Genomic DNA, 49,372 nt, shown 5'->3' with positions numbered 1-49,372 from the left:
ACCAAAAGGGGGGAGGCTTCCGGGACTGCCCCCCTCTCCGGGGTGACGCGAGCTTGGCACACCCCCTCCTGCCGACCATGGGAGGTCGGGCCTGCCTCTCCCGGGTCCGACGGTGTGACGAGGCGGTGCAATCGCCGTACGATGCGTGACCCAGGCCGCCGATGACCAGTTCTGTCCATGTCTGCATGCTTTTGGCCGGTTACGGGATGTGACTCGGGCCACGCAGATTGGGCGTAACACTCGGGGAAACAGCGCGATGACCTAAGAGGTGACAGCCGAGGAGGGAATACGGACGCCGCTCACGGCGCTGTGCATCTTCCCGGCCCCCGCCCGCACCGTCGGCCCAATCCCCACGGCCGGTGGTCGGCTCCTGTCCGCTGTGGACGGGGCCGGAAGCCGTTTTCCAACGTTCCGAGAGGTTGTTCGTGTCGGCCAGCACATCCCGTACGCTCCCGCCGGAGATCGCCGAGTCCGTCTCTGTCATGGCTCTTATCGAGCGGGGAAAGGCTGAGGGGCAGATCGCCGGCGACGATGTGCGTCGGGCCTTCGAAGCCGACCAGATTCCGGCCACTCAGTGGAAGAACGTACTGCGCAGCCTCAACCAGATCCTCGAGGAAGAGGGTGTGACGCTGATGGTCAGTGCCGCGGAGCCCAAGCGCACCCGAAAGAGCGTCGCAGCGAAGAGTCCGGCCAAGCGCACCGCCACCAAGACGGTCGCGGCGAAGACGGTGACCGCCAAGAAGGCCACTGCCACCGCCACGCCCGAGGCGCCCGCGGCCGAATCCGCCGTCGAGGACGATGCCCCCTCGAAGAAGACCGCTGCCAAGAAGACGACCGCCAAGAAGACGGTCGCAAAGAAGACGACGGCTGCCGCGAAGAAGACGGCTGCCAAGAAGACCACCGCCAAGAAGGACGACGCCGAGGTTCCCGAGGACGAGGCTCTCGAGGAGACCCCCGGCAAGACCGGCGACGAGCCCGAGGGCACCGAAAGCGCCGGCTTCGTGCTCTCCGACGAGGACGAGGACGACGCGCCCGCGCAGCAGGTCGCGGCCGCCGGTGCCACCGCCGACCCGGTCAAGGACTACCTCAAGCAGATCGGCAAGGTCCCGCTGCTCAACGCCGAGCAGGAGGTCGAGCTCGCCAAGCGCATCGAGGCGGGCCTCTTCGCCGAGGACAAGCTGGCCAACGCCGACAAGCTCGCCCCCAAGCTCAAGCGCGAGCTGGAGATCATCGCCGAGGACGGCCGCCGCGCCAAGAACCACCTGCTGGAGGCCAACCTCCGCCTCGTGGTCTCCCTGGCCAAGCGCTACACCGGCCGCGGCATGCTCTTCCTGGACCTCATCCAGGAGGGCAACCTCGGTCTGATCCGCGCGGTCGAGAAGTTCGACTACACCAAGGGCTACAAGTTCTCCACGTACGCCACCTGGTGGATCCGTCAGGCGATCACCCGCGCCATGGCCGATCAGGCCCGCACCATCCGTATCCCGGTGCACATGGTCGAGGTCATCAACAAGCTCGCGCGCGTGCAGCGCCAGATGCTCCAGGACCTGGGCCGCGAGCCCACCCCGGAGGAGCTGGCCAAGGAACTCGACATGACCCCGGAGAAGGTCATCGAGGTCCAGAAGTACGGCCGTGAGCCCATCTCCCTGCACACCCCGCTGGGCGAGGACGGCGACAGCGAGTTCGGTGACCTCATCGAGGACTCCGAGGCCGTGGTCCCGGCCGACGCGGTCAGCTTCACGCTCCTCCAGGAGCAGCTGCACTCCGTCCTCGACACGCTCTCCGAGCGCGAGGCGGGCGTCGTCTCCATGCGCTTCGGTCTCACCGACGGTCAGCCGAAGACCCTCGACGAGATCGGCAAGGTCTACGGCGTCACGCGCGAGCGCATCCGTCAGATCGAGTCCAAGACCATGTCGAAGCTGCGCCACCCGTCGCGGTCTCAGGTGCTGCGCGACTACCTGGACTAGGTCGCAGTAGCTCCAAGCTCGACCACGTCGCATTCGTACGACGCACAAGGCCCGGTCCCCGAGTGGGGACCGGGCCTTCGTGCGGGTGCGGGGCGCGGCGAGCTGACTCACTCTGGGTTTCCCATGACCACCCGAGAGTGAGGAGCGTCATGCGTCGACCCTTTGTCCGGGCGCTGGCCCGGCCCTTGGTAATGGCGGCCGTGGCGACGGCCGTACCGTTGGTGTCCGCCGCCCCTGTGGCCGCCGACAGCGTCGTCGTCGGCGGGTTCCCGGTGGATGTGTCCGACAGCCCCTGGACCGTGGCGCTGGCCAGCCGTGACCGGTTCGGAGGTACGCGGGCGGGTCAGTTCTGCGTCGGGGTGGCGGTGGGCCGGTCCACGGTGCTCACCGCGGCCCACTGCCTGAGCCAGGAAGTCCTGGGGTCGTCGCCGGAACAGGTGCGCGACTTCACGGTCATCTCGGGCCGTACGGATCTGCTGTCCGGCCGAGGACAGGAGGTCCCCGTCCGTGCCACCCGGGTGAACCCGGGCTACGACAATGACAGCAACGCCGGCGACTTCGCCGTGGTCACGCTCGCCCAGCGCCTTCCCGCGAGCGCCGTCATCGCGATGGCGGGCCCGGGCGATCCGGCCTATGTGCCGGGGACCCAGGCGCTGGTCTACGGGTGGGGGGACGTCACGGGCGCGGGCGACTATCCGCGCGGTCTGCGGGCCGCACGCGTGCACGTACTGCCGGACGCCCTGTGCCGGCAGGCGTATCCGGGTGACGGCGACGGCAGGTATCTGGCGGACAGCATGCTCTGCGCGGGGGAGCCGACGGGCGGCCGGGATGCCTGTCAGGGGGACAGCGGAGGGCCGCTGGTCGCTCAGGGGAAGCTGATCGGGCTCGTGTCCTGGGGCAACGGGTGTGGTCGCGCGGGCAGCCCTGGCGTGTACACACGGGTGTCCGAGGTCGTACGGACCATGGGGTGGCGGGCCGCCGCGCAGGAGGGCCACACGGGCGGCTGACCGGGGCCGGGGGCTCTCGGGGTATGAGCGAGGGCGGTCGCCCCTGCTGTCAGGGGCGACCGCCCATCAGCCGGCCTGTGCCGGAGCTGGCTCGTCGGGGATGCGAGGTGTCAGCGCTCTTCTTCGGAAGCGGTGCTGGGAACGGTCGTCAGCCGCTCCGTCTCGTCCTGTATCTCAGCGGCGATCTTCTTGAGTTCCGGCTCGAACTTGCGACCGTGGTGGGCGCAGAAGAGCAGCTCTCCGCCGCTGAGCAGGACGACGCGTACGTACGCCTGTGCGCCGCAGCGGTCGCAGCGGTCAGCGGCCGTCAGCGGGCTCGCGGGGGTCAGAACAGTAGTCACGTCGCCTCTTCTCTAGCTCGACGAGCTGTCGTACCAGGGTCAACATCCAACCAGCCCCAAAACGTTCCCGCTCGCGGCTTCTCCCAGAGAGAAATTTTTCCGGGGCGGCTGGCTGCTGCCGGCTTGGCGGCGAATGTGCCGTAGTGCGTGTCAGGCGTGCTTACGGTTTCGCGCTGTCGGTCAAGGTTTGTCCTCCCGGCTGGCTTGCCGGTTTGTTCATGAGGACGTGCCCGGAGCCTAAATGGTTCATGCCTGGAAGGGAACGTGATATGTACTTCACCCCATCGAGGGATCGAACAAGCATGCGACCCTGGACTAGTCTGTGTTTCGTACGAGGGTGGCGTTACATCGGCTCTACCAGGCCTCGGTACCCTCTTGACGGCAACCGAAGCCGCGCCCTTACCCATCAGGGCGTCACCTGAAATTCAGCGAGGAGCGAACCGCGTGACCGCCGAGACGTCCGTGCCGTCCACAGCGCTGCTGGCAGGAGCAGACCGGGACGGTTCCAACTACACCGCGCGGCACCTGCTCGTCCTCGAGGGGCTCGAGGCCGTGCGCAAGCGCCCGGGCATGTACATCGGCTCGACCGACAGCCGTGGTCTGATGCACTGCCTGTGGGAGATCATCGACAACTCCGTCGACGAGGCCCTCGGTGGCTACTGCGACCACATCGAGGTGATCCTCCACGACGACGGCTCCGTGGAGGTCCGGGACAACGGCCGCGGCATCCCGGTCGACGTCGAGCCCAAGACCGGCATGTCCGGCGTCGAGGTCGTCATGACCAAGCTGCACGCCGGCGGCAAGTTCGGCGGCGGCTCGTACGCCGCCTCCGGCGGTCTGCACGGCGTGGGTGCCTCCGTGGTGAACGCCCTGTCCGCGCGGCTCGATGTCGAGGTGGACCGCAGCGGCCACACCCACGCCATCAGCTTCCGGCGCGGTGTCCCGGGCGCCTTCGCCGCCGACGGCCCGACGGCCAAGTTCGAGGCCAAGAGCGGCCTGCGCAAGACCAAGAAGATCCCCAAGACCCGCAACGGCACACGCGTGCGTTACTGGGCCGACCGGCAGATCTTCCTGAAGGACGCCAAGCTCTCCCTGGAGAACCTGCACCAGCGCGCCCGCCAGACCGCGTTCCTGGTGCCCGGCCTGACCATCGTCGTCCGCGACGAGTTCGGCCTCGGCGAGGGCGGCAGCAAGGGCGAGGAGTCCTTCCGCTTCGACGGCGGCATCAGCGAGTTCTGCGAGTACCTGGCCACCGACAAGCCGGTCTGCGACGTCCTCCGCTTCGGCGGCCAGGGCACCTTCAAGGAGACCGTCCCGGTTCTGGACGAGCACGGTCAGATGACCCCCACCCAGGTCACCCGAGAGCTCGACGTCGACGTCGCCATGCGGTGGGGCACGGGATACGACACGATCCTGAAGTCGTTCGTGAACATCATCGCCACCCCCAAGGGCGGCACCCATGTCGCGGGCTTCGAGACGGCCGTGACCGGCACCATGAACGAGGTGCTGCGCACCAAGAAGATGCTGCGCGTGGCCGAGGACGACATCGTCAAGGACGACGCCCTGGAAGGGCTCACCGCGGTCGTCACCGTCCGGCTCGCCGAGCCGCAGTTCGAGGGCCAGACCAAGGAGGTCCTCGGTACCTCGGCGGCCCGGCGCATCGTGAACACGGTGATCGCCAGGGAGCTCAAGGCGTTCCTGACCTCCACCAAGCGGGACTCCGCCGCACAGGCGCGTGTCGTCCTGGAGAAGGCCGTCGCCGCCGCCCGTACGCGTATCGCGGCCCGCCAGCACAAGGACGCGCAGCGCCGGAAGACGGCCCTTGAGTCCTCGTCGCTGCCCGCCAAGCTCGCCGACTGCCGCAGCGACGACGTCGACCGCAGCGAGCTGTTCATCGTCGAGGGAGACTCCGCGCTCGGCACCGCCAAGCTCGCCCGGAACTCCGAGTTCCAGGCGCTGCTGCCGATCCGCGGCAAGATCCTCAACGTCCAGAAGTCGTCCGTGACCGACATGCTCAAGAACGCCGAGTGCGGCGCGATCATCCAGGTCATAGGGGCGGGGTCGGGCCGGACCTTCGACATCGACGCCGCCCGCTACGGCAAGATCATCATGATGACCGACGCCGACGTCGACGGCTCCCACATCCGCACACTGCTGCTGACGCTGTTCCAGCGCTACATGCGGCCGATGATCGAGGCCGGCCGGGTGTTCGCCGCCGTGCCCCCGCTGCACCGGATCGAGCTCATCCAGCCCAAGAAGGGGCAGGACAAGTACGTCTACACGTACTCGGACCGGGAGCTTCGCGACAAGCTCATGGAGTTCCAGAGCAAGGGCGTGCGGTACAAGGACACCATCCAGCGGTACAAGGGTCTCGGCGAGATGGACGCCGATCAGCTGGCCGAGACGACCATGGACCCGCGCCATCGCACGCTGCGGCGGATCAGCCTCACCGACCTCGAGGCGGCCGAGAGGGTCTTCGATCTGCTGATGGGCAACGATGTGGCGCCGCGCAAGGAGTTCATCTCGAGCTCGGCGGCGACGCTGGATCGGTCGCGTATCGACGCGTAGTCGCTGCGCTGGGCTGGGGCCGGGTTCTCGGCCTCGGCCTCGCCTTCGGCCCTCTTTGGGTTCCCACCCGCACCGGCCGTGCGACTTTCGTCGTCGGGTGCGGGTGGCCCCTGTGGGGCTCATCGCCGACGGCGGCTGCGGGAACATTTACCGACTTGCCTGGTCCTTCCGGTTTGCATCACCTGATGGGGTGAAACGCGCTGAGAAGCCGAGTCGGCGATCTTTCCGTTCTGTCCATGCTTGGGCATGCACTCAAGCGATGGTCGTCCCCGCGAAACCACTGGTGCGCGGTACGACGATCCCTGGTACGACGCCCTCGCCTCCGGGTGGGGGGAATCGGACGGTACGGACGCCCCCGAGACCGCCCCGCCTCCCGCCGGTGATGTGTACCTGGAGGTGCAGCGCAGCGCCGCTTTCCGCGAAGTGCGCGGCCGCTACCGGCGGTTCGTGGTGCCGGCGGTCGTCGTGTTCTTCTCCTGGTATGTGGCGTACGTCGTCGCCGCGACGACCGCGCCGGGGCTGATGGCCAGGCCCGTCGTGGGCGCCGTGAACGTCGCCCTGCTCGCGGGACTCGGGCAGTTCCTCACCACCTTTCTGCTCACCTGGGCCTACGCCCGTCACGCGCGGCTGCGCCGGGACCGGGCGGCGCTCGAACTGCGCTGGGACACCCAGGAGTTGACGCGTGTCGCGAAGGGTGGTGCCGCGTGACGGTCGACCATCAGACTCTGTCGCTGCTGCTGTTCAGCGTGTTCGTCGCGATCACGTTGGCGATCACGGCCTGGGTGGGCCGTAACCGGCGTGGTTCCGCGGAGGAGTTCTACGCGGGCGGCCGGCTCTTCACCCCCATGGAGAATGGTTTTGCCATCGCCGGTGACTACATGTCGGCCGCGTCCTTCCTCGGTATCTCCGGGCTCATCGCCCTCTTCGGCTATGACGGGCTGCTCTACTCGGTGGGCTTCCTCGTGGCCTGGCTGGTGGTCTTGTTCCTGGTCGCCGAACTGGTGCGCAACTGCGGGCGGTTCACGCTCGCCGACGTGGTAGCCGCACGGATGCGCGAGCGCCCCGTGCGGATCGCGGCGGGAACTTCCTCGGTCACCGTGTCCGTTCTCTATCTGGTGGCGCAGATGGTGGGCGCGGGCACCCTGGTCGCGCTGCTGCTCGGGGGCAAGGGCGAGGGGGCGCAGGCCTGGACCGTCATCGGCGTCGGTGCGCTCATGGTGATCTATGTCTCGTTGGGAGGGATGCGGGCCACCACCTGGATCCAGATCGTCAAGTCGGTCCTGCTGCTCGGCGGCACCATCGCGTTGACCGTGCTCGTCCTGCTGCGCTTTCACGGCGACTTCGACCAGCTGCTGCTCACGGCGGCCGAGCGCAGTGGTCACGGAGACGCGTTCCTGGCGCCCGGCCTGAAGTACGGCGGTGACTGGACGGCCCGCCTCGACTTCATCAGCCTGGGCCTCGCCCTGGTGCTGGGCACCGCGGGGCTGCCGCACATCCTGTCCCGCTTCTACACCGTGCCCACCGCCCGAGCGGCACGGCGCTCCGTGGTCTGGGCGATCGGGCTCATCGGCGGCTTCTATCTGATGACCATCGTCCTGGGCTTCGGCGCGGCGGCAATCGTCGGACCCGAGGCCGTACGGGGGTCGAACGCGGCCGGGAACACGGCGGTTCCGCTGCTCGCGCTCGATCTGGGCGGCGGCGAGAACTCCACCGGAGGAACGGTTCTCTTCGCCGTGGTGGCCGCCATCGCCTTCGCCACGATCCTCGCCGTGGTCGCCGGAATCACGCTCGCCTCCTCGGCCTCCGTGGCCCACGACCTGTACGCCTCACTACGGCGCCGGCACGCCAAGCCCCGCAGCGAGGTGGCCGTGGCACGCGTCGCCGCGGTCGGCATCGGCGTCGTCGCGATCGGGCTCGGACTGCTGGCCCGCGACCTGAACGTCGCGTTCCTCGTGGGTCTGGCCTTCGCCGTCGCCGCGTCCGCCAATCTGCCGGTGCTGCTCTACTCGCTGTTCTGGCGGGACTTCACCACGCGCGGGGCCGTATGGGCCGTGTACGGCGGTCTGATTCCGGCCCTGGTGCTCGTGCTGCTGTCGCCGGTGGTGTCGGGCAGCCCCGAATCACTGTTCCCCGACGTCGACTTCCAGTACTTCCCCCTGCAGAACCCCGGCCTCGTCTCGATCCCGCTGGGCTTCATCGCGGGCTGGCTCGGCACAGTGACCTCGGCCGAGGCCCCCGACGAGGCCAAGCACGCGGAGACCGAGGTGCGGTCGCTCACGGGGGCGGGGGCGGTCTAGGGCGGCGCCATGGCCGCCGTACGACTCATCCCGTCCTGGTCGGCTGACGCTTCGGCGCTCGGCGTCCGTATGAAAGGGAGGGCACGGTTCCTTCCCCCGCCCCCACGGGCCGTGCCTCAGGCGCGGGTCGCCCACACATAACGGTGTTCCGGGCGGCCCGCGTCCCCGTACTTGAGGGTGAGACGGGCGCGTCCCGTGCGTTCCAGGAGCTTGAGATAGCGCTGGGCGGTCTGGCGGCTCACGCCGGTCCGCTCGGCGATCTCCTGGGCCGACAGGGGGCCTTCGGCGTTCATCAGGGAGCGGCGGACGAGTTCCGCGGTGGTGGGGGAGTGGCCCTTCGGCAGATCGGATTCCGAAGGGGCCGACAGGGCGCCGAAGATGCGGTCCACCTCGGCCTGTTCCGCCTCGCCGCCGACGTCGAGGGTGCGGCGCAGCTCCGCATAGGCCTCCAGCTTGGCGCGCAGCCCGGCGAAGGCGAACGGCTTGACCAGGTACTGGAGCGCCCCGTGCCGCATCGCCGCCTGCACGGTCGTGATGTCCCGCGCCGCCGTCACCATGATCACGTCGGCCTGGAGGCCGCGCCGGCGCATCTCCTGGACGACCGCCAGGCCGGTCTCATCGGGCAGATAGTGATCCATGAGGACCAGGTCCACCCGAGGCAGCTCCTCCACCTGGCGCAGCGCCTCGGCCGCGCTGTGCGCCTCGCCCGCGACACGGAAGCCCGGCACCTTCTCGACGTAGGCGGCGTTGACCCGCGCGACGCGCGTGTCGTCGTCCACGACCAGGACCTCGATCATCGCGACTCCTCCTCGGCGACGGTGTGCGGATCGGACGGCACGGTGAGGGCGGGCTCCAGATCCGGCTCGGCCAGCGCCTCGGGCAGGACGACGGCGAACTCGGCGCCCCCACCGGCCGCCTCGCCCACCGTCGCGCTGCCGCCCTGCCGTTCGGCGAGCCTGCGCACCAGGGAGAGGCCGATGCCGCGCTCGCGGTGGGCCGGGCGCTGCTTGGTTGACCACCCCTCGGTGAAGATCAACTCGCGCTGCTCCGCGGGGATTCCCGGCCCCGTGTCGCGCACCCTGAGGTTCGCGGTGCGCCCCTCGGCCCGCAATTCGACCTCCACGCGCGCGTGCGGCGTGCCCGCGACGGCGTCGAGGGCGTTGTCCACCAGGTTGCCCACGATCGTGACAAGCCCCCGCGGGTCGATCAGCCGGTCCGGAAGCCCCGTGCGATCCGAGAGCCGAAGCGCGACACCGCGCTCCGCCGCCACGGTCGCCTTGCCGACCAGCAGGGCGGCGAGCAGCGGGTCCTGGATCTTCTCGGCGACCTGCTCGGCGGTGGCGCGATGATCGCCGACGACCTCCCCGACGAACTCCACGGCGTCGTCGTACATCTCCAGTTCGAGCAGCCCGAGGAGCGTGTGCATGCGGTTGGCGTGCTCGTGGTCCTGGGCGCGCAGGGCGTCGATCAGACCGCGTGTGGAGTCGAGCTCCCGGCCGAGCTGTTCCAGCTCGGTGCGGTCGCGCAGGGTGGCGACGGCGCCGCCGTCGTCGGTGGGCATGCGGTTGGCGACCAGGACGCGCTGACCGCGGACGGTGAGCAGATCGGTGCCGGTCACCCGGCCGGCCAGCACGTCGGTCGTACGGCCCTCGCCCAGCGCCTCGTCGAGGGACCGGCCGACGGCCTCGTCACCGATGCCGAGCAGACGCCGTGCCTCGTCGTTGAGGAGGCGGATACGGCCGCCGCGGTCCAGGGCGACGACGCCCTCCCGGATGCCGTGCAGCATCGCCTCGCGCTCCGAGAGTAGCGCCGAGATATCGGAGAAGGCCAGGTCACGGGTCTGCCGCTGGACCCGGCGGGAGATGAGCCAGGCGGCCAGCGCGCCCACCGCCAGGGCGCCGCCCGCGTAGGCGAACAGCCCCGGGATCGCGTGCAGCAGACGGGCGCGCACACTGTCGTACGCGATACCGACCGAGACCGCCCCGACGATCTTCCCGTCGTCGTCGCGCAACGGAACCTTGCCGCGCGCGGTGCGGCCGAGCGTGCCGCTGTCGATCTGCATGACCTCATGGCCGGCGAGCGCCTGGCCCGGGTCGGTGGAGACGAGCCTGCCTATCTCGCTCGGCGTGGGATGCGACCAGCGCACCCCGCGCCGGTCCATCACCACGATGTACTCGGCCCTGGTCGCCTCACGGATCCGCTCCGCCTCCCGCTGGACCGGGCCGCCGGCGGTCGCGGACGTGCCGGCCAGGTCCTCGGCGATCTGCGGCTGGGCGGCGGTGGTCTGCGCGATCGACAGCGCGCGGCGCATCGCCTGGTCGTCCAGCTGGTCGCTGAGCGGAGCGAGGAACAGACCGGTCGCGAGCACCGCGACTCCCGCGGCGATCGCCACCTGCATCAGCAGCACCTGCGAGAACATCCGCCGGGGCAGGCCGAGGCGCAGGCGACGGGCGGGGGGAGTGGGGCTCATACCCATGACGGTACGTGGGGGTGGGTGAGCGGCCGTAGGGGGATGTGGCGGGGATCTCCTGATCGCTGCGGGTCCGGCGGGGCGTGCGGCCACGGGGGCGGCCTGGCCCTGGTGGAACCGGCCGGCGGTCAGCTCGCGAGTGCCGTCGCCATCCTGCGCTCGCGTATCGCCACCACGTCCATCCGCGCGGGCGAGCCGAGCACCGACGCCCCGCAGCTCTCCGGGCGGGGCGGCTGGGAGGCCCCCTGGACCACGCTGACGCGCCAGGTGCGGCCGTCCGTGTGGGCGACGGTCACCTCCCAGCGGGGAGCGGTGCCGTCCGTCCGTACGACGGTCAGCGCCTCGGCACCGTGCTCGCCGGTGGCCCTGCGCACGGCCAGCTCGGCCGCCTGGCCCGGTCGTTCCCAGGCCGAGTTCCCGCGGCAGCCGTCGACGACGATCCGACCGTCCTGGACGCTGTGCAGGACTTCCTTGACGGCGTGGGCCTGCGCCCGGCCGTAGGCGTAGCCGTAGGGCAGCACGAGCAGGGTCGGGGAGAACCGATGTCCACCCAGATGGGTGACCTCCCAGACGCCGTCCACGCCGGAGGTGGCGAGCTCGGCCGCGAGCGGGCGGCCCAGGAGGGCGCAGCAGCGGTCCCGCTTGCCGTTGGTGCAGACGAGTGCGAGCGGGTCGCCTGTGTGGGGACGCCCCTGGAGAACCGAGTCGAAGGTGTGGTGGTCACCCATGCCTAGGGCAGCGAAGTCCAGGTCGAGGAGCAGCTGAGGGTCGCTGATCGTGGCGGCGCGCAGCCACACCTTTCCGGGCACGGTGTGGGCCACGTAGACCTGGCGCTCGGCGACGCCGCCGCAGTCGGCGTGCCGGCCGGGGCGGCGGATGAGCGCGACGCGTACGCCCGTGCCCTGCGCGGCCGCCTCCAAGGCACGGCCGAGCGCGGGATCCAGGTGGCTCTGGGTGAGCGCCTTGGCACCCCACGGGCCGGGCTGCTCCAGCAGCAGCCAGGTCGTCGCGGTCGCCGCGGTCCCCGCGATGGGCTCGTCGAGGTCCTGCGAGACGGTTGAGCACGTACTCACAGAGGTGAGCCTAACCTGACTTGAGTCGTCGTGACTGCTTAAGGGGTCGGCGTTCGGCTGTGGTCGTGTCCAAGCGGGCCCGCCCTAGACAAGGCCTTCCCGCTTGCGTAAAGAAGTCCGGCACCGCGGCGGTGCCGGACCTGGGAGGAGTGCCCGCAACTGAGGAACTACGCCACCTATACGTCAGGAATATCAGTCTTGGCGCGAATTAGTGTTTCGCGGGTAATAACGACGATACGTTCGTAGTCGGCGCGCGAGGCGTCGGAGGGGAGGTCCGGGTCGAGTGAGTCCGTGGCGTCCGTACCGATGACCGCGAAGTTCCCGTCGGCCAACTCGAAGATGTCAGGGCAGTTGCCTCCTCCGGTGCTCCCCCGGGAGCTTGGGGGGACACCGATCCGACGAATGATCTGACTCACTGTTGATTCCCTCTGATTCACGGCTGAAGAACATGCGCACAACGACGGCGGGTACGGCGGCGGCCCTGTGGGGTGCGCACGTCTTCCGGCAGCGTGAGTGGCGCTCTTGTGGAGTCGCTCGCGCGATGGCGTGAGTCAACCCCAGGTGCGTGAGGGACAACTGGGAACGTGATCTGTTCGTTATGGCTCCGGTGGTGTGAATTCATTTCGCGCGCCTTGCCTACTCGCTCGGCGGCTCACCGACCACCCACCACTCCTCGACGTCCGCCTCGTCCAGCCGGCGCAGAAGGTCGTCGACCAACCTCCCCAACTCGGCCTCATCCGAGTCCTCGGGAAGCGTCGCCCGCTGGCCTCTCGTTGCGAACCAATATTCGCGCACGACCGGGTTCTGCAGGAGACCCCGCACCCGGCCGAAGAACTCGTCCCGGCTCAGATTGCCGATGCGGTAGTAGAAGAGCAGGTTGGTGTACAGGGCGTTGGCGAAGAGGTACTGGCGTCGCTCCTGGGGCGACGCAGGCACTTCGAAGATGTCCAGCACCTCGGCAAGTTCCGGACTGTCGATCGCCTTGCTCAGCAGTTGCCAGTGCAGGTGTTGCTGGTTGGCCAAGTTGGCGTGCTGCTGCGTGCGCGTCACCTGTTCTTCCAGGTCATCGAGTCGCACGCGCAGCGAGTCGAGCGTGCGGCGTTGTGACGCGAGCGCGGCGAGAGCTCCTGTCACCAGCCCCAGGCCCGCTGCCACGGCCGAACCCAGCCCCGGTACCCCAGTCCTTCGTGTGGCCATGTCAACCCCCGAATCAGACGGCGGCCGTCCGCCGGTCGTCGGGGTGCGGGTCGACTGGAGGGGACCGGCGAGCGGTGGGCGGCGCTTGCCGTCTCCCAGAGTGCCGAGCGGCTCTGATCGGCGGGGAGGCGGAGAGGAGGCGCACGGAGGGAAGCGAGGGTCGCACACTCCGGCGCCATGCCCAACGTCTGCCCGGCAAGTGCTGCTAACAATCGTTCACTTCGCAGTGATTCTTCCGGCTCGTATCCTGGGTCGGCATTCAAATCTTCGTCTCTGCGCCGAGCCGCGAGCCGGTGCACCCGTCGGCGTGAGAAAGGTCGCACGTTGAGCCAGCAGAGCCCCGGCCCGCAGCAGATTCCGGTCGTCGTACTCGCCGGATTCCTCGGTTCCGGCAAGACGACTCTGCTCAACCACCTCCTCCACCGCAGCGGAGGCACCCGCATCGGCGCCATCGTCAACGACTTCGGCGCCATCGAGATCGACGCCATGGCCGTCGCCGGCGCGCTCGGCGACTCCACCGTCTCCCTCGGCAACGGCTGCCTGTGCTGCGCGGTCGACGCCAGTGAGCTGGATGTCTATCTGGAGCGGCTCGCCCGCCCCGGCACCGGCATCGACGTCATCGTCATCGAGGCCAGCGGACTCGCCGAACCCCAGGAACTCGTGCGCATGGTGCTCGCCAGTGAGCATCCGGGGATCGTGTACGGCGGGCTCGTCGAGGTCGTCGACGCCGCCGAGTTCGACGACACGCGCGCCAAACACCCCGAGGTCGACCGGCACCTCGCCCTCGCAGACCTCGTCGTGGTCAACAAGCTCGACCGGGCGCCGGACGGTGAGCGCGTCCTAGGGCTGGTGCGCGACCTCGCCGAACGCGCCGCCCTCGTCCCCGCCACCTACGGCCGTATCGACCCCGAGTTCCTGTTCGACTGCCGGCCCAGCGAGGAACGCATCGGGCAGCTCTCCTTCGACGACCTGCACGAGCACACCGGCGGCGACGACGGTGACCGCGACGACCCCGACGGTCACCACACCCACCTGCATACCGCCTATGACAGCCTCTCCTTCGTCTCCGAACAGCCCCTCGATCCACGTCGGTTGATGGGATTCCTGGACAGCAGGCCGGAGGGGCTGTACCGGATCAAGGGCTACGTCGACTTCGGCCCCCACGACACCGCGAACCGCTACGCCGTACACGCCGTCGGACCGTTCCTGCGCTTCTACCCGGAACCGTGGGCCGGCGTCGTCGGCGACGCCGACGCACGTCTCACCCAGCTCGTCCTCATCGGCTCCGGTATCGATGCCGCCGCCCTGGCCAAGGAACTGGAGGCCTGCAAAAGCGACGCCCCGCACGCCGACGAGCATGGCATGTGGGGCGTCCTGCGCTACGTACAAGATCCGGACGGACAAGGCCCCGACGAGCGGCGCCTCGACGACCCGCCGGCCTAGACCGGCCCCGCCACCACCGACACCGTCTTCGCCAGCGAGACCCCAGAGCCGTCGCGCCGCGGATCCATCTCGGGGAGTTCCGCAGGGGTGCCGTTCTTCTGTGCGGCTCGCGCCGGGGTGGCGCCCGCCCAGGCCAGGGACAGACAGTCCTCGCCCTTCAGGAACCGCTGGCAGCGGACACCGCCCGTGGCGCGGCCCTTGCGGGGGAACTGGTCGAACGGGGTCAGCTTGGCCGTGGTCTGGACGGAGTCGTCCAGCGTGCCGCGCGAGCCCGCGACCGTGAAGACCACCGCGTCGACCGCCGGGTCCACCGCGGTGAAGGAGATGACCTTCGCGCCCTCGGTGAGCTTGACGCCCGCCATGCCGCCGGCGGCGCGGCCCTGCGGGCGGACCTGCGCGGCCTGGTAGCGCAGCAGCTGGGCGTCGTCCGTGATGAAGACCAGGTCCTCCTCACCGGTGCGCAGCTCCACCGCCCCGACGATCCGGTCGCCGTCCTTCAGCGTGATGACCTCCAACTCGTCCTTGTTGGACGGGTAGTCGGGCACCACACGCTTCACCACGCCCTGCTCCGTGCCGATCGCCAGGCCGGGGGACGACTCGTCGAGCGTGGTCAGGCAGACCAAGGTCTCGCCGTCGTCCAGGGACACGAACTCCGACAGCGGCGCGCCGCCCGCGAGGTTCGGTCTCGACGCCGTCTCCGGCAGCTGCGGCAGATCGATGACGTTGATCCGCAGCAGCCGGCCCGTGGACGTCACCGCGCCCACCTCACCGCGCGCCGTGGCCGGCACCGCGGAGATGATCACGTCGTGCTTGGAGCGCTTCGCGTCGCCGTCGTCCGCGAACGGGTCGCCGTTCGCCGTACGGGCCAGCAGGCCCGTCGAGGACAGCAGCACCCGGCACGGGTCGTCCGCCACCTGCAGCGATACGGCGGTGACCGTTGTGCCCGCCGACTCCAGCAGCACCGTACGCCGCTCGGTGCCGAACTTCTTGGCCACCGCGGCCAGTTCGGAGGAGACCAGCTTGCGCAGCTCGGCGTCCGAGTCGAGGATCCGGGTCAGCTCGGCGATCTCCTGGTTGAGCCGGTCCTTCTCGGCCTCCAGCTCGATGCGGTCGTACTTGGTGAGGCGGCGCAGCGGTGTGTCGAGGATGTACTGGGTCTGGACCTCGGACAGGGAGAAGCGCTCCATCAGGCGTTCCTTCGCCTGTGCGCTGTTCTCGCTGGAGCGGATCAGACGGATGACCTCGTCGATGTCGACGAGCGCCGTGAGCAGGCCTTCGACCAGGTGCAGACGGTCGCGCCGCTTGCTGCGGCGGAACTCGCTGCGGCGCCGTACGACCTCGAAGCGGTGGTCGAGGTAGACCTCCAGGAGTTCCTTGAGGCCCAGGGTGAGGGGCTGGCCGTCGACCAGTGCGACGTTGTTGATGCCGAAGGACTCCTCCATCGGCGTCAGCTTGTAGAGCTGCTCCAGGACCGCCTCCGGCACGAAGCCGTTCTTGATCTCGATGACCAGACGCAGGCCGTGCGCACGGTCGGTGAGGTCCTTGACGTCGGCGATGCCCTGGATCTTCTTCGAGCCGACCAGGTCCTTGATCTTGGCGATGACCTTCTCCGGGCCGACCGTGAACGGCAGCTCGGTGACGACCAGGCCCTTGCGGCGGGCCGTCACGGTCTCGATCTCGACCGTGGCGCGGATCTTGAAGGTGCCGCGGCCCGTCTCGTAGGCGTCCCGGATGCCCGCGAGGCCGACGACCCGGCCACCGGTGGGCAGGTCGGGGCCCGGGACGAACCTCATCAGGGCGTCCAGATCCGCGTTCGGGTGCCGGATCAGATGACGGGCGGCGGCGATGACCTCGCCGAGGTTGTGCGGCGGCATGTTCGTGGCCATGCCGACGGCGATGCCCGACGCGCCGTTGACCAGGAGGTTCGGGAAGGCGGCGGGCAGCGCCACCGGCTCCTGCTCCTGGCCGTCGTAGTTGGGCGTGAAGTCGACCGTGTCCTCTTCGATCGACTCGGTCATCAGGCTCGTCGCCTGGGCCTGCCGGCACTCGGTGTACCGCATGGCGGCCGGCGGGTCGTCGTTGCCCAGCGAGCCGAAGTTGCCGTGGCCGTCGACCAGCGGGACGCGCATCGAGAAGGGCTGGGCCATGCGCACCAGGGCGTCGTAGATCGACGCGTCGCCGTGCGGGTGCAACTTACCCATGACCTCGCCGATGACGCGGGCGCACTTCACATAGCCGCGGTCGGGGCGCAGGCCCATCTCGTTCATCTGGTAGACGATGCGGCGGTGCACCGGCTTGAGGCCGTCGCGAGCGTCCGGCAGGGCTCGGGAGTAGATGACCGAGTACGCGTACTCGAGGAAGGAGCCCTGCATCTCGTCGACGACGTCGATGTCGAGGATCTTCTCCTCGTACGAGTCGTCGGGCGGCGGGGTCTTCGTGCTGCGGCGGGCCATCGCTGCCGGCTCCTTGCTGAAGCGTTTGACGGACATGACGCGGACCATTGTGGACCGCGGCACTGACAACCACCGACCAGGACCCGATGTTGGCCTCCCGCACGGCGCGTGAGAAGTGTCGCCGACGGCCGGCCCCACTCGCGACCGAGGGGACCGATCGGGCAGCAACCGCCCAGGTCGACAGGGTTCTTGTCACGGGAAAGCGTGGCGTGCCGGGCGAGATCTCCCCGGCAGTCGCGACAACCGCCACCGGGACGGAACACCGCTCGGCGAGCGTCCCTCCGACGTCGTACTCAGGACTCCGAAGCCGCCCGCCCGCCGTGCGCCGACCCCTTTGGCAAGCTCACGCCACCAAACCGTTCACTCGCCGGAGTGATCGACAAGAGCCGTGCGAGCCCGCCGAAGGCGGGAAAGCGACAGGCTGTCCCCGCGGGGCGTTCCTGCGCCCCGCACACAGCCGCGCACCCAAGGCGTTCTGAACGGGAACTTCGCCGAGCCTTCGGACGCTGCATACAGTGGCAGGAACTCAAGCCGAACTGCTCGGCAGAACGCAGCGCACGCGACCGGAAGGACACCTTGCCCATGGGTCACACGGCCACACCGGAGGCACAATCCGGCGGCCTCACCGCGACGGAGCACCGCCTGGCCAACGGCCTGCGTGTGGTGCTCTCCGAGGACCACCTCACGCCGGTCGCCGCGGTCTGCCTCTGGTACGACGTAGGCTCCCGCCACGAGGTCAAGGGCCGTACCGGACTCGCCCACCTCTTCGAGCACCTGATGTTCCAGGGCTCGAGCAGTGTGAAGGGCACGGGGCACTTCGAGCTCGTCCAGGGCGCCGGTGGCTCGCCGAACGGCACCACCAGCTTCGAGCGCACCAACTATTTCGAGACCATGCCGGCCCACCAGCTGGAGCTCGCGCTGTGGCTGGAGGCCGACCGCATGGGCAGCCTCCTGGTGGCGCTCGACGAGGAGGGCCTGGAGAACCAGCGGGACGTCGTGAAGAACGAGCGCCGCCAGCGCTACGACAACGTCCCGTACGGCACCGCCTTCGAGAAGCTGACCGCGCTGTCGTACCCCGACGGACACCCGTACCACCACACACCGATCGGCTCGATGGCCGACCTGGACGCGGCCAGCCTGGAGGACGCCCGCGCGTTCTTCCGCACCTACTACGCGCCCAACAACGCCGTGCTGTCCATCGTCGGCGACATCGACCCCGAGCAGACGCTCGCCTGGGTCGAGAAGTACTTCGGCACCATCCCGTCGCACGACGGCAAGCCCGCCCCGCGCGACGGCTCGCTGCCCGAGGTCATCGGCGAGCAGCTGCGCGAGGTCGTCGAGGAGAACGTCCCGGCGCGCGCGATGATGGCCGCCTACCGCCTCCCGACGGACGGCACGCGCGAGTGCGACGCGGCCGACCTGGCGCTGACCGTGCTCGGCGGCGGCGAGTCCTCCCGCCTCTACAACCGGCTCGTGCGCCGCGACCGTACGGCCGTGGCGGCCGGCTTCGGCCTGCTGCGCCTGGCCGGTGCGCCCTCCCTGGGCTGGCTGGACGTGAAGACCTCCGGCGATGTCGAGGTCCCCGTCATCGAGTCGGCCGTCGACGAGGAGCTCGCCCGCTTCGCGCAGGAGGGCCCCACCGCCGAGGAGATGGAGCGCGCCCAGGCCCAGCTGGAGCGCGAGTGGCTGGACCGGCTCGGCACGGTCGCGGGCCGCGCCGACGAACTGTGCCGGTACGCCGTCCTGTTCGGCGACCCGCAGCTGGCGTTCACCGCGGTCAAGCGCGTCCTCGACGTCACCGCCGAGGAGGTCCAGGCGGTCGCCAAGGCACGGCTGCGTCCCGACAACCGCGCGGTGCTGGTGTACGAGCCGGTCGCCGCCGAGGACGAGGAACTGGACGCCGCCACCACCGACGAGAACGAGGAGTCGGCCCAGTGACCGAGCTCGCCAGCATGGAGTTCCACCCGCAGCCCCAGGCCGGCCAGGCCCGGCCCTGGGCGTTCCCGGCGCCCGAGCGCGGCAAGCTGGACAACGGCCTGACGGTCCTGCGCTGTCACCGCCCCGGCCAGCAGGTCATCGCCGTCGAGGTGCTCCTGGACACGCCCCTGGACGCCGAGCCCAAGGGCGTCGACGGCATCGCCACGATCATGGCGCGCGCCCTGTCCGAGGGCACCGACAAGCACACCGCAGAGGAGTTCGCCGCCGAGCTGGAGCGCTGCGGTGCCACGCTCGACGCCTACGCCGACCACTCCGGCGTCCGGGTCAGCCTCGAAGTGCCGGTCTCCCGTCTGGCCAAGGCGCTCGGCCTGCTCGCCGACGCGCTCAGGGCGCCCGCGTTCGACGACGCCGAGGTCGAGCGCCTGGTGCGCAACCGGCTCGACGAGATCCCGCACGAGCTGGCCAACCCCTCGCGCCGAGCCGCCAAGGAGCTCTCCAAGGAGCTGTTCCCGGCGACCTCGCGCATGTCCCGCCCGCGCCAGGGCACCGAGGACACCGTCGCCGGCATCGACTCCGCGGGCGTACGCGCCTTCTACGAGCGGCATGTACGCCCCGTGACCTCCACCGTCGTGGTCGTCGGCGACCTCACCGATGTCGACCTCGACGCGCTGCTCGGCGACACCCTGGGTGCCTGGACCGGCTCCCCGGCCGAGCCGCGGCCCGTCCCGCCGGTGACCGCGGACGACACCGGGCGCGTCGTCATCGTCGACCGCCCCGGCGCGGTCCAGACGCAGCTGCTGATCGGCCGTGTCGGCTCCGACCGGCACGACCGCGTGTGGCCCGCGCAGGTGCTCGGCACGTACTGCCTCGGCGGCACCCTCACCTCCCGCCTGGACAAGGTCCTGCGCGAGGAGAAGGGCTACACCTACGGCGTGCGCGCGTTCGGGCAGGTCCTGCGCTCCGCCCCGGACGGCACGGGCGCGGCGATGCTCGCCATCAGCGGCTCCGTCGACACCCCGAACACCGGCCCCGCGCTGGACGACCTCTGGAAGGTCCTGCGCGGTGTCGCCGCCGAGGGGCTGACCGACGCCGAGCGGGACTTCGCCGTGCAGAACCTCGTCGGGGTGGCGCCGCTGAAGTACGAGACCGCGGCCTCCGTGGCGAACACGCTGGCGGACCAGGTCGAGCAGCACCTGCCCGACGACTACCAGGCCACGCTGTACCAGCAGCTCGCCGCGACCGGCACCGTCGAGGCCACTGCCGCGGCCGTGAGCGCCTTCCCGGTGGACCGTCTGGTGACGATCCTCGTCGGCGACGCGGCCGAGATCCGGGAGCCCGTCGAGGCCCTCGGCATCGGCGAAGTCACCGTCGTGGCGGCCGAGTAGACGCGAGACGGCGCCACGCGCGCTGAGGGGCCCTGGTGACGCAAGAGTCACCAGGGCCCCTTTATGCCCGAATTGAGGAGAGGTTGCCTGTCTGGCCTGTGGGATGCGCTACAAAAGCCCTGATCCGTTTGGGGATTGAAAGATGCCCCGTTTAGCGTCTTCCGGGCTGTCCGTCAGGCAGTGCGCCGCAGCCGCGGCACCGGACAGCCATCGCCGAGTCCCCGTACGGCGCGAGCCAGGGGAGCCGGGGACCCATCGAAGTCCCTGGGGTGAATCGGACGCCCGCGCCTGTGCGAGGGGGTCCGTAGGAGACCTTCCTGCTCCGAACCCGTCAGCTAACCCGGTAGGCGAGAAGGAAGGAAAGGACCAGCCACTACATGGCGTTCACCTGCGCCACCGGGAAGAACCGCCCCACCGGGAAGCACCGCCGGCCCAGCCGGTTCGAGCGCACCACCGCCCGCGCTGCCGGCGTCGCCGCGCTCACCGCCACCGGTGTCATAGGCACCCTGGCCGCTCCGGCGCTCGCCGCCGAACCCGCCGCGGAGCAGACCGGCCTCATACCCGCCATCACCGTCGAGAACTCGATCGCCGACCAGCTCGACGCCCAGGCCGCCGCCCAGGAGCGGGCCGCCAAGGAGGCCGCCGCCGCGAAGAAGGCCGCCGAGGAGGCCGCGCGTCTGAAGGCGGCCGAGAAGGCCAAGAAGGAGCGGGAGGCCAAGGAGCGCGCCGCTCGCGAGGCCGAGCGCAAGCGCCTGCTGTCCTACGTCGCCCCGATCGCGGGCTCGTACGTCTCCACCGGCTACAAGGCCGGCGGAGCCGTCTGGTCCTCCGGCAGCCACACCGGCATCGACTTCCACGCCGCCAGCGGCACCACCGTCCACGCGGTCGCCTCCGGCAAGGTCGTCGAGGCCGGCTGGGGTGGGGCGTACGGCAACAACATCGTGATCAAGATGAACGACGGCACGTACACCCAGTACGGCCACCTGTCGTCCATCGGCGTCTCGGTCGGCCAGACCGTCACGCCCGGCCAGCAGATCGGCCTGTCGGGCGCCACCGGCAACGTCACCGGGCCGCACCTGCACTTCGAGGCCCGCACGACGCAGGAGTACGGCTCCGACATCGACCCCGTCTCCTACCTGCGCTCGCACGGCGTGAACATCTGACGCCACCGGCGCACCTCCCCGAAGCCCCGGCTCCCGAGCCGGGGCTTTCGGCGTTTCCGACCCTGATCCGCTGACCAAAAAATATCCATGGATTCCGGCCCTCCGTCGGAAATTCTGGCCGGTTGCAATAGAGTCACTGCGAACACGTCATTCGTCGACGTTTCACGGGGATTAAGCGGAGGTCGGTCATGCGTATTCCGGCGCATTCGGTGTGCACGGCGATCCGGGACGACATCGTGGCCGGTGTCTACGAGCGTGGCGGCCGACTCACCGAGGAAGTCCTCGCCCGCCGTTACGGCGTCTCCCGCGTCCCCGTCCGGGAGGCCCTGCGCACCCTGGAGGCGGAGGGCTTCGTGGTGACCCGGCGGCACGCGGGCGCGTGCGTCGCCGAACCGACCGAGCAGGAGGCCGCCGACCTGCTGGAGATGCGCACCCTCCTGGAACCGCTCGGCGCCTCCCGGGCCGCCCAGCGGCGCACCGAGGCCCATCTGAAGGTCCTGCGCGGCCTGGTAAGGCTGGGGCAGGAGCGGGCCAGGCGCGGAAACAGCGAGGATCTGCGCTCCCTGGGCAGCTGGTTCCACGAGACGCTGGCCCAGTCCTCCGGCAGCCCCGGCCTGTCCTCGGTGCTGACCCAACTACGCCACAAGGTCGCCTGGATGTACGCCGTGGAGGCACCCGTCAACCCCGTCGAGTCCTGGACCGAGCACGGCGCGATCGTGGACGCGGTGGCGCGCGGCGACGGCGAACGCGCCCGCGCGGTCACGGCGCTGCATATCGAACGGTCGCTGTCCTCGCACCGCCTGCGGTTCGGCTCCGGCGGCGAGCGCGCGGAGCGTGTGAGGAATTCGCAACATCCCGTAAACATGCCGAGCCTGCGGCATTAACACAGGCGCCGTATACAAAGAGGGAAAGAAATGGGCGGGGATTATTTATGCTGCCCGTGATCGGGAAATGCGAAGGGCTCGCCCGATAATTCGAGCGAGCCCTTCAGGTGTGCGCGGTGACGTCTTAGAAGCGACGAGCCGCGCGAACGACAATCGAGGCGGCTCAGACCGTCTCGGGCAGTTCCTCGAGACCCTCGGCGACCAGCTTCGCCAGTCGCTCGAGGGCCGCGTCCGCGCCCTCGGCGTCGGAGGCGAGGACGATCTCCTCGCCGCCCTGGGCGCCCAGGCCCAGAACGGCCAGCATGGAGGCCGCGTTGACGGGGTTGCCGTCAGCCTTGGCGATCGTCACCGGGACGCCTGTGGCCGTGGCGGCTCGGACGAAGATGGAGGCGGGGCGGGCATGAAGGCCCTCGGCCCAGCCGACGTTGACGCGGCGCTCAGCCATGTGATGCTGCCCTTCGGTTCTCAGGGTTGTCTAGACCAGTTTCCCACACCCGTGAAGCATGCCGGAACGGGACGGACGTCCCGCCCTTCGGTGACCTTCGGGTCGCGGCCTCGACCCGACGTTCGTCCTCCACAGACTGCCTCGCGCCGTTGTCGTACGCGAGCCGTACTCTGGGCCCCATGCAGAGCGCCTCGGACAGGCACGAGTACCCCGCCCACTGGGAAGCCGACGTGGTGCTGCGCGACGGCGGCACCGCGCGCATCCGCCCCATCACCGTTGATGACGCCGAGCGCCTGGTCAGCTTCTACGAGCAGGTGTCGGACGAGTCGAAGTACTACCGCTTCTTCGCGCCCTACCCGCGACTGTCCGCCAAGGACGTCCACCGCTTCACGCACCACGACTTTGTGGACCGGGTGGGACTCGCGGCCACGGTGGGCGGCGAGTTCATCGCCACCGTACGCTACGACCGGATCGGCGCCGACGGAATGCCCGCGTCCGCGCCCGCCGACGAGGCCGAGGTCGCCTTCCTCGTCCAGGACGCCCACCAGGGGCGCGGCGTCGCCTCCGCCCTGCTCGAACACATCGGCGCGGTCGCGCGCGAGCGGGACATCCGCCGGTTCGCCGCCGAGGTGCTGCCCGCCAACACCAAGATGATCAAGGTGTTCACCGACGCCGGGTACACACAGAAGCGCAGCTTCGAGGACGGCGTCGTACGCCTGGAGTTCGACCTGGAGCCGACCGACCGCTCGCTCGCCGTGCAGTACGCGCGCGAGCAGCGCGCCGAGGCCCGGTCCGTGCAGCGGCTGCTGGTGCCCGGCTCGGTCGCCGTCATCGGCGTGGGCCGCACGCCCGGCGGGGTGGGCCGCAGCGTCCTCGGCAACATCAAGGACGCCGGGTTCACGGGGCGGCTGTACGCCGTGAACAGGGCGTTCCCGGAGGACCTCAAGGAGTTCGACTCGGTGCCGGCGCAGCGTTCCGTGCGGGAGATCGAGGAACAGGTCGACCTCGCCGTGGTCGCCGTGCCGGCCGCCCTCGTCCCCGAGGTCGTCGCCGAGTGCGGCGAGCACGGCGTGCAGGGCCTGGTCGTGCTCTCCGCGGGCTACGCCGAGAGCGGGCCCGACGGGCGCGAGCGCCAGCGCGAACTCGTACGGCAGGCACGCGCGTACGGCATGCGCATCATCGGCCCGAACGCCTTCGGGATCATCAACACCTCCGCCGACGTACGGCTGAACGCCTCGCTCGCGCCCGAGATGCCCCGTCCCGGCCGGATCGGGCTGTTCGCGCAGTCCGGCGCGATCGGGATCGCGCTGCTGTCCCGGCTGCACCGGCGCGGCGGCGGGGTCACCGGGGTCACGGGCGTGTCGACCTTCGTGTCGTCCGGCAACCGCGCCGACGTGTCCGGCAACGACGTCCTGCAGTACTGGTACGACGACCCGGACACCGACGTCGCGCTGATGTACCTGGAGTCCATCGGCAACCCACGCAAGTTCACCCGCCTCGCCCGGCGCACGGCGGCGGCGAAGCCGCTGGTCGTGGTCCAGGGCGCGCGGCACGGCGGCGCGGCACCGCAGGGGCACGCCGTCCGGGCCACGCGGCTGCCGCACGCCACGGTGTCCGCACTGCTGCGGCAGGCCGGTGTGATCCGCGTGGACACCATCACCGAGCTGGTGGACGCGGGACTGCTGCTCGCGCGCCAGCCGCTGCCGGCCGGCCCGCGTGTGGCGATCCTGGGCAACTCCGAGTCGCTGGGCCTGCTGACCTACGACGCGTGTCTGTCGGAGGGCCTGCGGCCGCTGCCGCCGCTGGATCTGACGACGGCCGCGTCGGCGAGGGACTTCCACCAGGCGCTGTCGCGCGCGCTGGCCGACGAGACGTGCGACGCGGTCGTCGTCACCGCCATACCGGCGATCGGCGACGCTTCGACCGGGGACGCAGAGCTGGCGGAGGCACTGAGGACGGCCGCCGAGCGGGTGCCGGGCAAGCCGGTCCTGGTGGTGCACGTGGAACTGGGCGGACTCGCGGAAGCCCTGTCGGCCGCGGCGAGCACCGCACCACGGCCGGACTCGAAGGCGCCCCGCTCCGTGGTCCGCGCCCACCCGATCCGCCCCCTCGACTTCCCCGCCGAGACCCCGCCCGAGCCGTCGGACACCTCCGAGAACGCCCCTCGCCTCATCACCGCCTACCCCGCCGCCGAACGCGCCGTCCGCGCCCTCGGCGAAGCCGTCAAGTACGCGCAGTGGCGACGCGAGGCGGCCGAGCCCGGCAAGGTGCCCGAGTACGAGGACATCGACGAGAAGGGCGCCGCCCGGCTGATCGGCAGGCTGCTCGCGCGCGGGCAGGGCCTCACGCTGGGCACCGACGAGACCTGCGACCTGCTCGGCAAGTACGGCATCCAGGTGCACCGCGCCCTGCACGCCCCCAGCCCCGACACCGCCGCCGACGCCGCCCGCACACTGGGCTACCCGGTCGCCCTCAAGGCCACCGCCCCGCACCTGCGGCACCGCGCCGACCTCGGCGGCGTACGGCTCGACCTCGCGGACGAGGAGCAACTGCGGCGGGCGTACGCCGAGTTGACCGAGCTGTTCGGCAGGCCCGAGGAGCTGCGGCCGGTCGTGCAGAGCATGGCTCCGCGCGGCGTCGACACCGTCGTACGGGCCGTGATCGACCCGGCGGCCGGTGCGGTGCTGTCCTTCGGGCTCGCGGGAGCCGCCTCCCAGCTGCTCGGCGACATGGCGCACCGGCTGATCCCGGTCACCGACCGCGACGCGACCTCGATCGTCCGCTCGATCCGGACGGCACCGCTCCTCTTCGGCTGGCGCGGCTCCGCGCCCGTCGACACCCCGGCCCTGGAAGAGCTGCTGCAGCGGGTGTCGAGGCTGGTCGACGACCACCCGGAGGTCGTCGCGGTCACCCTGGAGCCCGTCGTCGTCGCCACGCACGGCCTCAGCGCGCTCGGCGCGTCCGTGCGCCTCGCACCGCCGCCCGCCCGCGACGACCTCGGACCGAGGACCCTCCCGACGTACTGAGACCGCCCTGAGCGGTGCCTCGCAGTCAGTGGTCCCCCGTAGGATGGGCGTCATGGCCAAGACCAGTACGACGACCCAGGGGCTGCGTGCGGCGATCGAGCGCAGCGGCTACTACCCGGCCCTCGTGGCCGAGGCGGTGGAGGCCGCCGTGGGCGGCGAGCCCATCCGGTCGTACCTGGTCCACCAGGAGACGACGTTCGACCAGAACGAGGTGCGGCGGCATGTGACCGTGCTCGTCCTCACCGGCAACCGCTTCATCGTCAGCCACACCGACGAGCAGGCCGCGGACGGCACCTCCCCGACGCCGTACGCCACGACCTCGACGGAGTCGGTCAAGCTCGGCCGGATCTCCTCGGTCGTGCTCAGCCGCGTCGTCGCCAACCCGGAGCAGTACACGGTGGGCACCCTGCCCCGCGAGGTGGTCCTCACCATCGGCTGGGGCGCCGTCTCCCGCATCGATCTGGAGCCCGCCGCCTGCGGCGACCCCAACTGCGAGGCCGACCACGGCTACACGGGCAGCTCGACGGCGGACGACCTCAGCCTGCGCGTCAGCGAGGCCGGTGACGGTCCGGAGACGGTGCGCCAGGCGCTCGCCTTCGCACAGTCGCTCTCCGAGGCGACCGCGGACCTCGCGCACTGATGGTTCAGTCCACCGCCTGGGACCCGCATCCGGAACCCCTCGCCGTCACCTCCGCGCCGTCCCCCGAGTACGGCAGCGGCTCACTCGCCGATCTGCTGCCCACCCTGGCCGCCGGCATGGCCGTACCGGGCATGACCGCCACGATCGCCGAGCTGACCGCCGCCGACCGCAACTGCGTGTTCCTGATCGACGGCCTCGGCTGGGAGCAGCTCAAGGCGCACCCCGAGGAAGCGCCCTTCATGGCCTCGCTGCTGGCCAGCTCGCGCGGCGGCACCGGACGCCCGATCACCACCGGCTACCCGGCGACCACCGCGACCTCCCTCGCCTCCGTCGGCACCGGCCTGCCGCCCGGCGCGCACGGCCTGCCCGGGTACACCGCGCGCAATCCGGAGACCGGCGAGCTGATGAACCAGCTGCGCTGGCAGCCCTGGACGTCGCCGCGCGTCTGGCAGCCGTACCCCACCGTCTTCGAGCTGGCGCACCGGGCGGGTGTGCACGCGGCCCAGGTGTCGTCGCCCACCTTCCAGAACACCCCGCTGACCAAGGTCGCCCTCAGCGGAGGAACGTTCCTGGGGCGGCTGACCGGCGAGGAGCGCATGGACCTCGCGGCCGGGCAACTGGCCGCCGGCGACCGCTCCTTGGTCTACACGTACTACGCCGAGCTCGACGGAGCCGGTCATCGCTACGGCGTCGAATCCGACACCTGGCGCGGCCAGCTCATGTACGTCGACCGGCTCGTCCAGCGCCTCGCCGAGCAGCTCCCGCCGCGCACCGCGCTCTATGTCACCGCCGACCACGGGATGATCGACGTGCCCTTCGACGAAGAGCACCGCATCGACTTCGACGAGGACTGGGAGCTGCGCGCCGGGGTCGCCCTGCTGGGCGGCGAGGGCCGGGCGCGGCATGTGTACGCGGTGCCGGGCGCCGCGCAGGACGTTCTGACCTGCTGGCGCGAGGTGCTCGGCGAGCAGTTCTGGGTGGCCTCGCGGGACGAGGCCATCGCCGCGGGCTGGTTCGGGCCGCAGATCGACGAGCGGGTGTACGACCGCATCGGCGACGTGGTCGCGGCCGCGCGGGACGACGTCCTGATCATCGCGTCCGAGCGGGAGCCGAAGGAGTCGGCGATGGTCGGCAATCACGGCTCGATGACCCCCGCCGAGCAGTTGGTCCCCCTGCTCGAAGTACGCTCCTGAAACATCCCTCGATCCCCTCGCTGCCCGAAAGGTGCTCAACTCGACATGCCCGAGCTGGTGTTCTTCTCCGGAACGATGGACTGCGGGAAGTCGACGCTGGCTCTCCAGATCGAGCACAACCGTTCGGCGCGTGGCCTCGCGGGCATGATCTTCACGCGTGACGACCGCGCGGGCGAGGGCAAGCTGTCCTCCCGGCTCGGCCTGGTCACCGAAGCGGTGGAGGTCGAGGACGGCATGGACCTCTACGCGTACCTCGTCGACCACCTCTCCCGGGGCGGCCGCGCGGACTACGCCATCGCCGACGAGGCCCAGTTCCTCGCGCCGCAGCAGATCGACCAACTCGCGCGCGTGGTGGACGACCTGGGCCTCGACGTCTACGCCTTCGGCATCACGACCGACTTCCGCACCAAGCTGTTCCCGGGCTCCCAGCGCCTGGTGGAACTCGCCGACCGGGTCGAGGTGCTCCAGGTCGAGGCCCTGTGCTGGTGCGGCGCCCGCGCCACCCACAACGCCCGCACGCTAGGCGGTGAGATGGTCGTCGAGGGCGCCCAGGTGGTCGTCGGCGACGTCAACCAGGCGGACGCCGTCGGCTACGAGGTGCTGTGCCGCCGCCACCATCGCCGCCGGATGACGGCGGCCGGCGCACGGGCCGCGGCGCTGTCCCCGGACGTCCTGCCGGTGCAGCCGGCCTGAGCCGCCGCCCCGGCCCTGTCCGCGGCCGCCGTCAGCGCGGGTTCTCGATGACGGAGAACCGGGCCCCCTCCGGGTCCGCCACCGTCGCCACCCGGCCGTGCGCGCTGTCGTGGGCCGGTCGCAGCACATGGCCGCCGAGGTCGACGACCTGGACCAGCGCCGCGTCGGTGTCGGCGACTTCGAAGTACGTCATCCAGTGCGGGCCCCGGTCGCGGCGCAGGGCGTTGCCGACGCCGTGGATGCCGGCGACCGGACGGCCGTCGACGTTCAGCGTCACGTAGTCGAAGTCCGCGGAGACGACCGGCTCCTCCTCGTAGGCGAACACCGACTCGTAGAACTTGGCGACGTTCACGGACTCGAACGTCACCAGCTCGTTCCAGGCCGGGGTGCCGGGCACGCCCGTGATGGCCGTGCCGAGGTGCCCCGCCACCTGCCACAGGCCGAAGACGGCGCCGGAGGGGTCGGAGCAGATCGCCATCCGGCCGGCCTCACCGGCGTCCAGCGGACCGACGCCGACGGTGCCGCCGCACGCCCGTACCGTCTCGGCGGTCAGGTCCACGTCGTTCGAGGCGAGGTAGGGCGTCCAGGCGATGGGGAGGTGGCGGTCGGGCGGCAGCTGGCCGATGCCGGCCACCTCACGGCCGTCGAGCAGGGCACGGACGTAGGGGCCGAGCTGCTGGGGGCCGGGCCGGAACTCCCAGCCGAACAGCGCCCCGTAGAACTCCTGGGTCGCGGTCAGCCCGTGCACCATCAGACTCACCCAGCTGGGCGTGCCGGGCGTGTGCCGGGCGTGCGTCGCGCCGTTCGGGCCGGCCGACCCCCGTGCCTCGGTCATCGTCACTCTCTCCTCGGCCCCTCGCGGTGGCCGCGTCGCTTCCGCTTTCCCGACCCCGTGCCGATGCTCGCACCACTCCTGGCCAGGCGCCCTGCGGGCGCGCCGCCACACACGGCCGGTGACCGGAGGATGCCCGGTGTGCGATTTACCGCCCGTTTCCGTGCGATTGCCGAAGGATGTCGATCGGCTGTACAGCATGTGCCCGATCCCGTACGCCCGGTGATCGGGCCTGTCCGGCGGGCAGAGTATCCGGAGCCGGGCGATGCGGCCACCCCGTGCGCAAGGATGGTGGCCATGAACGCCATCATCTCCGCACCTGAACTCGCGAGCGCGCTGACGGGCGAGAACCCGCCGGTGCTGCTCGACGTCCGCTGGCAGCTGACCATGTCGAAGGCGTCCGGCCAGCCCCCGTTCGACGGCCGGGCCACGTACGAGTCCGGGCACATCCCCGGCGCGGTCTACGTCGACCTGGACCGGGAACTGGCCTCCGCACCCGGTGCGCGCGGCCGCCACCCGCTGCCGGACTTGGCCGAATTCGGTACGGCGATGCGGCGGGCGGGGGTGTCGTCGGCGACGCCGGTGATCGTGTACGACGGCGGGCAGGGCTGGGCGGCGGCCCGCGCGTGGTGGCTGCTGCGCTGGACGGGTCACTCCGACGTACGGGTCCTCGACGGTGGGCTGCCGACCTGGCAGGGCCCGCTGGAGACTTCGGTACCGACTCCGGCGGAGGGCGACTTCGAGCCGGTGCCGGGGGCGACCGGTCTCCTCGACGCCGACGGCGCGGCGGCGCTCGCCCGGTCGGGCGTACTGCTGGACGCACGAGCGGGCGAGCGGTACCGCGGAGAGGTCGAGCCGATCGATCCGGTCGGCGGTCACATTCCGGGCGCCCTCTCCGCGCCCACGAACGACAACGTCGGCGCGGACGGCCGCTTCCTGCCCGCCGAGGAACTCCGGGCCCGCTTCAAGACACTGGGCGCCACCGAAGGCACCGAGGTCGGCGTCTACTGCGGCTCGGGAGTCTCCGCCGCCCACCAGGCGCTGGCCCTGGCGGTCGCGGGTATTCCGTCCGCCCTGTACGTCGGTTCGTGGTCGGAGTGGTCCTCGGACGCCTCACGGCCGGTGGCCGTGGGGGCGGATCCGCAGTAGGGCACCGCGGGGCTGCTGCAGGGGGCGGGACGCTCAGGGCGCGACCCCGAGGGAAGCCCCGCACAGCACAAGGGCCGCGCAGGCGAACCGGCGCGGCCCTCATTCCGTACGACCGCATCCGCGGCAGTACGACCTACTACTCCTGCTTCTTCCTCCGCGTGCCGAACACGATCTCGTCCCAGCTCGGGACGGCGGCTCGGCGGCCGGGGCGGACGCCGTCCGCTTCGGCCTGGCGGTCCGTGGCGCCGATGAGACGGTCACGGTGGCTGCCGACGGAGCGCGGCATGAGGACGTCCGCGTAGGCGGAACCGGCGGAGGCGGCGGGCGCGGGAGGCTCCTCCGCGGCCGGTTCGGCGGGCGGCTCCTCCGGGTCGGGCTCCGACGGGCGCTCCGGCACCACAAGGTCGCCCCGGAAGCTCGGCACCGCTTCCAGCAGGCTGGTCAGCGAGTCCCGTTCCTCCGCGATCTCCTCGACGGGTTCGGAGGCCTGGGCCGGCAGGCTCGGCCGCGCGGTGTCGAGGGCACGGTCCATCGAACGCTCGCGCGGAAGCCGGGCGATACGCGGCACGAACGGGAAGCTCGGCTCCGGCGCGGCGAGGTCCTCGGACTCGCCGATCAGCGAGCGCGCCTCCTCGTCGACGGCCTGGACGAGCCGCCGGGGCGGGTCGTACGTCCAGCTCGCCGAGTGCGGTTCGCCCGCCACCAGGTAGACCAGCAGTACTTCCCAGGTGCCGTCGTCGCGGCGCCAGGAGTCCCACTGCGCGGTGTCCTTGTCGGCGCCGCGCAGCAGCAGTCGCTCCTGGACGGCCTCGCCCAGCTGCGGACCGGCGGCGTTCTCACCGGGCCGGCGGACGGGAGTCTTACGTGCCCGTTCGGCCATGAACGCGCGCTCGGCGAGCACGGGGCCCTCGAAGCGCCGTACGCGGTCGACGGGGATGCCGGCGAGCTGGGCGACCTCTTCCGCGGTGGCACCGGCACGTATACGCGCCTGGATGTCGCGGGGGCGGAGATGGCTCTCCACCTCGATCTCGATCTGGCCGAGACGCGGACGGTCGCCGCGCACGGCTGCGCGCAGGCGTTCGTCGATCGGAAGGGTGTACTCCGTTGCGTCGGCAGCCTTCAGCACCAGCCGTGTGCCGTCATTTGAGACGGCCACGACACGCAGTTCGGGCATGGGGACCTCCCGGGTGGTGCCTGCCGACGTCACGTGCGTCGCTGCTTCCGCTAGTCGAGTGTGGCCTGCCCGGGTGCAGCCTGCCACAACCTTGCCGAGTTGCCCGGCGTGTCGGGCCGGGGCCCTGGATCGCCGTTATGGCACGGTTACCTATTCGCAACGCTAAGTGACCAACTCCGTCACCCTGTGCAACTAGCCCCCTCCCGGCGGTCCTTGAAGGCCACGGATGCCCAGGCGGGAGGCTGGACCCAGGGCTCGCCACAGTACTCCATTTGGGCCACGTGCGTGGATTGGCACGCCGCCCGATTTCTGGCAAGGAGCGTGACTCGGCCGTGGGTTGGGCAGTTTTCGACCTTGAACGTGGCGTACTTCACGCAAATGTCAGAAACGGAGCCAATGGTTTCGACCGTACGTCCCCGTGTCGCGCAGGTGGTCGAACGGGCGGGCGAGCCGATCGAGCGCTACGCCCCCAACACCCGGCGCAGATAGTCGTTCTGAAACAGCCGGTCGGGGTCGAGCCGGTCCCGCAGCGCGGTGAACTCACCGAAGCGCGGGTAGACCTGGGCCAGGTACTCGGCGTCCCGCGTGTGCACCTTGCCCCAGTGCGGCCGCCCCTCGTGCGCCGTCAGGATGCGCTCGGCGGCGGTGAAGTACCGCTGGTACGGGGTGCCCTTGACCATGTGGACGGCGATGTACGCGCTGTCGCGCCCCGAGGCGGTGGACAGCGTGATGTCGTCGGCCGGGGCGGTACGCACCTCGACGGGGAAGCTGACCCGGAGCCCGGAGCGGTCGACCATGGCCCGGAGTTCGCGCAGCGTCTCGACGACGGCCTCGCGCGGGACGGCGTACTCCATCTCCAGGAAGCGCACCCGGCGCGGCGATGTGAAGACCTTGTAGGGGATGTCCGTGTAACTCCGCGCGGACAGGGCCTTGCTGGAGATCCGGGCGATGGCGGGGATCGCGGCGGGCACCGCGCGGCCGACCCACTGGGCCGCCTGGAAGACGCCGTTGGAGAGGAACTCGTCCTCGAACCAGCCCGCGAGCTGCCCCACCGGCTTCTCCGGGCCCGCGCTGCGGTTGTTCCGCTTGGTGTTGGTGCTGCCGGTGTGCGGGAACCAGTAGAACTCGAAGTGCTCGTTCTCGGTCCACAGTTCGTCGAACTCCGCCAGGACCCGCGTGAACGGCATCGGCTCCTCGCGCGCGGTGAGCAGGAAGACCGGCTCCACGGCGAAGGTGATCGCGGTGACGATGCCGAGCGCGCCGAGGCCGATGCGGGCGGCGGCGAAGACCTCCGGGTTCTCCTTCTCGGAGCAGGTGAGCACCGAACCGTCGGCCGTGACCAGTTCAAGGGCCTTGATCTGGGCGGCGATCGAGGCCGAGTCACGGCCTGTGCCGTGCGTGCCGGTGCTGGTGGCGCCGGACACCGTCTGCTCCATGATGTCGCCCATGTTGGTGAGCGACAGGCCCTCGCGCGCCAGGGCCATGTTGAGCCGCTTGAGCGGGGTTCCGGCCTCGACCGTGACCGTCATGGCCTCCCGGTCGACGGAGCGGATGCCGGTCAGCAGGTGAGGGCGGACCATCACGCCCTCGGTGGCGGCGATCGACGTGAAGGAGTGCCCGCTGCCGACCGCCTTCACCTTCAGGCCGTCCTCGGCGGCCCGGCGTATCGCCCCGGCCAGCTCCTCCACGGAGGCCGGAGTGACCTCGCGGGCGGGGCGGGCGGCGACATTGCCGCCCCAGTTACGCCACGTGCCGTTCCTGCCGCTCGCTGTGCTGCTCAACGATGCCTCCCCGACGCGGAGCCGGCCTGCTGAGCCGGCGGTACCCCAGGAAACCGACCGCGACCGCGACGGCCCCGGACACCGCCGGCACCCCGTACCCGGCCTCAGCACCGGCCGCGTCGATCACCCAGCCGGCCATGGAGGAGCCGAGCGCGACCCCGACCGCGAGTCCGGTGCTCACCCAGGTCATGCCCTCGGTCAGTTGCGCGCGTGGTACGTGCTCTTCGATCAGGGACATGGTGGTGATCATCGTGGGAGCGACGGCCATGCCCGAGACGAACAGCGCCACGGCCAGAAACGGCAAGTTTCCGACCAGTAGGAGGGGGATCATACTCACGGCCATCGCGCATATGCCCAGCAGCCAACGAGGTTCGGGCGCCCCCTTGAAGCGCAACAGTCCGAAGACGAGCCCCGCCGCGCAGGAGCCCGCCGCGTACAGCGCGAGGACCACGCTCGCGGCGCCCTTGTGACCCTGCTCGTCGGCGAAGGCCACGGTGACCACGTCGACCGCCCCGAAGATCGCGCCGGTCGCCACGAAGGTGGCCACCAGCACCTGGAGTCCCGGGGCACGCAGGGCCGAACTGCCGCCGCGGCTCTCGCGCGGATGCGGTGCGGGCTCGGTGCCCCGCTGTGCGGTCAGCCAGAAGACCCCGACCGCCAGGAAGCACCCGGCGAGCAGCGGCCCGGCCTCCGGGAACCACGCCGTGGACAGGCCGATGGAGATGATCGGCCCGAAGATGAAGCACACCTCGTCGATCACGGACTCGAAGGAGTACGCGGTGTGCAGCTGAGGCGTCCCCCGGTACAGCGCGGCCCAGCGGGCACGGATCATCGCCCCCACGCTCGGCACGCAGCCGATGCCGGCGCAGGCCACGAACAGCACCCAGTCCGGCCACCCGTAGTGCGCCGCGAACAGCAGCAGGGCCCCCGCCACGAGCGAGATCAGCGTCGCCGGCCGCAGCACCCGCCGCTGCCCGTGCCGATCGACCAGCCGCGAGACCTGGGGCCCCGCCACCGCCGCGGCGAGCGCGATGGTGGCCGACAGGGCACCGGCGAGGCCGTACCTCCCGGTCAGCTGCGACACCATGGTCACCACGCCGATGCCCATCATCGACAGCGGCATCCGGCCGAGGAGACCCGCGGCGGAGAAGGCCTTGCTGCCTGGAGCGGCGAACAGGGCGCGGTAGGGGCTGGGCACGGGGGTCTCCGGTCAGGCAGGCGGGAGCAGCGTGGGGCCGGAAGGGCACGGGGCGCTGCCGTAAGGCGTGTGGATGGCCGGGACAGCTTACGAGTTAGGTGACCCTAACGCACCCGTCCGGACGAACCGGGAACCCGGGGTGGTCACCCCGCCGTTTCCCGGCTGTCAGTACCGGATGACAGGATCGATCCATGCCAGACGCGCGCGATGCCCACCCCTACGACGCACTGCTCCTGCTCTCCTTCGGCGGCCCCGAGGGCCCGGACGACGTGATCCCGTTCCTGGAGAACGTCACGCGCGGGCGGGGCATCCCGAAGGAACGTCTCAAGGAGGTCGGCGAGCACTACTTCCAGTTCGGCGGCGTCAGCCCCATCAACGACCAGAACCGCGCCCTGCTCGACGCCCTGCGCAAGGACTTCGCCGAGCACGGCCTGGATCTGCCGATCCACTGGGGCAACCGCAACTGGGCGCCGTACCTGACGGACACGCTGCGCGAGATGGTCACCGACGGACACCGCCGCATTCTCGTCCTCGCCACCAGCGCGTACGCCTCCTACTCGGGCTGCCGCCAGTATCGCGAGAACCTCGCCGACTCCCTCGCGGCCCTGGAGGCCGAGGGCCTGGAGCTGCCGAAGATCGACAAGCTCCGGCACTACTTCAACCACCCGGGCTTTCTGGAGCCGATGATCGACGGCGTGGTCCAGTCCCTCGCCGACCTCCCCGAGGACGTCCGCGCGGGCGCGCACATCGCCTTCTCGACCCACTCCATCCCCACCGCCGCCGCCGACACCTCCGGGCCGGTCGAGGACCACGGGGACGGCGGCGCGTACGTCGAGCAGCACCTGGAGGTCGCCGAGCTGATCGCCGACGCGGTCCGCGAGCGCACCGGTGCCGACCACCCCTGGCGGCTCGTCTACCAGTCCCGCTCCGGCGCCCCGCACATCCCCTGGCTGGAGCCCGACATCTGCGACCACCTGGAGGAGCGGCACGCGGCCGGCGTCCCCGCGGTCGTCATCGCCCCCATCGGTTTCGTCTCCGACCACATGGAGGTCCTCTACGACCTCGACACGGAGGCCAGGGCCAAGTCCGAGGAGCTGGGCCTGCCCATGCGGCGCTCGGCCACCGTCGGGGACGACCCGCGCTTCGCCGCCGCCGTCCGCGATCTCGTCCTGGAGCGCGCCGCGGTCGAGCGCGCGCAGGAGGTCACGCCGTGCGCCCGCGGCGCACTCGGCGCGAGCCACAACCTCTGCCCGATCGGCTGCTGCCCGTCCCGCGCCCCCAGGCCCGCGGCGGCCGGCGCCGACAGCCCCTACGCATGAGGAGCCCCGTGCCCGACGCCCTGCACACGGAACTGCTCACCCTGGCCCAGGAGGCCGCCCGCCGCGCCGGCGAGCTGCTGCGCGACGGCCGTCCGGCCGACCTGGCCGTCGCGGCGACCAAGTCGAGCCCGATCGACGTCGTCACCGAGATGGACATCGCGGCGGAGAAGCTGATCACCGACCTGATCTCCGAGCAGCGCCCCGACGACGGCTTCCTCGGCGAGGAGGGTGCCTCCATCGAGGGCACGAGCGGCATCCGCTGGGTGATCGACCCCCTCGACGGCACGGTCAACTACCTCTACGGCCTGCCGACCTGGTCCGTCTCCATCGCCGCCGAGCAGGACGGCGAGACGGTGGCCGGGGTCGTCGCGGCCCCGATGCGCGGTGAGACGTACCACGCGGTCCGCGGCACCGGCGCCTGGGCGACCGGCGCCTGGGACGGCGAACGCAGGCTGCGCTGCCGCCCGACGGCCCCCTTGGACCAGGCCCTGGTCTCCACCGGCTTCAACTACGTCACCGAGGTCCGCACCCACCAGGCCGACGTGGCCCAGCGTCTGATCCCCCTCCTGCGCGACATCCGCCGCGGCGGCTCGGCCGCGATCGACCTGTGCGACCTGGCGGCGGGCCGCCTGGACGGCTACTACGAGCGGGGCCTCAACGCCTGGGACCTCGCCGCGGGGGACCTGATCGCCCGCGAGGCGGGTGCGCTGACCGGTGGACGGCCGGGGGAGCGGCCGTCCCGTGATCTGGCGGTCGCCGCGACGCCGGGGGTCTTCGAGCCGCTCCAGCAGCTTCTGGAGGGCTTCGGCGCCTGGCACGACTGACGGAACGGCGGCCGGCGCCACGGCTGCGACAAGAGCGGGCCCCCGGCGCTGGATTCGCCGGGGGCCCGCTGCTGTGCTTACAAGCCGGTCAGACGCCGGACATGCCGACTTCCACACCATGCTCGGCCGCGAGGCGGCGCAGGTCGTCGAGCTCGCCCTGCTCCACCTCGACGAGGAACTCGTCGCCCTCGTCGAGAGCCCGCGTCAGGTCGGACTCGGTCGTCCTTATGCGCTGCAGAAGTCCTGCGGTGAATGCGTCCATGCTGCGCCCCCTCGTCCTGGGTCGTGGGTCGGTGGCACGGGGGTGTGCCGTTCGGAAGGGGCGATCACGTCTCCAGTAGGTGCCCAGCGCTGCCCGTGCTGGGCGGCGACGGTGCCGGACACCCACACCCGCTCTGCGGAAAGCGGATTGCGCCGTACCGCATGGTGCTGCGGTACATGCAGAGCGTGATCGCGGGGTGTACATGCCGTCCTCCCCGCGCTCTCTTCCACGGAAACCTCAACCGGACGAGAAAATCTCGCATTCCCGGGCCTCACACCGTCCTTCAAGGGCCGCTCACCCGTCTTACCGCCGACTTATGGCCGAAAAGGGCAGGATGGAGGCCTACACACCCGACCAGGACCCCCTGCCCGCGCGCGGCCCAAGCGCTACGCGGGTGGACACAGGAAGGACAAGCGACGTGCGCGTACTCGTCGTCGAGGACGAGCAGCTGCTCGCCGATGCGGTGGCCACCGGACTGCGCCGGGAGGCCATGGCCGTCGACGTCGTGTACGACGGTGCGGCCGCCCTGGAGCGCATCGGCGTCAACGACTACGACGTGGTCGTCCTCGACCGCGACCTCCCGCTGGTGCACGGCGACGACGTCTGCCGCAAGATCGTCGAACTCGGCATGCCCACCCGCGTGCTGATGCTCACGGCCTCCGGCGACGTCAGCGACCGGGTCGAGGGACTGGAGATCGGCGCCGACGACTACCTCCCCAAGCCCTTCGCCTTCAGCGAGCTGACGGCACGCGTGCGCGCCCTCGGCCGCCGCACCAGCGTGCCGCTGCCGCCCGTCCTGGAGCGCGCCGGCATCAAGCTCGACCCCAACCGCCGCGAGGTCTTCCGCGACGGCAAGGAGGTGCAGCTGGCGCCGAAGGAGTTCGCCGTCCTGGAGGTGCTGATGCGCAGCGAGGGCGCGGTCGTCTCGGCCGAGCAGCTGCTGGAGAAGGCCTGGGACGAGAACACCGACCCGTTCACGAACGTCGTGCGGGTGACCGTCATGACGCTGCGCCGCAAGCTGGGCGAGCCGCCGGTCATCGTCACCGTGCCCGGCTCCGGCTACCGGATCTGATCCGCCATGGCCGCCACCCCCGCGCCGCCCCAGGCGCCCCCGAAGCCCACCTGGGACCCCCGCAGGTCGGAGCCGCAGTTCCCATGGCTGCGCCCGACCATCCGGATAAGGCTCACGCTGCTGTACGGCGGCATGTTCCTGATCGCCGGCATCCTGCTGCTGTCGATCATCTATCTGCTGGCCGCGCAGGCGATCAACACCGGCAACGAGCCGCTGTTCAAGATCGTGGACGGCGACCAGCTCAGGGTCACCAGCGACAACTGCTCCGCGATAAACAACGCCACCAACCTCACCTACCCGCAGTTCAACGAGGCGGTCAGCGCCTGCATCGACGATCAGCGCCGGGTCGCCCTGGACGATCTGCTCAGCCGGTCCCTGCTCGCCCTGCTGGGCCTCGCGATCATCGCGTTCGCCTTCGGCTACGCCATGGCCGGCCGCGTGCTGTCGCCGCTCGGCCGGATCACCCGCACGGCCCGCGCGGTGGCGGGTTCGGATCTGTCCCGCCGTATCGAGCTGGACGGCCCGGACGACGAGCTGAAGGAGCTGGCCGACACCTTCGACGACATGCTGGAGCGGCTGCAACGGGCCTTCACCGCCCAGCAGCGCTTCGTCGGCAACGCCTCGCACGAGCTGCGGACACCGCTGGCGATCAACCGCACGCTGCTCGAGGTGCACCTGTCCGACCCCACCGCGCCGGTGGAGCTCCAGCAGCTCGGCAAGACGCTGCTGGCCACCAACGAGCGCAGTGAGCAGCTCGTGGAGGGCCTGCTGCTGCTCGCCCGCAGCGACAACCAGATCGTCGAGCGCAAGCCGGTAGACCTCGCCGAGGTCGCCGAGCAGGCGGTCGACCAGGTCCATGGCGAGGCGGAGTCGAAGGGCGTGATGATCCGCGGCGAGCAGAAGCCCGCCGTGGTCCAGGGCAACGGCGTCCTGCTGGAGCGCATCGCCCTGAACCTGGTGCAGAACGCCGTGCGGTACAACGTTCCGGAGGGCGGCTGGGTCGAGGTCACCACCGACGTCCAGCACGGGCAGGCGGTGCTGGTCGTCTCCAACACCGGGCCGGTGGTGCCGGCGTACGAGATCGACAACCTCTTCGAGCCGTTCAGACGCCTGCGTACGGAGCGCACGGGCAGCGACAAGGGGGTCGGTCTGGGACTGTCCATCGTGCGGTCCGTGGTGCGGGCGCACGGTGGCCATATCGCGGCGCAGCCGCGCGAGGGCGGAGGGCTCGTGATGCGCGTCACCCTTCCCGTCTGAGACCATATGCGCCGACAGCTGCCGCAGTCCGGAGGATGTTCGCTTTGCGCGGAATTTTCTGGGCACCAACCGAACGGTCATGTGTGTGATCGATCACAAGGGCGGTTTTCTGGCCATCTACTCTCCGTGATCATGTGACCTGCCGGAAAGCCGGGAAAATCCGGGTTTTCAGGGGTCTTGATCACGGGAAGTACACGGTGAGACGCCTTTGAACTGCGGCATTAGGACCGTGTACGGTCCCGTTCGCCATCCAAGCCGATCACTCTTGAGGAGTCCGGTTGGGTGTCGATTGAGTAACAGACCTTGATGTGAGGCAAAATCTCCGCCTCGGGTCGGGCACAAGTCCGGCCTCTCACGCGTTACGTGCGCTGGAGACACCGCAGACACCCAGAGGGGGAGAGCGACATGGCAACGGATTACGACACCCCACGCAAGACCGACGACGACGTCGACTCGGACAGCCTTGAAGAACTGAAGGCCAGGCGGAACGACAAGTCGACTTCCGCCGTGGACGTCGACGAGTTCGAGGCCGCCGAAGGCCTTGAACTGCCCGGCGCGGACCTCTCCAATGAGGAGTTGGCCGTCCGGGTGCTGCCCAAGCAGCAGGACGAGTTCACCTGCATGAGCTGCTTCCTGGTGCACCACCGCAGCCAGCTGGCCCGGGAGAAGAACGGTCAGCCGATCTGCCGCGACTGCGACTGAGGGCGGGTCGGGCATGACTGGCTCGACCCCTCCTCGGAAGCGCCGCTTTCTGAAGCGGGAAGCGGACCAAGGGCCGTCCGACGGCTCGCACGGCGCGCGTGACGACGAGCGGGGCTCATCCGAAAAGGGAGCCTCGCTCGAACCGATGTCCGGGCCTGACCTCCCGGCACCGGTCGACGCTCCCGCGCCCGTCGCGAGACGCAGGGTCGCGGTGATCCGGGAGAGGGCCAGGGAAGGTGTCCGTAAGGGCGGCAGCGCCGCCAGAGCGGCCCTCGGGTACCTCGCCGACCGGATCATCGAGAACGCCCCGCGGATCCCCGTACGGGACCTTGCGACGCTTCGACGGCAGTTCCCGGGCCTCGGGCCCGAACAGCTCGCGGACAAACTCGTCGCAGGAGCGGCGAATGCGAGCTCGACGGTCGGCGCAGGAGTCGGCGCGGCGGCGATGCTGCCGGTGCCGCCGGCGATGCCGACCGAGCTGGCCGCCGAGATCACCGGTGTGGCGGCGATCGAGATGAAGCTGATCGCCGAACTGCACGAGGTGTACGGCGTACGCCCGCCCGGCGGTCTGCGCGAGCGCAGCTCCGCCTATCTCTCCTCGTGGACCGAGGAGCGCGGCATCGACCCGATGAAGCCGGCGACGGTCAACGCCGCACTCGGCGGGCGCATGAAGCGGGAGCTGCGTCAGCAGATCATGAAGCGGATGGTGCGGAACCTGCCGAACCTGATGCCGTTCATGGTGGGGGCCGCCGTGGGCGCGGTCATGAACCGCCGGGACACCAAGAAGCTCGCGGCGCGGATCCGGACGGACCTGCGGAAGATGCAGGTGGCTTGGGAGGAGCTGCCCGAACTGCCGCCGCTGGAGCGCCCGGCGAAGCCGCTGCCGATGGGTGACGACGCACGCGCCCAGTGGCGCAAGGATCTCGGGAACGGGTGACGCCCCGGCACCGGGACAAGTCTTTGCGACGGGAAGAGGAAATCTTGACCGGGCCGGTGACGGCCCGATCTGGTGTGCTAGGCCGCGGCCTTGGCCGCCCTGATCGCCTCCGCCAGGCGCTCCGGCTCACGGGTCGACAGGTACAGATACGGCGTCGGGTCCTCGGGGTCCGTGATCTCCACGCGCAGGGCCGTGGGGATGTAGGCGCGCAGCAGCAGGAAGGCCCGGGTGTCCGCCTTGTGGGTGCGCCAGGCGCGGGCTTCCTCGGCGTCCAGGACGTGTGCCTGGCCCAGCGCCCGAAGCGGGACCTTCGCCTCGCCCGCGATCAGCGAGTCGCCCACCACGCGGATGCGGATGGAGCCGTACGAACTGGCCATGACGGCCGCCGCCGCGGTGCCGCCGGCCAGACCGGCGAGCATGGGCAGGGTGCCGAAGGGCAGAAGGATCAGGGCCAGGGAGAGCCCGACCAGGAACGAGATCAGCCACCAGGAGCGGGGGGCCGTGAGGCGTTCTTCGTACGGGGCGGCGGAGAGCTGCATGGAGCCAAGCTTGGCACGGTGTCCGGCCCTACTCGATGCGCGGGTAAGGTCTGCGGCTGTGAGAGGTACTTCCGCAGCTCTTAAGCCCCCGGCCGACGCCGTGAAACCCGTGCGGCACCCGGACGCTCCCGCACCCGGTGAGCTCCTCGGTGCGCACTACGGCGAGTGTTTCGGCTGTGGCGGCGAGCAGCCCCACGGACTGCATCTGGAGGCGCGGGCCGGGGACGGCGTGAGCATCACCGCCGAGTTCACCGTGAAGCCCGCCCACCAGGGAGCGCCCGGGCTCGCCCACGGCGGTGTCCTCGCGTCCGCCCTCGACGAGACCCTCGGCTCGCTCAACTGGCTGCTGCGGACCATCGCCGTGACCGGGCGGCTGGAGACGGACTTCGTGCGGCCGGTTCCGGTGGGCACGGTCCTGTATCTGGAGGCCGAGGTGACGGCCGTGGCGGGCCGCAAGATCTTCTCCACCGCCACCGGGCGGATCGGCGGTCCCGACGGGCCCGTCGCCGTCCGCGCCGACGCCCTGTTCATCGAGGTGAAGGTCGACCACTTCATCGACAACGGCCGCCCGGAGGAGATCCGTGCCGCCATGGACGACCCGGACCAGGTCCGGCGCGCCCGCGCCTTCGAGGTGAACCCGTGAGCCGTGCCCCCCTGGACGTGCTGATCCGGCGCGTCGACCCGGACGTACCGCTTCCGACGTACGCGCAACCCGGCGACGCGGGGGCCGATCTGCGCACCACCGAGAGCCGTGAACTGAAGCCCGGGGAGCGGGCCGTACTGCCCACCGGGGTGTCGATCGCCCTCCCGGAGGGGTACGCGGCTTTCGTGCACCCGCGCTCCGGTCTCGCCGCCCGTCTCGGTGTCGCCCTGGTGAATGCCCCAGGGACGGTTGATGCCGGGTACCGTGGGGAGATCAAGGTGATCGTGGTGAATCTCGACCCGCATGAGCTCGTGCGGTTCGAGCGCTTCGACCGGATCGCCCAACTGGTTGTCCAGCAGGTCGAGAGGGTCCGCTTCCAGGAGGTGGCGGAGCTTCCCGATTCGGCACGGGCCATGGGGGGCTTCGGGTCCACCGGCGGTCATGCCGCGGTGGGCGGTACAAGCGAGCAAAGCGGTCAGGCCGCCGAAGGCGGCACTACGGGTGGGAATCGATACGCTTCGGTCGTATCCGACCGGGAAGGACAGTGACGTGTTCGGACGTCGCAACAAGAAGGGTGCCGCCGAGGACGCGGCCGGCGAGCCCGAGCAGGTCGTCGACATCGACTCTGAGGCGGACGACGACGGCACGCGTGAGCGTGTACGGCTCGAACCGGAACCGCGCCCCGACGGGCCGTGGGACAGCTCCGAGGTCCGTGAGCCCGGCGAGGGCCGGGTGGACCTGGGCGGCATGTTCGTGCCGGGCGTCGACGGCATGGAACTGCGTGTGGAGGTCGCGGGCGACGCGATCGTCGCGGCGACCGTGGTGCTGCGTGACAGCGCCATCCAGCTCCAGGCCTTCGCCGCGCCCAAGCGTGAGGGCATCTGGAGCGAGGTGCGCGAGGAGATCGGCTCGGGCATCACTCAGCAGGGTGGCATCGTCGACGAGGTCGAGGGGTCGCTCGGCTGGGAGCTGCGGGCCCAGGTGCCGGTGCAACTGCCGGACGGCACGAGCGGTTTCCAGGTCGTGCGGTTCGTCGGTGTGGACGGTCCCCGCTGGTTCCTGCGCGGTGTGATCTCGGGCCAGGGCGCGGTGCAGCCGCAGGCGGCCGGTCTGCTCGAGCAGATCTTCCGGGACACGGTCGTGGTCCGCGGCGAGGGCCCGATGGCGCCCCGCGACCCGATCGTCCTGCAGCTGCCGAACGACGCCCAGATGGTTCCCGAGGGCGTTCAGCAGGAGGAGGCCGGTTCCCGCTTCTCCGGCGGCATGGGCCAGCTCCAGCGCGGACCGGAGATCACAGAGGTCCGCTGACCGACTAGAGACACCAGGGCCGCATCCCGTACGGGATGCGGCCCTTTCTCGTGCGTGAACTATTGACGGCGCATTGGTCTGTACCTACCGTCTCCGGCCAACGCGCCTGTTCATAAAGGCGCTTCACGTTCATATACGAGAACGGAAGGCCCCCCACGCATGCGCAGAACCGCACTCTTCGCGACCGCGGCCGCCCTCGTCGCCGGCGTTCTCGCCTGGCCCGCCGGTGCCGCCCCCAGCACCTTCGCCCATCCCGGAGTCACCGTCTCCAAGTCCCAGCTGGACTTCGCCCGTTCCAAGGTCAACGCGGGCGCCCAGCCCTGGAAGGGCGCCTACGACCAGATGATGGGGAGCAAGTACGCCGATCTGAACCGCACGCCCAAGCCGCGCGCGGTCGTCGAGTGCGGCTCGTACTCGAACCCGAACTACGGCTGCACCGACGAGCGCGAGGACGCGATAGCCGCCTACACCCAGGCCCTCGCCTGGTACATCACCCGCGACGAGCGGTACGCGAAGAAGGCCATCGAGCTGATGGACGCCTGGTCCGCGGTGATCAGGGACCACACCAACAGCAACGCGCCGCTCCAGACCGGCTGGGCCGGCTCCTCCTGGCCGAAGGCCGCCGAGATCATCAAGTACACGTACACCGGGAGCTGGGCGAACTCCGGACGGTTCGCCACCATGCTCCGCAATGTCTATCTGCCCGAGATCATCAACGGCTCCAACTCCAACGGGAACTGGGAGCTGTCGATGATGGAGGCCGCCGTCGGCATCTCCGTCTTCCTGGAGGACAAGGCGTCGTACGACAAGGCCATGGCGAAGTTCCGCACCCGCACCGCCGCCTATGTCTATCTGTCCTCCGACGGCGATCTGCCGAAGACCGTGCCGAGCCAGAACCTCAACACCCGCGAGAAGATCGTCAACTACTGGCAGGGACAGGGCACCTTCGTCACCGGCCTCACCCAGGAGACCTGCCGCGACTTCACCCACACCGGGTACGGCATCTCCGCGATCTCGCACGTCGCCGAGACCAGCCGGATCCAGGGCGAGGATCTGTACGGCACCGACGTCGGCGAGCGGCTGCGGCAGGCGCTCGGGTTCCAGGCGAAGTACCAGCTGGGCACGGCGGCCCCGAGCTGGCTGTGCGGGGGCTCGCTGAAGCTCGGGCTCGGCCCGATCACCGAGGTCGGCTACAACGCCCTGCACAACCGTCTCGGCATCGCGATGACCAACACCCAGACACTCACCGAGCGGGGCCGCCCGGCCGGCTCCAACAACCTCTTCGTGGCCTGGGAGACCCTCACCCACGGCGACAACCCCAGCTGAGGCGTACGGCACGCGGCGGAAGCGTCAGGGTTGCGTCAAAGACGCTCCCGCCGCGGCACCCGGCCCCATTTGTCGCATTTCTTGGCCGTAAGGTCGACGCTGCGTAAACAGCGGGGGCCGGAACACAATGGGGACCATGGGACGCGGCAAGCTTCGGATCTACCTCGGTGCGGCACCGGGCGTCGGCAAGACGTACGCGATGCTGTCCGAGGCGCACCGGCGGGTGGAACGCGGCACCGACTGTGTGGTCGCCTTCGTGGAGCACCACGACCGGCCGCGCACCGAGGTGATGCTCCACGGGCTGGAGCAGATCCGGCGCAGAGAGCTCGAGTACCGCGGCAGCCGCTTCACCGAGATGGACGTCGACGCCGTCCTGGCCCGGCACCCCCAGGTCGCCCTCGTCGACGAGCTCGCCCACACCAACATCCCCGGCTCCCGCAACGCCAAGCGCTGGCAGGACGTCGAGGAACTCCTCGCGGCCGGGATCGACGTCGTATCGACCGTCAACATCCAGCACCTGGAGTCCCTCGGGGACGTCGTCGAGTCCATCACCGGAGTGCGGCAGCAGGAGACCGTCCCCGACGAGGTGGTGCGCCGCGCCGACCAGATCGAGTTGGTCGACATGTCGCCACAGGCGCTACGGCGGCGGATGGCGCACGGCAACATCTACCAGTCGGACAAGGTCGACGCCGCCCTGTCCAACTACTTCCGCCCCGGGAACCTCACCGCCCTCAGGGAGCTGGCGCTGCTGTGGGTGGCCGACCGGGTCGACGAGTACCTCAAGCAGTACCGCAGCGATCACCGGGTGTCGCGGATCTGGGGGTCGCGGGAGCGGATCGTCGTCGGACTGACCGGCGGCCCGGAGGGGCGGACACTGATCCGCCGGGCCGCGCGGCTCGCGGAGAAGGGCGCCGGCGGCGAGGTGCTCGCCGTCTACATCTCCCGCAGCGACGGGCTGACGTCCGCCTCGCCGAAGGAGCTGGCCGTCCAGCGCACCCTCGTCGAGGACCTCGGCGGCACCTTCCACCACGTCGTCGGCGACGACATCCCGGCGGCGCTGCTGGCCTTCGCGCGCGGGGCGAACGCCACCCAGATAGTGCTCGGCTCCTCCCGCCGCAAGACCTGGCAGTACGTCTTCGGGCCCGGCGTCGGTGCCACGGTCGCCCGGGAGTCCGGCCCCGACCTCGACGTACACATCGTCACGCACGAGGAGGTCGCCAAGGGACGCGGACTGCCCGTGACCAGGGGAGCGCGCCTGGGCCGGTCCCGGCTCCTCGCGGGCTGGCTCGTCGGCGTCGGCGGCCCGGCGCTGCTCACTCTGCTGCTGACCCATGTCGACGCCGACCTCGGGCTCGCGAACGACATGCTGCTGTTCCTGACCCTGACCGTGGCGGCCGCCCTGCTCGGCGGGCTCTATCCCGCGCTGGCCTCGGCCGCGGTCTGCTCACTGCTGCTGAACTGGTTCTTCACACCCCCGGTGCACCGCATCACGATCGCCGACCCCAAGAACCTGCTCGCGCTCGTGATCTTCGTCTTCGTGGCGGTGGCGGTCGCCTCCGTCGTCGACCTCGCCGCCCGCCGCACCCACCAGGCGGCCCGGCTGCGCGCGGAGTCGGAGATCCTGTCCTTCCTCGCCGGGAACGTGCTGCGCGGCGAGACCGGCCTTGACGAGCTGCTGGAGCGGGTCCGCGAGACCTTCGGCATGGAGTCGGCGGCCCTGCTGGAGCGGGAGAGCGACGTCGACCCGTGGACCTGCGCGGGCCGGGTGGGCGCGGGAACGGCGCCGGCGCGCCCGGAGGACGCCGACGTCGACGTGCCGGTCGGCGACCACATGGCGCTCGCGCTGACCGGCCGGGTGCTGCCCGCCGAGGACCGCCGCGTGCTCGCCGCGTTCGCCGCCCAGGCCGCCGTCGTCCTGGACCGCCAGCGCCTCCAGCGCGAGGCCGACCAGGCGAAGGAACTGGCCGAGGGCAACCGCATCCGTACGGCACTGCTCGCCGCCGTCAGCCACGACCTGCGCACCCCGCTCGCGGGCATCAAGGCGGCCGTGTCCTCGCTGCGGTCCGACGACGTGGCCTGGTCCGAGGAGGACGAGGCCGAACTGCTGGAGGGCATCGAGGCGGGCGCGGACCGGCTGGACCATCTCGTCGGCAACCTGCTGGACATGTCGCGCCTGCAGACCGGCACCGTCACGCCGCTGATCCGGGAGCTCGACCTCGACGAGGTGGTGCCGATGGCGCTGGGCGGGGTGCCCGAAGGCAGCGTGGAGCTGGACATCCCGGAGTCGCTGCCGATGGTCGCCGTGGACCCGGGCCTGCTGGAGCGGTCGGTGGCCAATCTCGTCGAGAACGCCGTCAAGTACAGCCCGGACGACAACAGGGTCCTGGTGGCCGCCAGCGCCATCGCCGACCGGGTCGAGGTCCGGGTGGTCGACCGCGGGCCGGGCGTCCCGGACGAGGCCAAGGAGCGCATCTTCGCGCCCTTCCAGCGCTACGGCGACGCCCCGCGCGGCGCGGGGGTGGGACTGGGCCTGGCCGTCGCACGCGGCTTCGCCGAGGCCATGGGCGGCACCCTGAACGCCGAGGACACCCCTGGCGGCGGCCTCACCATGGTGCTCACCATCAGGGCGGTGGGACCGAGCTCCGGGCAGCCGCCCGGCGCCGGGGAGCCCTCTCACCTCCCTGTGCCTCCCTCTTCCGATGAGCCCCGTCGCTCCGTACGACCCGAAAGGCAGACCACATGACCCGGGTTCTGGTGATCGACGACGAGCCGCAGATCGTGCGCGCCCTCGTGATCAACCTCAAGGCCCGCAAGTACGAGGTCGACGCGGCCCACGACGGCGCCACCGCCCTCGAACTCGCCGCCACCCGCCACCCCGACGTGGTCGTCCTCGACCTCGGTCTGCCCGACATGGACGGCGTCGAGGTGATCCGCGGGCTGCGCGGCTGGACCCGGGTGCCGATCCTCGTACTGTCCGCCCGGCACTCCTCCGACGAGAAGGTCGAGGCGCTGGACGCGGGTGCCGACGACTACGTCACGAAGCCGTTCGGCATGGACGAGCTCCTTGCCCGGCTGCGGGCCGCCGTCCGCCGGGCCGAGCCCAACGGGGGCGGCGAGGACGACGTGCTGATGGAGACCGAGGGGTTCACCGTGGACCTCGCCGCGAAGAAGGTGAACCGGGGCGGGAACGACGTACGGCTGACTCCGACGGAGTGGCATCTGCTGGAGGTGCTGGTCCGCAACACGGGGCGGCTGGTCAGCCAGAAGCAGCTGTTGCAGGAGGTGTGGGGGCCGTCGTACGGGACGGAGACGAACTATCTGCGCGTGTACATGGCCCAGCTGCGCAGGAAGCTGGAGGCGGACCCGTCGCATCCCAAGCACTTCATCACGGAGCCGGGCATGGGGTACCGGTTCGAGAAGTGAGCCCCCGGACCAGGGCCGATTCGGGCCTCGGCACCAGGGGTACGTGAGTGTCGGTGCACCCCGGTAGGCTTCAAGTCATGAGTGCTGTTCCTCGTTCCGAAAAGTCGGTGGGCCGGTTCAGGCGCATGCTCGACCGGCTCTCCTCGTCGCAGGAGGACCTGGAGTCCGAGGAGCTGCGGGAGGACGCCGAGACCACCGGATGCATCAGGATCGGTGACTGTCATGACCGGCAGATCGTGACGGTTACTGGTACCTTGCGCACGGTCACCCTGCGGCCGCGTGCGGGAGTCCCGGCCCTGGAGGCCGAGCTGTTCGACGGCTCCGCCGCCCTGGACGTGGTGTGGCTCGGCAGGCGCTCCATCGTGGGCATAGAGCCCGGGCGCCGGCTGATCGCATCGGGCCGGGTCTCCATGAGCCGGGGCCGCCGGGTGCTGTTCAATCCGAAATACGAACTGAGACCCCTTGGACGGGAGTAGCCGGTGACGTCGCTCGACAAGCCGACCGAAGACACCACCGCAGACACCGAGCACGACTCCCGGGCGGTGACCGAGGCCGCGCTGTTCGAGGCCTTCGGCGGCATGCGCGGCATGATCGAGACGGTCCTGCCCGGCCTGCTCTTCGTCACCATCTACACGATCAACAAAGACCTCCACATGTCGGCCATCGCGGCCCTCGCGGTGTCCTTGGTGCTCGTGGTGGTGCGCCTGGCGATGCGGGACACCGTGAAGCACGCGTTCAGCGGTGTGTTCGGTGTCGCCTTCGGTGTCGTGTTCGCGATGATGACGGGCAACGCCAAGGACTTCTACCTGCCCGGCATGCTCTACACGCTGGGGCTGGCGCTCGCGTACATCATCACGACCCTGTGCGGTGTGCCACTGATCGGCCTGATCCTCGGCCCGGTGTTCAAGGAGAACCTCTCCTGGCGCACGCGCAACCCCGGTCGCAAGAAGGCGTACGCGAAGGCCAGCTACGCCTGGGGCCTGATCCTCCTGGCCAAGTGCGCCATCCTCTTCCCGCTGTACTGGTGGGCGGACACCACGCAGTTCGGTTGGGTCCTCATCGCCCTGAAGATCCCGCCGTTCCTGCTGGCCGTGTGGCTGACCTGGGTCTTCCTGGCGAAGGCGCCGGCGCCCATCGACGTGTTCGCGGAGATGGAGGCGGCCGAGAAGGCCGAGGAGGAGCGCAAGGCGGCGCTGGCCGGGGAGAGCGGCGACGCCACGGGCGGACGGCACCGCCGAGACGCCTAGATCTCCTCAAGACCTGGATCTCCCCAAGGCCGAGAGGCCCGGATTTCCGTACTTCCGTACGACGACGGAGGGGGGCCTTCACACGCAGGGGGGCCCCCATCGTCGTGGGCGGCCAGAGGGTCAGCTCTTGGTGTTCTCGCGTCGGACCGACAGAAGGTCCTCCAGCTGTTCCTTGTGGGGTTGTGCGGCCACGAAA

General features: G+C 70.4%; 43 protein-coding genes and 1 riboswitch. Of the genes, 29 read left to right on the top strand and 14 right to left on the bottom strand.

The features are described 5' to 3' along the window. Positions 1-425 precede the first annotated feature (425 nt). Together ACFQ6S_RS16170 and ACFQ6S_RS16165 are read left to right on the top strand one after the other, a co-directional pair. The gene (locus tag ACFQ6S_RS16170) at positions 426-1,967 is read left to right on the top strand and encodes an RNA polymerase sigma factor (protein ID WP_383408988.1); all 1,542 of its coding nucleotides are present in this window, start codon (positions 426-428) and stop codon (positions 1,965-1,967) included. Between the two features lie 149 nt (positions 1,968-2,116). Then, entirely contained in the window at positions 2,117-2,974 is an 858-nt protein-coding gene (locus ACFQ6S_RS16165) for a S1 family peptidase (protein WP_383408985.1), read from the top strand. Positions 2,975-3,084: 110 nt separating this feature from the next. Here the strand turns inward: ACFQ6S_RS16165 and ACFQ6S_RS16160 are convergent, their stop codons facing one another. After that, entirely contained in the window at positions 3,085-3,315 is a 231-nt protein-coding gene (locus ACFQ6S_RS16160; RefSeq protein ID WP_383408983.1) for a hypothetical protein, read from the bottom strand. A 444-nt stretch (positions 3,316-3,759) separates the two neighbouring features. Between ACFQ6S_RS16160 and ACFQ6S_RS16155 the strand changes: the two genes are divergently transcribed. From ACFQ6S_RS16155 to ACFQ6S_RS16145, 3 genes are all read left to right on the top strand, one after another. After that, entirely contained in the window at positions 3,760-5,883 is a 2,124-nt protein-coding gene (locus ACFQ6S_RS16155) for a type IIA DNA topoisomerase subunit B (protein WP_383408980.1), read from the top strand. Positions 5,884-6,129: 246 nt separating this feature from the next. Further along, positions 6,130-6,591 carry a DUF485 domain-containing protein gene (locus ACFQ6S_RS16150; RefSeq protein WP_383408978.1) on the top strand — a complete coding sequence of 154 codons (462 nt, stop codon included), beginning with the start codon at positions 6,130-6,132 and terminating at the stop codon, positions 6,589-6,591. Further along, positions 6,588-8,180: a cation acetate symporter gene (locus ACFQ6S_RS16145; protein WP_383408975.1), complete on the top strand. Its 1,593-nt coding sequence runs from the start codon at positions 6,588-6,590 to the stop codon at positions 8,178-8,180. Before ACFQ6S_RS16150 ends, ACFQ6S_RS16145 begins: the two co-directional genes overlap by 4 nt. 116 nt (positions 8,181-8,296) lie before the next feature. On the opposite strand, the gene ACFQ6S_RS16140 is transcribed toward ACFQ6S_RS16145, so the two are convergent. From ACFQ6S_RS16140 to ACFQ6S_RS16120, 5 genes are all read right to left on the bottom strand, one after another. Continuing rightward, complete coding sequence (locus ACFQ6S_RS16140; RefSeq protein WP_383408972.1) at positions 8,297-8,977, bottom strand: response regulator; 681 nt, start codon at positions 8,975-8,977, stop codon at positions 8,297-8,299. Next, complete coding sequence (locus tag ACFQ6S_RS16135) at positions 8,974-10,650, bottom strand: ATP-binding protein (protein WP_383408969.1); 1,677 nt, start codon at positions 10,648-10,650, stop codon at positions 8,974-8,976. Before ACFQ6S_RS16135 ends, ACFQ6S_RS16140 begins: the two co-directional genes overlap by 4 nt. A gap of 128 nt (positions 10,651-10,778) precedes the next feature. Beyond that, positions 10,779-11,723 (bottom strand): sucrase ferredoxin, encoded by a 945-nt coding sequence (locus tag ACFQ6S_RS16130; protein ID WP_383408966.1) that lies wholly within the window; start codon positions 11,721-11,723, stop codon positions 10,779-10,781. Positions 11,724-11,899: 176 nt separating this feature from the next. Then, positions 11,900-12,139 (bottom strand): hypothetical protein, encoded by a 240-nt coding sequence (locus ACFQ6S_RS16125; protein ID WP_383408963.1) that lies wholly within the window; start codon positions 12,137-12,139, stop codon positions 11,900-11,902. A gap of 220 nt (positions 12,140-12,359) precedes the next feature. After that, entirely contained in the window at positions 12,360-12,878 is a 519-nt protein-coding gene (locus tag ACFQ6S_RS16120; protein ID WP_383408961.1) for a DUF6082 family protein, read from the bottom strand. 366 nt (positions 12,879-13,244) lie between these two features. Here ACFQ6S_RS16120 and ACFQ6S_RS16115 point away from each other — a divergent pair, with 366 nt between their 5' ends. Further along, complete coding sequence (locus ACFQ6S_RS16115) at positions 13,245-14,363, top strand: CobW family GTP-binding protein (protein WP_383408958.1); 1,119 nt, start codon at positions 13,245-13,247, stop codon at positions 14,361-14,363. On the opposite strand, the gene ACFQ6S_RS16110 is transcribed toward ACFQ6S_RS16115, so the two are convergent. Further along, entirely contained in the window at positions 14,360-16,816 is a 2,457-nt protein-coding gene (locus tag ACFQ6S_RS16110; RefSeq protein ID WP_383409296.1) for a DNA topoisomerase (ATP-hydrolyzing) subunit A, read from the bottom strand. The two genes, ACFQ6S_RS16115 and ACFQ6S_RS16110, sit on opposite strands and share 4 nt — an antisense overlap. A gap of 582 nt (positions 16,817-17,398) precedes the next feature. Between ACFQ6S_RS16110 and ACFQ6S_RS16105 the strand changes: the two genes are divergently transcribed. From ACFQ6S_RS16105 to ACFQ6S_RS16090, 4 genes are all read left to right on the top strand, one after another. Further along, positions 17,399-18,754, top strand: a complete 1,356-nt coding sequence (locus tag ACFQ6S_RS16105) for a M16 family metallopeptidase (RefSeq protein WP_383408955.1) — start codon at positions 17,399-17,401, stop codon at positions 18,752-18,754. Next, positions 18,751-20,139: a M16 family metallopeptidase gene (locus tag ACFQ6S_RS16100; RefSeq protein WP_383408952.1), complete on the top strand. Its 1,389-nt coding sequence runs from the start codon at positions 18,751-18,753 to the stop codon at positions 20,137-20,139. Before ACFQ6S_RS16105 ends, ACFQ6S_RS16100 begins: the two co-directional genes overlap by 4 nt. Before the next feature lie 201 nt (positions 20,140-20,340). Next, a riboswitch (cyclic di-AMP (ydaO/yuaA leader) is annotated at positions 20,341-20,503 on the top strand. Between the two features lie 13 nt (positions 20,504-20,516). Next, positions 20,517-21,302, top strand: a complete 786-nt coding sequence (locus tag ACFQ6S_RS16095; protein WP_383408949.1) for a M23 family metallopeptidase — start codon at positions 20,517-20,519, stop codon at positions 21,300-21,302. 188 nt (positions 21,303-21,490) lie between these two features. Further along, entirely contained in the window at positions 21,491-22,186 is a 696-nt protein-coding gene (locus ACFQ6S_RS16090; protein WP_383408947.1) for a GntR family transcriptional regulator, read from the top strand. A gap of 163 nt (positions 22,187-22,349) precedes the next feature. On the opposite strand, the gene ACFQ6S_RS16085 is transcribed toward ACFQ6S_RS16090, so the two are convergent. Next, positions 22,350-22,631 (bottom strand): HPr family phosphocarrier protein, encoded by a 282-nt coding sequence (locus ACFQ6S_RS16085; protein WP_062671404.1) that lies wholly within the window; start codon positions 22,629-22,631, stop codon positions 22,350-22,352. A 179-nt stretch (positions 22,632-22,810) separates the two neighbouring features. Between ACFQ6S_RS16085 and ACFQ6S_RS16080 the strand changes: the two genes are divergently transcribed. Genes ACFQ6S_RS16080 through ACFQ6S_RS16065 form a run of 4 tightly spaced genes read left to right on the top strand, consistent with a single transcriptional unit; the run spans position 22,811 to position 28,183 of the window. Beyond that, entirely contained in the window at positions 22,811-25,657 is a 2,847-nt protein-coding gene (locus ACFQ6S_RS16080; RefSeq protein WP_383408943.1) for a GNAT family N-acetyltransferase, read from the top strand. Positions 25,658-25,709: 52 nt separating this feature from the next. After that, positions 25,710-26,297, top strand: coding sequence for a DUF5998 family protein (locus ACFQ6S_RS16075; protein ID WP_383408940.1), 588 nt, complete (start codon positions 25,710-25,712; stop codon positions 26,295-26,297). Beyond that, complete coding sequence (locus ACFQ6S_RS16070) at positions 26,297-27,490, top strand: alkaline phosphatase family protein (RefSeq protein WP_383408938.1); 1,194 nt, start codon at positions 26,297-26,299, stop codon at positions 27,488-27,490. The genes ACFQ6S_RS16075 and ACFQ6S_RS16070 overlap by 1 nt, the downstream gene beginning before the upstream one ends. Before the next feature lie 45 nt (positions 27,491-27,535). Then, positions 27,536-28,183, top strand: coding sequence for a thymidine kinase (locus tag ACFQ6S_RS16065; protein ID WP_383408935.1), 648 nt, complete (start codon positions 27,536-27,538; stop codon positions 28,181-28,183). A gap of 31 nt (positions 28,184-28,214) precedes the next feature. Here the strand turns inward: ACFQ6S_RS16065 and ACFQ6S_RS16060 are convergent, their stop codons facing one another. Continuing rightward, complete coding sequence (locus tag ACFQ6S_RS16060; protein ID WP_383408932.1) at positions 28,215-29,018, bottom strand: VOC family protein; 804 nt, start codon at positions 29,016-29,018, stop codon at positions 28,215-28,217. Between the two features lie 294 nt (positions 29,019-29,312). On the opposite strand from ACFQ6S_RS16060, the gene ACFQ6S_RS16055 reads away from it, so the two are divergent. Further along, the gene (locus tag ACFQ6S_RS16055) at positions 29,313-30,164 is read left to right on the top strand and encodes a sulfurtransferase (RefSeq protein ID WP_383408929.1); all 852 of its coding nucleotides are present in this window, start codon (positions 29,313-29,315) and stop codon (positions 30,162-30,164) included. Between the two features lie 136 nt (positions 30,165-30,300). On the opposite strand, the gene sepH is transcribed toward ACFQ6S_RS16055, so the two are convergent. The 3 genes from sepH to ACFQ6S_RS16040 all read right to left on the bottom strand — a co-directional run bounded on the left by sepH (position 30,301) and on the right by ACFQ6S_RS16040 (position 34,317). Continuing rightward, positions 30,301-31,338 carry a septation protein SepH gene (sepH, locus tag ACFQ6S_RS16050; RefSeq protein ID WP_383408926.1) on the bottom strand — a complete coding sequence of 346 codons (1,038 nt, stop codon included), beginning with the start codon at positions 31,336-31,338 and terminating at the stop codon, positions 30,301-30,303. Positions 31,339-31,799: 461 nt separating this feature from the next. After that, complete coding sequence (locus ACFQ6S_RS16045) at positions 31,800-33,119, bottom strand: D-arabinono-1,4-lactone oxidase (protein ID WP_383408924.1); 1,320 nt, start codon at positions 33,117-33,119, stop codon at positions 31,800-31,802. Next, positions 33,079-34,317, bottom strand: a complete 1,239-nt coding sequence (locus tag ACFQ6S_RS16040) for an MFS transporter (RefSeq protein ID WP_383408921.1) — start codon at positions 34,315-34,317, stop codon at positions 33,079-33,081. The genes ACFQ6S_RS16045 and ACFQ6S_RS16040 overlap by 41 nt, the downstream gene beginning before the upstream one ends. Before the next feature lie 191 nt (positions 34,318-34,508). On the opposite strand from ACFQ6S_RS16040, the gene ACFQ6S_RS16035 reads away from it, so the two are divergent. Both ACFQ6S_RS16035 and ACFQ6S_RS16030 read left to right on the top strand, forming a co-directional pair. Continuing rightward, on the top strand, positions 34,509-35,636 hold the full coding sequence (locus tag ACFQ6S_RS16035) for a ferrochelatase (protein ID WP_383408918.1): 1,128 nt from the start codon (positions 34,509-34,511) through the stop codon (positions 35,634-35,636). Between the two features lie 8 nt (positions 35,637-35,644). Continuing rightward, positions 35,645-36,460, top strand: a complete 816-nt coding sequence (locus ACFQ6S_RS16030; protein WP_383408915.1) for an inositol monophosphatase family protein — start codon at positions 35,645-35,647, stop codon at positions 36,458-36,460. An 88-nt stretch (positions 36,461-36,548) separates the two neighbouring features. Here ACFQ6S_RS16030 and ACFQ6S_RS16025 read toward each other — a convergent pair whose 3' ends face one another. Continuing rightward, the gene (locus ACFQ6S_RS16025) at positions 36,549-36,722 is read right to left on the bottom strand and encodes a hypothetical protein (RefSeq protein ID WP_383408912.1); all 174 of its coding nucleotides are present in this window, start codon (positions 36,720-36,722) and stop codon (positions 36,549-36,551) included. 418 nt (positions 36,723-37,140) lie between these two features. Here ACFQ6S_RS16025 and ACFQ6S_RS16020 point away from each other — a divergent pair, with 418 nt between their 5' ends. The 4 genes from ACFQ6S_RS16020 to ACFQ6S_RS16005 all read left to right on the top strand — a co-directional run bounded on the left by ACFQ6S_RS16020 (position 37,141) and on the right by ACFQ6S_RS16005 (position 40,690). After that, complete coding sequence (locus tag ACFQ6S_RS16020) at positions 37,141-37,794, top strand: response regulator transcription factor (protein WP_007385219.1); 654 nt, start codon at positions 37,141-37,143, stop codon at positions 37,792-37,794. Between the two features lie 6 nt (positions 37,795-37,800). Beyond that, the gene (locus ACFQ6S_RS16015; RefSeq protein WP_383408909.1) at positions 37,801-39,051 is read left to right on the top strand and encodes a sensor histidine kinase; all 1,251 of its coding nucleotides are present in this window, start codon (positions 37,801-37,803) and stop codon (positions 39,049-39,051) included. A gap of 405 nt (positions 39,052-39,456) precedes the next feature. Further along, positions 39,457-39,753, top strand: coding sequence for a DUF4193 domain-containing protein (locus tag ACFQ6S_RS16010; RefSeq protein ID WP_005481602.1), 297 nt, complete (start codon positions 39,457-39,459; stop codon positions 39,751-39,753). A gap of 13 nt (positions 39,754-39,766) precedes the next feature. Continuing rightward, complete coding sequence (locus ACFQ6S_RS16005) at positions 39,767-40,690, top strand: hypothetical protein (protein WP_383408906.1); 924 nt, start codon at positions 39,767-39,769, stop codon at positions 40,688-40,690. A gap of 77 nt (positions 40,691-40,767) precedes the next feature. On the opposite strand, the gene ACFQ6S_RS16000 is transcribed toward ACFQ6S_RS16005, so the two are convergent. Beyond that, entirely contained in the window at positions 40,768-41,229 is a 462-nt protein-coding gene (locus tag ACFQ6S_RS16000; protein WP_383408904.1) for a DUF3093 domain-containing protein, read from the bottom strand. A gap of 58 nt (positions 41,230-41,287) precedes the next feature. On the opposite strand from ACFQ6S_RS16000, the gene ACFQ6S_RS15995 reads away from it, so the two are divergent. The 8 genes from ACFQ6S_RS15995 to ACFQ6S_RS15960 all read left to right on the top strand — a co-directional run bounded on the left by ACFQ6S_RS15995 (position 41,288) and on the right by ACFQ6S_RS15960 (position 49,176). Then, on the top strand, positions 41,288-41,872 hold the full coding sequence (locus ACFQ6S_RS15995; protein ID WP_383408901.1) for a PaaI family thioesterase: 585 nt from the start codon (positions 41,288-41,290) through the stop codon (positions 41,870-41,872). Then, the gene (dut, locus tag ACFQ6S_RS15990; protein WP_383408898.1) at positions 41,869-42,420 is read left to right on the top strand and encodes a dUTP diphosphatase; all 552 of its coding nucleotides are present in this window, start codon (positions 41,869-41,871) and stop codon (positions 42,418-42,420) included. The genes ACFQ6S_RS15995 and dut overlap by 4 nt, the downstream gene beginning before the upstream one ends. 1 nt (position 42,421) lies before the next feature. Continuing rightward, the gene (locus ACFQ6S_RS15985; protein WP_383408895.1) at positions 42,422-43,180 is read left to right on the top strand and encodes a DUF3710 domain-containing protein; all 759 of its coding nucleotides are present in this window, start codon (positions 42,422-42,424) and stop codon (positions 43,178-43,180) included. 159 nt (positions 43,181-43,339) lie between these two features. Next, positions 43,340-44,506, top strand: coding sequence for an alginate lyase family protein (locus ACFQ6S_RS15980; protein WP_383408892.1), 1,167 nt, complete (start codon positions 43,340-43,342; stop codon positions 44,504-44,506). A 136-nt stretch (positions 44,507-44,642) separates the two neighbouring features. After that, positions 44,643-47,249 (top strand): DUF4118 domain-containing protein, encoded by a 2,607-nt coding sequence (locus ACFQ6S_RS15975; protein ID WP_383408888.1) that lies wholly within the window; start codon positions 44,643-44,645, stop codon positions 47,247-47,249. Beyond that, on the top strand, positions 47,246-47,929 hold the full coding sequence (locus ACFQ6S_RS15970) for a response regulator (protein ID WP_383408885.1): 684 nt from the start codon (positions 47,246-47,248) through the stop codon (positions 47,927-47,929). The genes ACFQ6S_RS15975 and ACFQ6S_RS15970 overlap by 4 nt, the downstream gene beginning before the upstream one ends. Positions 47,930-48,006: 77 nt before the next feature. Next, entirely contained in the window at positions 48,007-48,405 is a 399-nt protein-coding gene (locus ACFQ6S_RS15965) for an OB-fold nucleic acid binding domain-containing protein (RefSeq protein ID WP_383408882.1), read from the top strand. A gap of 3 nt (positions 48,406-48,408) precedes the next feature. After that, the gene (locus ACFQ6S_RS15960) at positions 48,409-49,176 is read left to right on the top strand and encodes a DUF3159 domain-containing protein (protein WP_383408879.1); all 768 of its coding nucleotides are present in this window, start codon (positions 48,409-48,411) and stop codon (positions 49,174-49,176) included. The last annotated feature ends 196 nt before the right edge of the window (positions 49,177-49,372 follow it).

The organism is Streptomyces sp. NPDC056479, from assembly GCF_042795335.1.
Taxonomy (GTDB): domain Bacteria; phylum Actinomycetota; class Actinomycetes; order Streptomycetales; family Streptomycetaceae; genus Streptomyces.
This window is presented reverse-complemented; position numbering and strand designations above follow the sequence as displayed.

What these genes read in the sequence shown, in the direction of transcription:
- ACFQ6S_RS16165 (WP_383408985.1), top strand. Translation starts at nt 2,117, where the DNA reads ATGCGTCGACCCTTTGTCCGGGCGCTGGCCCGGCCCTTGGTAATGGCG.
- ACFQ6S_RS16150 (WP_383408978.1), top strand. Translation starts at nt 6,130, where the DNA reads ATGCACTCAAGCGATGGTCGTCCCCGCGAAACCACTGGTGCGCGGTAC.
- ACFQ6S_RS16140 (WP_383408972.1), bottom strand. Translation starts at nt 8,977, where the DNA reads ATGATCGAGGTCCTGGTCGTGGACGACGACACGCGCGTCGCGCGGGTC.
- ACFQ6S_RS16135 (WP_383408969.1), bottom strand. Translation starts at nt 10,650, where the DNA reads ATGAGCCCCACTCCCCCCGCCCGTCGCCTGCGCCTCGGCCTGCCCCGG.
- ACFQ6S_RS16110 (WP_383409296.1), bottom strand. Translation starts at nt 16,816, where the DNA reads ATGGCCCGCCGCAGCACGAAGACCCCGCCGCCCGACGACTCGTACGAG.
- ACFQ6S_RS16105 (WP_383408955.1), top strand. Translation starts at nt 17,399, where the DNA reads ATGGGTCACACGGCCACACCGGAGGCACAATCCGGCGGCCTCACCGCG.
- ACFQ6S_RS16095 (WP_383408949.1), top strand. Translation starts at nt 20,517, where the DNA reads ATGGCGTTCACCTGCGCCACCGGGAAGAACCGCCCCACCGGGAAGCAC.
- ACFQ6S_RS16090 (WP_383408947.1), top strand. Translation starts at nt 21,491, where the DNA reads ATGCGTATTCCGGCGCATTCGGTGTGCACGGCGATCCGGGACGACATC.
- ACFQ6S_RS16085 (WP_062671404.1), bottom strand. Translation starts at nt 22,631, where the DNA reads ATGGCTGAGCGCCGCGTCAACGTCGGCTGGGCCGAGGGCCTTCATGCC.
- ACFQ6S_RS16080 (WP_383408943.1), top strand. Translation starts at nt 22,811, where the DNA reads ATGCAGAGCGCCTCGGACAGGCACGAGTACCCCGCCCACTGGGAAGCC.
- ACFQ6S_RS16075 (WP_383408940.1), top strand. Translation starts at nt 25,710, where the DNA reads ATGGCCAAGACCAGTACGACGACCCAGGGGCTGCGTGCGGCGATCGAG.
- ACFQ6S_RS16070 (WP_383408938.1), top strand. Translation starts at nt 26,297, where the DNA reads ATGGTTCAGTCCACCGCCTGGGACCCGCATCCGGAACCCCTCGCCGTC.
- ACFQ6S_RS16065 (WP_383408935.1), top strand. Translation starts at nt 27,536, where the DNA reads ATGCCCGAGCTGGTGTTCTTCTCCGGAACGATGGACTGCGGGAAGTCG.
- ACFQ6S_RS16060 (WP_383408932.1), bottom strand. Translation starts at nt 29,018, where the DNA reads ATGACCGAGGCACGGGGGTCGGCCGGCCCGAACGGCGCGACGCACGCC.
- ACFQ6S_RS16055 (WP_383408929.1), top strand. Translation starts at nt 29,313, where the DNA reads ATGAACGCCATCATCTCCGCACCTGAACTCGCGAGCGCGCTGACGGGC.
- sepH (WP_383408926.1), bottom strand. Translation starts at nt 31,338, where the DNA reads ATGCCCGAACTGCGTGTCGTGGCCGTCTCAAATGACGGCACACGGCTG.
- ACFQ6S_RS16035 (WP_383408918.1), top strand. Translation starts at nt 34,509, where the DNA reads ATGCCAGACGCGCGCGATGCCCACCCCTACGACGCACTGCTCCTGCTC.
- ACFQ6S_RS16025 (WP_383408912.1), bottom strand. Translation starts at nt 36,722, where the DNA reads ATGGACGCATTCACCGCAGGACTTCTGCAGCGCATAAGGACGACCGAG.
- ACFQ6S_RS16015 (WP_383408909.1), top strand. Translation starts at nt 37,801, where the DNA reads ATGGCCGCCACCCCCGCGCCGCCCCAGGCGCCCCCGAAGCCCACCTGG.
- ACFQ6S_RS16010 (WP_005481602.1), top strand. Translation starts at nt 39,457, where the DNA reads ATGGCAACGGATTACGACACCCCACGCAAGACCGACGACGACGTCGAC.
- ACFQ6S_RS16005 (WP_383408906.1), top strand. Translation starts at nt 39,767, where the DNA reads ATGACTGGCTCGACCCCTCCTCGGAAGCGCCGCTTTCTGAAGCGGGAA.
- ACFQ6S_RS16000 (WP_383408904.1), bottom strand. Translation starts at nt 41,229, where the DNA reads ATGCAGCTCTCCGCCGCCCCGTACGAAGAACGCCTCACGGCCCCCCGC.
- ACFQ6S_RS15980 (WP_383408892.1), top strand. Translation starts at nt 43,340, where the DNA reads ATGCGCAGAACCGCACTCTTCGCGACCGCGGCCGCCCTCGTCGCCGGC.
- ACFQ6S_RS15975 (WP_383408888.1), top strand. Translation starts at nt 44,643, where the DNA reads ATGGGACGCGGCAAGCTTCGGATCTACCTCGGTGCGGCACCGGGCGTC.
- ACFQ6S_RS15970 (WP_383408885.1), top strand. Translation starts at nt 47,246, where the DNA reads ATGACCCGGGTTCTGGTGATCGACGACGAGCCGCAGATCGTGCGCGCC.
- ACFQ6S_RS15965 (WP_383408882.1), top strand. Translation starts at nt 48,007, where the DNA reads ATGAGTGCTGTTCCTCGTTCCGAAAAGTCGGTGGGCCGGTTCAGGCGC.